The following is a 55,622-nucleotide window of genomic DNA, read 5'->3' as shown; positions in this document are numbered from 1 at the left end:
GCCCGACGGCCGCATCTTCTTTGCCATTCCCTACGCGCATGACTTCACGCTGATTGGCACCACCGACCGCGATCATCATGGCTCGCCGGATCATGTCCGCCCCAGTGAGGAGGAGATCGCCTATTTGTGCGAGGGGGCGAACCGCTATTTCGCCCGCGCGATCTCGCCGCAGGATGTGATCTGGGCCTATGCCGGCGTTCGCCCGCTTGTCGATGACGGCGCCGGCCGGCCGGAGGCAGCGACGCGCGGTTATCGGCTGGAGCTGGAGGGGGAGCCGCCGCTGCTCAACATCTATGGCGGCAAGATTACCACCTATCGCCATCTTGCCTGCGAAGCGGTCGAGCGGCTGAGGCCATTTCTGCCCAGACTGGCGAAGGTGGACTGGACCGCCGCCGCGCCGCTGCCAGGTGGCGACTTCCCGATGCGCGGCCTTGACAAGCTGATCGCCGATCTTGGCTGCGACTATCCCTTTCTTGACTATGCCTCGGTCCAGCGCATCGCCAGCGCCTATGGAACGTGCGCCCGCGACTGGCTGGGCGATGCGCAGGGCATGGCGGACCTCGGCGTTCATTTCGGCCATGGTCTGACGGAATCGGAACTGCGCTATCTGATAACGCGCGAGTGGGCGGTGACGGCTGAGGATATTCTCTGGCGTCGCACCAAGCTCGGGCTCAGGCTGGATGCCGGGCAGAAGGCACGGCTCGATCAATGGTTGCGGGAGAGGGCATGAGCGAACGGAGCATCCTGGTGCTGGATGAAGGCACGACATCGACGCGGGCGATGCTCTATGCGCCGGAGGGCACACGGCTTGGCATGGCCCAGGCTGAACTCACCCAATTTTATCCGCAGCCCGGCTGGGTCGAGCAGGACGCCGCCGAGATATGGGAACGAACGCTGCGTTGCGCGCGGCAGATGGTGGCGCAAGCAGGCGGCGCGGATCGGATCGCCGCGATCGGCATCACCAACCAGCGCGAAACCGTGATTGCGTGGGATCGGCGTAGCGGCGAGCCGCTTGCCCGCGCCATCGTCTGGCAGGACCGGCGTACCGCCGACCGCTGCGCCGCGCTGCGGGAGGCGGGCCACGAGCCGGCGGTGCAGCGATGCACCGGCCTCGTCATCGATCCCTATTTCTCGGCCACCAAGATGCGGTGGCTGCTCGATCATGTTCCCGCCCTGAAGGAGGCGGGGGACGCGCTGGCGCTGGGTACGGTCGAAAGCTGGCTGGTGTGGAAGCTGACCGGGGGGCTGCATGTCAGCGACGCCACCAATGCCAGCCGGACGCAATTGATGAGCCTGGAAGGCGGCGATTGGAACGCTGGCCTGTGCGAACTGTTCGGCGTGCCGATGCGCGCGCTGCCCGCGATCGTCGACAATGCGGGCGCGCTCGGCGAGACGGTGGCCCAGTGGTTCGGCGGCATGATCCCGATCCGGGGCCTCGCGGGCGACCAGCAGGCGGCATCGATCGGGCAGGGCTGTCTGAAGCCCGGCAGTGCCAAGGCGACGCTCGGCACCGGAGCCTTTGTCCTCGCCAATATGGGAAGGGCGGTCCCGGCGTCGGCGCACCGGCTGCTTGGGACGCTGCTCTACCGGCTTGGCGTGGAGCGCGCCTTCGCTCTGGAGGGATCGATCTTCGTTGCCGGCAGCCTGGTGAAGTGGCTGCGCGACAGTATGGGCCTGATTGCAACCGCCGCGGAAACGGAGGCGATGGCGCGATCCGTGCCGGACAGCGGCGGCGTCATCCTGCTTCCCGCATTCGCGGGGCTAGGGGCTCCGCACTGGCAACCCGACGCCACCGGGGTGATCAAGGGTCTGACGCTGGGTACGAGCCGCGCCCATATCGTGCGGGCCGCACTCGAATCCTTCTCGCACCAGCTGCACGATCTGAAGCAGGCCTTCACCGCCGATGGAGCGCCCTGGGAACAACTTGCGCTCGATGGCGGGATGAGCGCGAACAATTGGGTCGCGCAGGATGTAGCGGACATTCTGGACCTGCCGGTGATGCGCCCGGCCGATGTCGAGACGACCGCACGGGGCGCAGCCATGCTGGCCGCTGTCGGCGCTGAATTACATCCGTCATTGGAAGCTGCTGCGAAGGCCATGGCATCACCGGCGACCCGCTTCAACCCTGCCATGGAAGCGGGAACACGGGAACAGAGGCTCAGCGGCTGGCATAGCTTTTTTTGAGCGCGGCTTTGGTTGCACCTCCCTATCATCCTTAATCCGGATCATGACCATATTTTAACCATATCCCTGTTAGCCAAGAGCAAGATGCCCAGCTCGCTCCGTCATACGTCCTCCGCCTTGCCGCCCATCCTGCTCGGCTGTGCCTATTACGCCTTAGCGGTGCTGGCGCTTTGCACGTCCCGTTTCGAAGGCGGGCTGGCATTCATCTGGGGGGCCAATGCCCTGCTCATGGCGCAGCTTCTGGCGTCGAAAGAGCGCCACTGGCCACGCGCCTTGGCCGCCTGTGGCTTGGCCAGCGTCATCGCGACATCGCTTTACGGCATGGGACCGCTCGCGGCCGTGCCGATGGCGGCCCTGAACCTGTTGGAGGCGCTGACCGTCGCCATCCTCTGTCGGCGATATGCGCGCGACGGCAGGATTGGCGGGTCGCCACAGCCGCTGCTCGTCTACGTCGTGGCGCTGTGCGGCCCTGCCAATATCATTGCCGGTGCCGGCGCCGGCCTGGTGGCGGCGCAGCTTACCGGGGCCGCCTTCTCCGCCGCATGGCTGCAATGGTATGCCGGTCATGTGCTGGGCGGTATGACCTGCACGCCGATCCTGATGATGTTCATGAAGGGCGAATATCGGCGCTGGCTGGAACAATCCTCTTGCCGCGAGCGAGTCGAAGCGGCGGGCCTGCTGCTGCTCTTCGCGCTCGCCACGGCGTTCGTCTTTTATGTCGCGCGTTATCCGATGCTGTTTGCTCTTACCCTGCCGATGCTGCTGATCGTCTTTCGCGTCGGCAATCTGGCGACGGCGGCGGCGGTCATGATTCTGGCGCTGATCGGCGGGATCGCGACGATGACCGGACATGGGCCGCTGCATATGGTTCCGGGCACGCTCGGCCTGCGGATGCAGTTTTTTCAGCTCTACCTCGCCTTCACCTATCTGCTGTCCACGCCGATGGCCGCCGAACTGAACAGCCGGCGCCTGCTGTTCCAGATGTTGCAGGAAAGCGAAGCGCGTTACCGCACGATCGCGGAAAATAGCGGCGACGTGGTGCTCAATATCAATGTTGAGGGGGTTATCGGATACGCATCCCCCTCTGCGGCGGAGCAGATGGGCTGCGCGCCGGAAATGCTGATCGGCCAGGATGCGGCGAAGCTGGTCGATCCGCGCGATCGCGTTCGCGTGATCGCGACGCATCGACGGGCGCTGGCTCAGCCCGGCCAGGTGCAGACCGTGGAGTTCCGCCCCCTCGTCTCGGCCAGCGAACTGCAATGGTGCGAGATGGTGACGCGCGCGGTGCTGGATGAGCGGGGCCGGGCGACGGGCGTGGTCAGCACGATACGTGACATGTCCCGCCACAAGGCGCGCCAGCAGGCGTTGCTACAGGTGGCGGCGCAGGATTCGCTGACCGGAGCCGACACGCGCCGCGCCTTCATGGGAAAGCTGGAGCAGGAGATCGAGCGCGTGCGGCGCGGCCAGCGCTCCTGTCTGCTGCTGATCGACATCGATCACTTCAAGGCGGTGAACGACCAGCATGGTCATGGCGCGGGCGACCGCGTGCTGGCGGGCTTCGTCGAGCGGCTTCGGCCGGGGCTGCGCGGGATCGACAGCGTCGGCCGCCTTGGCGGGGAGGAGTTCGCCATCTTGCTGAGCGGCACCGACATCAATTGCGCCAGCATGATCTGCGAGCGGTTGCGGCTGATGGTCGCGGGAAGCCCGGTTCGGCTCGACGCGGACCGCCATGTGGCAGTGACGTTCAGCGCCGGTCTGGTGGAATTGGACGCGCTGAGCAGCTGCAGCGAACTGCTCGATGCGGCAGACAAGGCGCTGTACCGCGCCAAGCATAGCGGGCGTAACTGCCTGCGCCATGCGGCCTGACCCGACCGACCGAGGGGCCGGCATCAAAAAAGACGGGATGATATGTTGTAACTTTTCACGCTCCCCCTTATGTAGCGTGCACCATGCCGATCAGCCTTCGCCAACATCTTCTCAACGGGCGCCTTGACCGCCTCGCGATCGCGCTGTCGGGCATGTGCGTCGCGCATTGCTTCATCTCTGCGGTGGTGCTGGGTCTGCTGGCTTCGGCCGGAGGTATTTTCGAAAGCCCGATCTTCCATGAGGTCGGACTTTTGCTGGCGATCCTGCTGGGCGCCGTCGCGCTCGGCCACGGCGTGTTTTCCCATGGCTTCATGATGCCTGCCGCCATCGGCTCGCTGGGCCTCGGGATCATGGCCGGCGCGCTCACCATGGATCATGGGCTGCAGGAAAGCGCTTATACGCTGCTGGGCGTCGCCATATTGGCGCTGGGCCACGACCTCAATCACCGCGCCGGGCGATAATTTCTAACCCGGTTGGGAAGAGGGGGGCGCTGCCCCCTTCTTCATTGGCGCCGCGTTCAGATGTGCTTGCGATCGATCCGATGCTCGCCCTTTACCCAGCGCACGGTTCCGGTGCTGGCGCGCATGACGACGCTCTCCGTCGTGAGCTTGCCGCCGGGCAGGCGCTTGACCCCCGCGAGCAGCGAGCCGTCGGTCACGCCCGTCGCGGCGAAGATGCAGTCGCCCTTGGCCAGTTCCTTCAGATCATAGACTTTGTCGAGATCGGTGATGCCCCATTTGCGGGCGCGGGCGCGTTCGTCATCGTTGCGGAAAAGCAGCTTGCCCTTGAACTGTCCGCCGACACAGCGCAGCGCGGCGCAGGCCAGCACGCCCTCCGGCGCGCCACCCGACCCCATATACATATCGACATTGGTTTCAGGATCCGTGGTCGCGATCACGCCCGCGACGTCGCCATCGGGGATCAGCATGATGCCGCAGCCGATCTCGCGCAGCTCGCCGATCAGCTTCTCATGGCGCGGCCGGTCAAGGACGCAGACGATGATTTCATGCGGATCGACGCCCTTCGCCCGGGCGACGGCCTCCACATTCGCCCGCACGCTCCTGTTCATGTCGATGATGTCCTCGGGCAGCCCAGGCCCGACGGCCAGCTTTTCCATATAGACGTCAGGCGCGTTCAGCAGCCCGCCTTCCTCTGAAATCGCCAGCACGGCAAGCGCGTTCGGTCCAGCCTTCGCGGTGATGGTCGTACCCTCGAGCGGATCGAGCGCGATGTCGATGCGAGGACCGGTGCCGATCGCGTTGCCGACTTTCTCCCCGATGTAGAGCATCGGCGCCTCGTCGCGTTCGCCTTCGCCGATGACGACGGTGCCGTCCATGTAGAGATCATTGAAGGCTAGCCGCATCGCCTCGACCGCGGCGGCGTCGGCAGCCTTCTCATCGCCACGGCCGATGAGCTTCGACGCGGCGATGGCTGCGGCCTCCGTCACGCGCACCATTTCGAGCACCAGAACGCGATCCAGAATCGAGCTTGCCTGCACCATAGTCATTCCTCTCCCCGCAGCCTTGGCCGCCACATGGGGGCGGTGGATAGGATGTCGCCCCCCGCTTGTCGAGCCGGCCGCTTTCCGACCCTGCGCTTTTCGACGGCGGGATGCAACGAAAGCCCGCTTTGCTGCGTTGCCCAACAATATCAAAAGGGTTGTAGATGATCGTCCTGCTGATTGCCGCCAGCCTGACCAGCCAATCAGTGGCGCCCCCGGCCTCTGTCGGGCGACCCGCCCGGTGCGATATTGTTCCTTCCCTCTGCCTGGGGGGGACGCGCGCCCCCACGTTGCCGCTGATCGGCGCGGCAGTTCCGGCGGATGATGCGAAGATGTCCGCCTACCGCTTCGACGCGCGGCCGTGCAGGATCGTCGGGGCGCAATGCATGAAGCGGGCCAACCGCCAGCTCTTCCGTCTGGGTGAGCCCATCACCCAGACGCTGCTGCGCAGTTTCGGGCTGGATTAACCGCTCAATCGAGGATGTGCATGACCATCGGCGTCTGCAGCAGGCTGTCCGATCCGGCCAGCCGCTCCAGCGTGTTGAGCACGCAGCGCTCCTCGCCCGCATGGGTCACGATGGCAACCAGCACTCCGTCCGCCTGGTTGGCGCCGCGCTGGATCATGCTTTCGATGGAGACGCCTGCGTCACGCGTGGCGGCGGCGATTTCCGCGAGCACACCAGGGCGGTCCTGCACCTTGAAGCGCAGATAGGCACGGCCGACGCGCGCGCCGGCGTCGGCGGGATGCTGCTGCGCGAGCGCTGCTACCGGCATGGCGAGCGCATCGCCATATTCGTCGCGCGCGACGTCGATCAGGTCCGCGACGACCGCCGACGCCGTCGGCCCGTCACCGGCTCCGCGACCCTGGAAGAAGAGGCGGCCGACGAAATTGCCCTCCGCCACGACCGCGTTCAACGATCCGTCCACATGGGCGAGCGGATGATCGAGCGGCACCAGCATCGGGTGGACCCGCTGGAACAGGCCCTCCGGCCCATTTTCCGCCATGCCTACCAAGCGGATGCGATAGCCGAGCGCCGCCGCTTCGGCGATGTCGGCGGCGATGACGTGACGGATGCCGGTGATCGCCACATTGTCGAAGTCCAGTTCCGTCCCGAAGGCGAGGCCGGCAAGGATCGTCAGCTTGTGCGCGGCATCGATGCCGTCGATATCGAAGCTCGGATCAGCCTCGGCATAGCCCAGTTCCTGCGCTTCCTTGAGCACCTCGCCAAAGCCGCGCCCTTCCTTCTCCATCGTGGTCAGGATGTAATTGCAGGTGCCGTTGAGGATGCCGTAGACACGGCTGATCTCGTTCGCGGCGGCGCCTTCGCGCATGCCCTTGATCACGGGGATGCCGCCCGCGACCGCCGCTTCATATTTGAGCGCAACGCCAGCCTTCTCTGCCAGCGCGGCAAGGTCCAGCCCATGATGCGCCAGCATCGCCTTGTTCGCGGTGACAAAGGGTTTGCCGACGCTGAGGCACTGGCGGGCGAGGGTGAGGGCAGGGCCATCCGCGCCGCCGATCAACTCCACCACCACGTCGATATCCTCGCGCGTCGCCAGCGTCGTCATGTCGTCGACCCACTCATAGGGAGTCAGGTCGACGCCGCGATCCTTGTTCCGGTCACGCGCGGAAATGGCGACGACCTGGATCGGGCAGCCGGCGCGGCGCGCAATGAGGTCGGCATTGGTCTGAAGCAGCCGAATAACCCCTCCGCCCACCGTGCCGAGGCCGACGAGCGCGACGCGCAGCGGGGCATGGCGGTGCAGATTGGTCATGGCGTCTTCTCGTCCTTCCGGCTGGGATGAAGCCGCGCTGATAGCCGCCTGCGCGCTCCTGTCCAAGGAAAAGGATCAGCCGGTCCGACGTGTCCGGCCGCATGCGCCCAGCGCTTGCACGACGATCTGATAATCTGCTCGCGCCGCCTCCGCGTCCTGCGGGGAGAGCGCCCGGACCGATCGCGCAGGCAATGTGGAGGGCAGGCCGCAGGCGAGGCGATACCATAGCAGGCTCCCCCGCTCGGGCGGACGCGCGGCTTCATCGACAATCTCGCCGAGCGCGACCGCCCAGCGCGGCTGCTGTCCTGGCCGCCGCAGGATCGACAGCGACACAGGGTCGCCATTCTCCGTGCGCAGGAAGATTTGCGTCTCTCCTTCGCCGGCGACGGTGCCGGCGACGTGAAACGCATCGCCAAGGCCGATGATTCGCGGGGGAGCGTTTGTCGCGACCAGCTCGGACAGAATTCCCTTCACGCGGCTGGCCGCATCGGGGCTGGCCGTGATCTGGGCGTCGCGGGCGACAAGCTGGATTTCCCCGGGGCGTCCACCGGGACGCGCGAACAGGATGACCCGCATCTTCTTGAGCTTGGGGATCTTGCCGCGCTCATCCAGACGGGCATCGTAGAGATAGCGCACTGTCGGGCTGATCCCACCCTCACCGCGAATCAGATTGGTGACGTCAGCCTCCACATACACTCTTCGATAGCCGGCGGGGACCGTTCCAGCCCGATCGGGCTTGAGGCTGATGATGTTGCCAATTCGCGCCTCTGCCACCAGCGGCGCCATGTCGGCGAGGTCGGCGATATCGGCATAGGACAGGCCTCCGACGCGATCCGCAGCGCTTGCTGCCGCGTTCTCGCTGGGCGGCTGAGCCACGGAAATCTGCGACTGTGCGGCAAAAATGAGGCAAGCCAGGGCCGCGGCCTGAAACGTAATGGTGGATTTCTTTTTCATCTTCGTCCTATGATGGCGGAGCGTGGCAACTATGTCACATGCAAGTCTTTCTCCTGTGGAATGGTAGCCGCAAATGATCCAATCGATAAAGCGTTTGCGTGCCACGATGCGCCGCGATAGGAGTTCGCACGGTAGCAAATGAACGGATAGGGGCCAAGATGACCGGGGTAGCCCGGCCAGCTCGGGCCGTTTTTGGCTTATTTGCCGATAATCAACTGGTAAAGCTGAGTTAAGGAGTGTCGTTGCCGAATGGCCTATGCTGACCACTCGCAAGGGTCGAGTCGTACGATCTCGATCGTTATCGTCGCCCTGATTCACGCTGTTCTGGGTTATGCCTTCGTCACCGGCCTTGGCATGAAATATGTCAAAAAGGCGGCGGAACAGCTGAACGTGATCGACGTGAAGGAGGAACCACCGCCACCGGACGAGGAGCCGCCGCCGCCGCCGCCAGACCAGCCGGTCGAACCGCCGCCGGTTGTGGCCCCGCCGCCGATCGTCCAGACCCCGGTCCAGGCGCCGCCGGTCCAGACGGTTCGTACGCCTCCGCCGGTGTTCAACCCGGTTCCGGTCGCCGCACCGCCGCCGCCGGCCCCTCCGCCGCCGCCGCCGGTCGCCGCTACCCGCGCTGCTCCCCGCAGCAATCCGGGCAGCTGGTTGAGCGACGCCGACTATCCGAGCCGCGCTCAGCGTGAAGAACGTTCGGGTACGGCCGGGTTCCGTCTGGAAATCGGCCCGGATGGTCGTGTCACCAGCTGCAACATCACGTCCTCGACCGGTCATTCCGACCTTGACGAGGCAACCTGTCGACTGCTGCCGAAGCGCGCGCGCTTCAAGCCAGCCGTGGGCAGCGATGGGCAGCCGATGGCCGATACTTATAACGGCCGTATCACCTGGCGCCTGCCGGAATGATTTGAAGGGCAGGCGGGCACCAAGCTACTCAGTGCTGCCTCCCCTGATTTATTGATCCTTTGAGAGGGAAGTCTTGAAAATGTTGATTTCTATCGCAGCGGCCGCCGCGCCGAAGTCGGAGAACCCGTACGGCCTGATGGAAGCCCTTGAGCAGGGCGGTACCATTGCCTGGACCGTGTTCATCATCCTTTGCGCCATGTCGGTTGGCACTTTCTACATTTTGTTCACCAAGCTGATCGAGCAGCAGAAGGTCATCAACCAGGGCAAGAAGGTGCGTGCATCCTTCTGGCGCGCCGCCAACCTGCGCGAAGGTTCGGCCAAGCTGGAGAAGAACTCGGCCTACAAGCAGATCGTCGACGACGGCATCAAGGCTCAGGACGAGCATGGCAAGCTGAAGGATCCGGTCGAAGCGCATGACTGGCTGCACGGCTCGCTCGCTCGCTCGGAAGCCGCGATCAACTCGAGCCTCGGCACGGGCCTGGCGTTCCTCGCCACCGTCGGTGCGACCTCGCCGTTCATCGGTCTGTTCGGTACGGTTATCGGTATCTACCGCGCGCTCATCAAGATCGGTGCTGCCGGTCAGGCCTCGATCGACGCCGTTGCCGGCCCGGTCGGTGAAGCTCTGATCATGACCGCTTTGGGTCTGGCCGTGGCCGTTCCCGCGGTGCTCGCCTACAACTTCCTGCAGCGCCGCAACAAGTCGATCGCCGAACAGCTGAACGGTTTCACCGTCGACCTGCTCGCCTATCTGGTTTCGGACGGCGCCGTGAAGCCCTCGATCGCCGCTGCTCCGGCCGCTGCGGGCGCAAAGCCGGCTGCTGCTCCGACCAAGGCCTGATCGGCTTAAGGTGCCGGTGCGGGAACCGGGCGGACGGCTGCGGCCGCCGCGGTTCCCCGCCGGAAGTGGGCCTCGCTCAGGCGGGGCACCATCGAGACGCATGTTAGGAAATTATCAATGGCAATGAGTGTTGGCTCCGACGGCGGTGATGATACCCCGATGTCCGACATCAACACGACGCCGCTCGTCGACGTCATGCTGGTGTTGCTCATCATCTTCCTCATCGCGGTCCCGGTCGTCGTTCAGACGGTTCAGCTGCAGCTCCCCAAGGTCGCGTTCGAGCCGACGACGACGAAACCGGAAAATGTTTCCCTGTCGATCACGACAGGCTCGGACGGTAGCTGTGCGGTCTATTGGAACCTGACCCGCGTGTCCTCGAACGAGCTGCTCGACCGTGCGGTCGCGAAGCTTGAAGCGGACATCAAGAAGGCTGGCGGTGTTGAAAATCTGACGCCCGAGGATCTGCCCGAAGTGCATATCCGCGGCGACATCAACACGCCTTATCGGTGCATCGGCGGGACCATCTATACGATGCAGCGCGCCGGTTTCCCGAAGGTCGGCTTCATCTCCGAGCCCGAACCGGGTTCGCAGACGCGGCGGCTTTAAGTTCCACTTGTTTGTTGACGCATTTTCGAGGCCCATGTCCGCCCGTCGGCCGTTCCTCGAAAATGCTCTAGGAGTATCGCCATGGCAATGAGTGCCGGAAAAGACGATGGCGAACCGATGATGGAAATGAACACGACGCCGTTGATCGACGTCATGCTCGTTCTCCTCATCATGTTCATCATCACCATCCCGATCCAAACCCATGCGGTGAAGATCGACCTGCCGCAGAATGCGCCGCCGACCGATAGCGTGATCGACCCTGTGAAAAACAAGGTCGCGATTGATGCTGGTGGCGTGATTACCTGGAATGGATCTGGCATCGATTTGCTGACGCTGCGTCAGTATCTGCAGCAGTCGCTGCGCTTGCCCGTCGAGCCTGAGCTGCAGTTCCAGCCGAACGCGCAGACCCGCTATGTCGTCGTCGACCAGGTGTTGGCGGAGATCAAGCGTGCCGGCGTGACGAAGCTCGGCTTCGTCGGCAACGAGCAATACGGCAATTTCTAACTCGGCATGGCGGACTTGGTTGGTGCACAAGCCGAAAAGTTCGCCCGCCGATAACGAGCGCTGAGCAAGCGTTGGAGCATCGGACTCAGGGCCTTCGCTCCAGGGACGGAATACGCCGCCGCCGTCTGGCCGGGAATGTATGACTTCCCGTTTCCGGGTTGGCGGGGCGACGCGAACGTCCTCTCGCACCTTGTTCGACCTTGTAGGGGGGCTGCTGCGGCGGCCCCTTATTTTATGGGTGCCAGTGAGCGCCTTAATGCTTTTTTCACTCTGTTCGCCGATGATGCGCCGATCATCACGGCATCGGATCATGCGCGCGAAATTTCAGATCGACCCGGTAAGGAATGACGGCCGCTTGGTGGAGCGCTGTGCCGCGCTGATCCCCGTCAAATTGCGGCGTCCGGGCGAGAACTGGTTCAAGAGCCAGATTTCCGATATTTCGATCACGGGCTTCCGGCTCCAGAGCTTCATGAAGCTCAACATGCATGACGAGCTTTGGATCATGCTCCCCGGCTTTGAGGGGCGGCGCGTGCGGGTGATGTGGACGCGCGGCCATGAATCGGGCTGCATCTTCGAGCGGCCGCTTCATCCCGCGATCCTGGATCACATCCTTAAAATCTGCGCCTGACCGAGCTCGGCGCGAGACGCTTGTGCGTCAGGCGGTGGCCACATCCTGAAATTGCAGGCTGGCTAGCCGGGCATAAAGCCCCTTCTGGGCCATGAGCCCAGCATGATCGCCCTGTTCCACCAGCCGGCCTTCATCAAGCACGATGATCCGATCGGCTGCGCGCACGGTCGCCAGCCGATGGGCGATGACGATCGTCGTCCGCCCGTTCATCAGGCGGCCCAGCGCCTCCTGAACCAGCCGCTCCGACTCGGCGTCCAGTGCTGATGTGGCCTCGTCCAGCAGCAGGATCGGTGCATCGCGCAGCAGGGCGCGGGCAATCGACAGGCGCTGCCGCTGCCCGCCGGAAAGCCGGGTGCCGCCCTCGCCAAGATAGCTGTCGAGCCCCTGCGGCAGGGCTCGCAGGAAGCTCTCCGCATTGGCGGCGCGCGCCGCCGCCCAGATCTGCTCATCCGTTGCGTCCCACCGGCCGTAGCGCAGATTGTCTCGCGCCGACGCTGCGAAGATCACGCTGTCCTGCGGGACCATCGCCATCATCGCACGGACCGCGGCGGGATCGGCACCGGTCAGGGGCACGCCATTCAGCCGGATGGCCCCGCTGTCCGGATCGTAGAAGCGCAGGGCTAACTGGATCAGCGTGGATTTGCCCGCGCCCGATGGCCCCACAATGGCCACCGTCTCGCCTGGAGCAATGTCCAGAGTGACGCCATGGAGCGCCGCTTGATCCGGCCTTGTGGGATAATGGAAATGAACGTCATCGAACTGCAGGCGGGCACCGTCGCTGCCTCGCGGGATCGGAGCCGGCATCTCTGGCGTCAGGATCTGCGGCGCTGCGCTCATCAGTTCATGCAGCCGGCCTGCCGCACCCGCTCCGCGCAGCAGGTCGCCCCAGGTTTCAGAGAGGGCGCCAAAGGCCCCCGCGACGAGGCCACCGGTCAGCACGAAAGCCGCGATGCTGCCACCTGACAGACGGCCCGCCGCGACGTCGAGCGCTCCTTGCCACATCACCGCCGTGATCGATCCGAACACCAGACCGATGACCAGCGCCGTCATGATGGCGCGCAGTCGAATGCGGCGGCGCGCGGTGGCGAAGCCTTCATCCACCGCCGCATCGAACCGCGCCGCCTCCCGCGCTTCCTGACCGAAGGCCTGCACGATCTTCATGGCGCCCAGCGTTTCGGCGGTGACGCTGCCGACCTCGGCGAGACGGTCCTGGCTCGCGCGCGACAGTTTGCGCACCCGCCGCCCCAGAGAGATCATCACGACCAGAATGAAGGGAATGCCGAGCAGCAGCATCGCCGCCAGCTTGGGCGCGAGGGCGAAAAGATAGATGAGGCCGCCAGCGCCCGTCACCAGGTTGCGCAGAGCGACGGAGACGGTCGATCCCACCACCTGGTCGATGATCGCGGTGTCGGCGGTCATGCGCGAGGCGATTTCGGAAGGGCGGTTCTCTTCGAAGAAACGAGGCTCCTGCCGCAGCAGATTGGCCTGCGTGGCGGAGCGGATATCGGCGACCACACGCTCGCCGAGCCAGGACACGAAGTAGAAGCGCGCTGCCGAGGCCAGCGCCAGGATGACGACGATCAGCAGCAGATATTCGAACCAGCGGCTGATATCGCCCCCGCCCATGAAGCCCCGGTCGATAACCAGTCGGAAGCCGCTGGGGATGGCGAGCGTCGCCGCCGACGATATGAGCAGCGCCAGCAGCGCGCCGGCTATGTGGCCCGGATAGCGGCTGGCGAAGCGCCAGATCATCGACAGGCTGCCGAGCGGCGGGCGCGCGTCGCGGCGCGGCGATGATGGTGCGACTTCCTCCATGCGCGCGCGCTTAGCAGGCGGCCTTCAAAGCCTCAACGCCGATCAGCGACGTGAGCCTTCAACTCGATGGTGCGATCTCGGCGGCCAGCGCCATGATCCGGCGCGCACTGGCGCGGCCGGTCAGGGCATAGGCCATGTCACCTGCCTCCCAATAAGCGATCACATCGTCCGCGCGGCGGGCCAGCAGCGGACGGGCCTCCGCCGGCGTTTCAGCGCGGTCGGCGAAGAAGGAAAGCTTCTCGCCGCGCGGCGTGCTGATCGACACGGCCACCGCCGGACTATCGGGCGTGGGATAGAGCTGGACGTCATCGATTTTCCACGATGCGGGAATCGGCGGCAGGATGATGCCGGTCGACCGCTGTATCTCCTGAGTATTGAGCGTGGCGCTTTCCACCTGGGATGCCATCGCCTGGCGCAGCAGGCCGGTGCGATGCGAGGCAGCGGCTTCGTCGAGGAAGGTGCTGGCCTGCACCGGCTGCGGAAACTCGCCCAGAGTCCCGCGCGCGATCCAGCCCGTGCCGACCAGCGCCGCCAACGCAGCCGCTCGGCCGAGATGGCGCCACGTCCGTCCGTTCTCATTGTCGTTGGCGACCGGCACGCTCGTGTCGCGCCGACGGCCGACCAGCGTACCCTTGGTTCCGTCATGCTTCAGCCGGAAGTCGATATGCGGCCAGCGCTTGCGCCACCGGCGGGCGACAATCCGCTCGCCGGGCCGTGCGGCGTCGTCCAGCAGCACCACGCCCTTGGGCGACAGCCGGGCGAACAGGCTGTCGGCCGCGCCCCGCACGAGCGGGTGGACCGCCCATGGGGGGCCGTCGATGATGATGAGGTCGATGCTCTCCGGCAGAGCCTCCACCGCATACCAGCGGCCCGGCCAGTCATCGCTCTCTGCGGTCAGGGGCGCGTGGCGCAGATCGGCATGGAGGCCATGATCCTTCAGCCAACTGCGCGTCGCATCCACAAAGCCCCCATGCTGATCGTAGCTGACGAGCCGGCCGCCGCCGTGCAGCGCAAGCGCGCGTGCCGCGATCAGGGTCGAGGCGCCCGCGCCCAGCTCCACCACATTGGCGGGCCGGAGCCGCGCGATCTCGCGCACGATATGGCGCAGGAAGCCGACATCCGCCTTCCAGCTGCCAAGATGCGGAAGCGCGTCATGGGGCAGGCCGAGTTCGTCCAGCAGCGCGCGCTTGTCGGCCTTGCGCCCGCCCGACAGGCTGGCCAGCAGCCACGGCCAGGTGATCGCACCGAAACCGATGCGCCATCCCCAATCCTCCATGCTGTCGGACAGGCGGCGCTGTGCCGCCGAAGCGTCGCGGTCGGCCAAAGGCAGCAAGCCGGTCAATTCACGAGAAGTCACGAGTGCGCCTATCCTTTATGTCGAGGTCTGCTTAGGTCTATGGGGCGATTACGTCGTTTCGCATAGAGCAGCGTCTGTCCTCGTCAAATTTCAGCAATAGGAACGCCGATGACCCGCATAATTTCCGCGACCGTTGAGCGATGGCCAGTGGCGGGCGCCTTCATCATCAGTCGGGGCGCGAAGACGTCGGTGGACGTGGTGGTCTGCACCGTGGGCGATGGAGAGCATGTCGGCCGGGGCGAAGGGACGGCCATTTATTATGAGGGCGAAACGGCGGAAGGCTGCGCCGAGGCGATCAACGGCTATGGAGGGCCGCTGGACCGCGAGGCGCTGCTGGAAACGATGCCGCGCGGCGCGGCGCGCAACGCGCTCGACTGCGCGCTATGGGACCTGGAGGCGAAGCGGGCGGGCGTGCCGGTGTGGCAACTGGCCGGACTTGCCGAACCGGCGCCGCTGCCGACCGCCTTCACCATCAGCCTCAACGACCCCGCCCGGATGGAAGCCGATGCGCGCGCCGCCGCCGCTCGCGGCTTTGGCCTGCTCAAATGCAAGCTGACGGGGGAGGGCGATCGCGCCCGTATCGCCGCCGTGCGGGCCGGCGCGCCGGGCGTGCGGCTGATCGTCGATGCGAATGAGAGCTGGCATGAGCTGGATATCGCGGCGGAGGCGCAGGCGCTGGCTGAACTGGGCGTCGAGATGGTCGAGCAGCCGGTCTTTCATGGGCATGAGGAGCGGCTGGCGGGCGGGCGGTCGCCGCTGCCGCTCTGCGCCGACGAAAGCTGCCACACCCGCGCCGATCTCGACCGTCTGGGGGCTTTCGACGCGGTGAATATCAAGCTCGACAAGGCGGGCGGCCTTACCGAAGCGCTCGCTCTTGCCCGAGAGGCGCGCGCGATGGGCTTCCGGCTGATGGTCGGCTGCATGTTGGGCACGTCGCTCGGCATCGCGCCGGCTGCGCTGGTGGCGCAGGGGGCGGACTGGATCGATCTGGACGGGGCGCTGCTGCTGGCCAAGGATCGGGAGGGCGCACTGGTCATGCAGGAGGGCTTGCTCCATCCCGGCACGCTGTGGGGAAGCGGTCAGTAGCCGAGCGTCAGGCCGACCGCGTAATATTTCGGGCCGACATTGGCCTTCGCCCGGAGCTTCGGGATCAGCGGCATCGCCACCGTGGCGTAGGGACGCGTATAGTCGCCGCTGAACCGCACACCAGCGCCGATCGTCGCGAAGGCGGGCAGGGAGAATGTGCCCTCGACCCGCCCATAAAGCTTGGTGTCGCCGTCGCGCAGGTAGAGGCCGGCGCCGGGAGTCAGGCTGAAGCCGCCAATGTCCAGCGCATAGCCGGCACCGATCTCCGTTCCCCAATGGCCATCCGCGCGGCCGTAGTTAAGCTCGGCGCCAAGCCCTTCGGCCTGTGCGGCGGGAGCAAGGAGGGCGAGCGCGAAGGCGGAGGCTGCGGCCAGTTTGTTCAGCATTGTCATCGTCATGGCGCCGGCGTGATCCGTGCCCTTGAGACAGGCAAGCTGCGCGGGATGAGTTGAGTCGGATTTACGACCGGACGATCAGCCTCGCCCTACTCCCTCTCATCCACCCGGACGACCGGCTGAACCTCCGGATAGGGCATGATCGTGCGACCGTCGGGCGCAGCGGTAAAGCTGGTCTGGGTCGGATAGGCGAACTCCACCCCCTCGGCATTGAACCGCTTCCAGATCGCCAGTCCCACCTTGTGGCGCGACAGGAAATAATCATGGGTGTCAGGATCCGGCACGTCGAAATTCAGCTGATAGTCCAGCGAACTGGCGCCGAAGCTCACGAGCCCCGCATTGACGAAGATATGGCCTTCCGCCTCTACAATCTCCCGCAGCATTTGCGGAATGGCGTCCGCCTTCTCCTCGGGCGTCTGGTAGATGATGCCGATGGCGAAGGTGACGCGGCGCTGGGCCAGCGTCTGGAGGCTGGTGATCTCCTTCTGCAGCAGGTTCGCGTTGGAGATGACCTTCTTCTCGCCGCTCATGGCGCGTAGGTGCGTGCTCTTGAGGCCGATGCGCTCGACCCGCGCGGTGGTCTGGTCATAGGTGATGACCTCCCCCCGGCGGAACGGCTTGTCGAAGATGATCGAGAGGGCGGCGAACAGATCGGAGAATATGCCCTGCGCGGCCAGGCCGATCGCGATGCCGCCGATGCCGAGGCCGGCGACGAGGCCGGTGACGTTGACGCCGAGATTGTCGAGGACGACGATCAGCGCGATGGCGAACAGGGCGAAGGTGACCAGCACCCGGATGAGGCCCATCGCGTTGGCAAGCGTGTCGCTATGCCCATCCTCGATCGTGGTGCGGCGCTCGACCAGGCCCAGGATGATCTCCCGCGCCCAGATCGCGCATTGGAACACCGCCGCGATGGTGAAGAGGAAGGCGACGGTCTTCAGCACCGTCTGCGGCGGGCTGGCATAGCTGACGACCAGCCGGGCGGCGACCATGCCCATGAAGAAATGGTTGGTGCGCGCCACCGCGCGGCCGACAACCATGGTGAAGCCCACCCGGTCGGACGGTTTGCGGCAAAGGCGCTTGCCCAAGCCCTTCAGCCCCGCGAGGAGCGAATAGATCAGGAGGCCGGCGCCGATGGCGATCAATATCTGGAGATAGTGAACCGAAAACCAGTGGGCGGTCGAATGCCACATTTCCTGCAGATTGGGCGGGCGGACCGCGATGTCGGGAAGGGCGGGGTCGTTCTTTGCAGCCATGAACATCCTTGCGAAATGGCGCGGACGTCAGGCCGCCAGCGAGAGGGCAGGGGCGCTGCCCTCTTCCAGAAAGGCGATTAGTCCGCGTTCGTAACGGGAGAGATAGCGCGTCGAGCGCGGCAGGCGAAGCCCTGCGCGCCATTCATCCTGCCCTTCGCGACAAAGTTCTATCAGCGCGGGATGAATGTAGCTTTTGCGGCTTATCGCGGGCGTGTTGCCGAGCGCTTCGGCTACGGGAGCGATCATCTGCTTGAGCGTCACCGGCCCGTTCGCCAACGCCTCATAGGCGATGGTCGATGCGCCCCATGTGCGGAAATGCTTGGCGGTGAAGTCGCCCTTCATCGCCTCGGAAATATAGGCGTTGACGTCGTTGGAGGTGATCGGCCGCGCCATGCCCTCCTCATCCACATATTGAAACAGGTGCTGGCCCGGCAGGTCCTGCACCGCGCGAACGAAGCGCATCAACCGCTTGTCGGTGATCGTCAGGTCATGCTCCTTGCCCGACTTCGCGCGGAAGCGCAGCCGCAGCGCCTTGCCGCTGAGATCGACATGGCGGCGGCGCAATGTCGTCGCGCCGAAGCTCTTGTTCGCGGCCGCATATTGCTCATTGCCCACGCGCACCTTGGCAAGGTCGAGCAGGCGGACCACGGCGGCCAGCGTCTTGTCCTTGCGGAGGCCGCGCTTCGACAGGTCCGCCTCGATCCGCGCGCGCAATTTGGGCAGCGCCCTCCCGAAAGCGGGACAGCCGGCATATTTCTCCGCCTCCCGCGCGGCGCGGAAATCGAGATGATAGCGGTATTGCTTGCGGCCTTTGTCGTCATAGCCGGTCGCCTGAATATGGCCGTAGCGGTCGGGGCAGAACCAGCAGTCGCGATAGGCGGGCGGCATGGCGATCGCGTTCAACCGGTCGATCTCCTCCCGGTCCGTGATTCGCGCGCCGCTCGCATCGAAATAGGCCCATCCTCTTTTCAATGCGCGCCGGGTGATGCCGGGCATGCTGTCATTGGCGTGGACGATGGTGGGCTCTGGCATGGGGTCCTTCTCGTTCCCCTCAAACCCGCCTTTCCCCGCTTCGTTCCGCAAAGGCAGGTGGCGCACCCCGCTGAACGGAGGTTCCCTTACACAGGATAAGGGGGCGAGCGCTTTATACCCGGTCTGCCTGCACCACCGTATCGAGCCCCCGCAGCGCCGAGAGGATGCGGTTCAGATGCTGCGCGTCGGCCACTTCCAGGTCGATGATGTCGGTGTGGAACGGCCCTTCGCGATTGACCAGTTGCAGGTTGAGGATGTTCGCCTTGGTCGCGCCAAAGACATTGGTGACGGCAGCGAGGGCACCGGGCTGGTTCTTGACGATGACCTGAAGCCTCGCCGTCCCGCCCTTCGACTTGCTGTCCCAGCTGAGGTCGACCCAGTCGTCATCCTGCCCCGCTTCAAGCGAACGGCAATCGATCGTGTGCACCTCGATCGGCTCGCCGGTGCGGCGCACGCCGACGATGCGGTCGCCCGGAACGGGGTGGCAGCAATCGCCCAGCTTATAGGCGATGCCGGGCGTCAGGCCCCGGATCGAGACGGGGGCATGCTGGCGCGGATGGGCTTCCTCCATCCCTTGCGCACTGGTGGAACCGGGAACGAGCGCCTCCATCACCTCCGAATCGAGCAGTCGATGCGTGGCGATCGCCACCATCAGCGAGCCGCGGTCCTCCAGCTTCAGGCGCTTGAGCGCGGCCTTCAGCGCCTTGTCGCCCAGTTCGCTCGCCAGTTCGGGGGAAAAGCGGCCGATAATTTCTTCGTAGAGCTTCTCGCCCAGCGCGACTTCCTCGCCTCGCTGTTTCTGCCGGATATAGCGGCGGATGGCCGCGCGCGCCTTGCCGGTGATGGCGAAGGTCAGCCAGCCAGGCTGCGGCTCCTGACCTTCCGACTTCAGAATCTCGACCTGGTCGCCATTTTCGAGGCTCGTGCGCAGCGGCACGACACGGCCGTTGACCTTGGCCCCCACCGTCTGATTGCCGAGCGAGGTATGGACGGCATAGGCGAAATCGACCGGTGTGGATCCCTTGGGCAGCTGGTGCAGCTCGCCCTTGGGGGAGAAGGCGAAGATGCGGTCCTGATACATCGCCATGCGGGTATGTTCGAGCAGTTCGTCCGCGTCCTGGCTCTGTTCCAGGATTTCGACGAGATCGCGCAGCCAGGCGGCATGATGGTCGCCGGCATCGCCCTTCTGCTTATAGGCCCAGTGCGCGGCGAGGCCGAGTTCGGCGTCATGATGCATGTCGCGGCTGCGAATCTGCACCTCGATGCGGGCATTGTCCTGATGGATGACAGTGGTGTGGAGCGAGCGGTAGCCGTTGCGCTTGGGGGTGGAGATATAATCTTTGAAGCGGCCCGGCACCATCTTGTAGGTCTGGTGGATGACGCCGAGCGCGCGGTAGCAATCCTCCGTCGTCTCGGTGATGACGCGGAAGGCCATGACGTCGGTCAGCTGCTCGAAGCTGATGTGGCGTTCCTGCATCTTCTTCCAGATGGAATAGGGGTGCTTTTCCCGGCCCGATACCGTGACTGGCAGTCCCTTGCCGCCCAGCAGCAGCTGCAGTTCCGCGCCGATCCGGTCGACCTTGTCATGGCCGCCTTCCTTCAGCTGTTCGAGGCGCTTGGTGATGCTGTCATAGGCCTCCGGCTCCAGTTCGCGGAAGGACAGCAGCTGCATCTCGCGCATGAAGTCGTACATGCCGATCCGCTCGGCGAGCGGGGCGTAGATATCCATCGTCTCGCGCGCGATGCGGCGGCGCTTCTGCTCATTCTTGATGAAGTGCAGCGTGCGCATATTGTGCAGGCGGTCGGCGAGCTTCACCAGCAGCACGCGGATGTCGTCCGACATGGCGAGCAGGAATTTGCGCAGATTCTCGGCGGCCCGCTCATTTTCGGACATGGCCTCGATCTTCGAGAGCTTGGTCACGCCATCGACCATCCGGGCAACATCCTTGCCGAAGGCGCCCTCTATCTCGTCATAGGTGACGAGCGTATCCTCGATCGTGTCGTGCAGCAGGGCGGTGACGATGGTCTGGTCGTCGAGGTTGAAGTCGGTCAATATGCCTGCGACTTCGATGGGATGGCTGAAATAAGGGTCGCCGCTGGCGCGCTTTTGCGAACCATGTTTCTGGACGGAGAAGACATAGGCGCGGTTGATCATCGCCTCGTCCGCATCCGGATCGTAGCGCTTCACTCTTTCGACAAGTTCATATTGACGTAGCATCGTGAACCCGATTGTCCGGGAAGCATCTTGCTGTGCAACAAAAAAATCCCATTTTAGGGCAATAGCGCAGCGCTTTTGCAACGCGATCGGCTTTGAGCTATCAGTTAGACACGATGAAACACACTCTGGGGCAGGATCTGGGTCAATGCGCGCTTCCGAGCGCGCTTGAGATAATGGGCGAGCGCTGGTCGTTCCTCATCCTGCGCGGTGCGCTGCTGGGTATCCGCCATTTCGAGGAATTCCAGTCCACCCTGGGCATCGCCCGAAACATACTCGCCAACCGTCTCGCGCGGCTGGTGGAAAACGGCATATTGGTGCGTCAGCCGATGCAGTGCGACCGGCGAAAGGTCGAATATCGCTTGACCGAGAAGGGAAAGGAACTCGCCCCCGTCATGATCGCGCTGCGGCAATGGGGCGAAAGATGGGGCTGTGCGCCGCTTTCCTGCCAGGTCGTCGCCGATAGACGCGACGGCATGCCGATCCGTCGCATCGGCATCCAGGCGCATGACGGCCGCACGCTGGAACTGGAGGACCTGGTCTGGCTGTGTCCCGACGAGGTGGGAAGCGCGGCCGTCGAACCGGCGCAGCAGCAGGCGGCGGTCGCCTGACCGGGCAGCTTCCCCGCGCTGACGGCTTCACCGCCGCGGCAAAATCGCCTAGCTTGCCGTTAATGTCGGTCCATCGTTTTCAGCCCCAGCCCTTTTTCGCGGACAAGAACCGCGCCTTCTGGAACCTCCAGTCTGTGGGGTGGGCGGGTGCCTTCCTGCTGCGCGGCTCCTCCACCATCGCCAATGGGCAGCCGCTTTCCAGCCTGATCCCGGTGATGATCTCCACCGTGTCGGGCTATTCGGTGACGCTGCTGATCGCGGTCGTCTTCCGGTTCCTGCAAAGGCAGCGGCCGATCATCACCTGGGGGGCGTCCATCGTGACCGTGGTAATCGCGGCCGTGCTGGTGGCGTCGATCGACGCCTGGGTCTTTTCCACCCAGAACCGGGACAGCGACACGGCGGGCTTGCAGCTGTTCCTCGGTGCTTTCTATCTCAGCACCACGCTGCTCGGCGCATGGTCGGCGCTCTATTATGCGATCAACTTCTATCTGACGGTCGAGGAACAGGCCGACCAGCTGCTCCGCCTGGAAAATCAGGCGTCGAGCGCGCAGCTGGCGATGCTCCGCTATCAGCTCAACCCGCACTTCCTGTTCAATACGCTGAACTCCATCTCGACGCTGGTGCTGCTGAAGCAGACCGATCGGGCGAACGCGATGCTCTCGCGCCTCTCCTCCTTCCTGCGCTACACGCTGATTAATGAGCCGACCGCGCAGGTGACGATCGAGCAGGAGGTGGAGACGCTCAAACTCTATCTTGAGATCGAAAAGATGCGGTTCGAGGATCGGCTGCGCCCGGTTTTCAACATCGACCCGGCCGTTGCCCATTCACGCCTGCCCTCGCTTCTGCTCCAGCCGTTGGTCGAAAATGCGATCAAATATGCGGTGACGCCCAAGGAAGAAGGCGCGGAAATCTCGATCACGGCGCAGCCTGCCGGTGAAAATGTCCGGATCGTCGTATCCGATACGGGTCCGGGATTGAATGAGGGGTTCACCCGCCCGAACACTCTCGTGAGCGAGGGGACGGGCGTTGGTCTGGCGAATATCCGTGACAGGCTGATTCAGGCCTTCGGGGAACGACAGAGCTTCGAGACGCGTTCCACGCCAGGCGGCTTTTCGGTCCAGATCGAAATGCCGCTTAACCTGGATGAACCATCGAGAGTGGCCGCATGACCATCAGAACAATCCTCGTCGACGACGAAAGCCTGGCTATTCAAGGCCTGAAGCTGCGTCTGGAAGCGCATGAGGATGTCGAAATCGTAGAAACCTGTTCCAACGGCCGCGAAGCGATCCGCGCCATCAAGACGCATAAACCCGACCTTGTGTTCCTCGACATTCAAATGCCCGGGTTCGATGGCTTTTCCGTCGTCCAGGGTTTGATGGAGGTCGAACCGCCGCTGTTCATCTTCTGCACTGCCTACAGCGACCATGCGATCCGTGCCTTCGAGGCGCAGGCGGTCGATTATCTCATGAAGCCGGTGGATGAGGGCCGGCTCGCCGACGCGCTCGACCGCGTGCGGCAGCGCCTGTCTGAAAAGCGGCAGGTGCAGGAAGCCGAGAAGCTGCGCGAAGTGCTGGCCGAGGTCGCGCCGGATGCGATGAACGACTTTGCCGGAGGCGATGGCGACGCGCCTGCCGCCAACCGCTTCGAAAAGCTCATCAACATCAAGGATCGCGGCCAGATTTTCCGCGTCGACGTCGATTCGATCGAGCGGATCGACGCGGCGGGCGACTATATGTGCATCTACACCGCGGACAATTCGCTGATCCTGCGCGAGACGATGAAGGATCTGGAAAAGCGGCTCGACCCGCGCAATTTCCAGCGCGTGCATCGCTCGACCATCGTGAACTTGAGCCAGGTCCGGCAAGTGAAGCCGCATACGAACGGGGAATGTTTCCTCGTGCTGGAATCCGGCGCGCAGGTGAAGGTCAGCCGCTCCTACCGCGACGTGGTGGCGCGCTTCGTTCATTAAGCTGAAAACGTGCTCCTGCCTGTGGAGGAACACCGGGCGCTTACCGAAACACCCATTGCCGGTTGAGCCCGAACACCACGGCGGGCGTCACGAATATCATGGCCGGGATGGGCGACCATTCCGGCCATTTCATGTGGGTGACGCACAGCCACACCCAGAGCGCGTTGAGCGCATAGCTGACCAGCGACACGGCAATGAAGCGGACGCCGCGCGCCGCCTGATTGTCGCGGCTGCCATGGCCACGAAAGGTGAAGGCACTGTGGCTGACATAGCCGATCATAACCGCAGCCAGATAACCGACGCCGTTGGCGAGCTGAGGGTGCAGCCCGACTGGCGCAGCCAGCGTCCAGTAGATCGCCGCCTGGCACGCGGTCACGAACAGCCCCGTCACGCCATAACGGAAGATCTGCCAGAAGAGCGCCCGCCTCTCAGCCGTCAGCAATTGGTGGATTTTCATGTCGCCCCGTTGCGCTTTGGTGCCGAGCGTCTAATCGACGCGCCATGATCTTGCAAAGCTGGCCTGCCTTGCGCACCCGTGCCGCCGCCCTCCTCGCGGTTGCTTCCCGTTATGCCGAGGAGCATTGGAAGTGGCTGACGATCCTTTTGTGGATCGCGATCGCGGCCGGTTGCCTCATCTCCCGCTGGGCGCAAGTCCATTGGCTGATGCTGGCCGACACGGATGACAATATCCGTTTCCTGCAGGTGAAGGACTGGCTGGCGGGGCAGGGCTGGTATGATCTGAGGCAATATCGGCTCGACCCTCCCGCCGGGTTCAATATCCACTGGTCGCGGCTGGTCGACCTGCCGCTCGCCGGGCTGATGCTGTTCTTCCGCGCCTTTGTCGATCAGGGGATGGCCGATCGGCTGGCCTGCGCGATCGCGCCGATGCTGCCGATGTTGCCGCTGATGCTGGGGCTGGGCTTCATCACCCGGCGGCTGGCTGGCGGGAACAGCTGGGTCTTGGGCACGCTGCTGCCCTTCGCGGCGCAGATGGGGATCGGCATGTTCATGCCGATGCGGATCGACCATCATGGCTGGCAACTGGCCTTCACCGTGCTGATGCTGGCTGGCGTGGTGGACCGCAACTGGTTTCGCGGCGGGGTCATGGCAGGCGTCAGCAGCGCGCTGTCGATCGCGATCGGCATGGAGATGATCGTCTATCTCGCCGCAGGCGGCGCGCTGATCGCGCTGCGCTGGGTGTTCAAGGAGGGGGCGGGGCGGCGGATGCTGCCCTATGCGCTCAGCCTTGGCGGCGCGACGTCCGTCCTGTTCGTCCTTTTCGCCAGCAACGCCAACCGCCAGATGGTGTGCGACGCGATTTCCCCCATCTGGGTGGCGATCTTCGCGGCGGCGTCGGCCGGCATGGTGCTGTTGGCGCTGCTGCCGCTCAAGAGCTGGCCAGCGCGTCTGGGGGCAGGGGTGCTTGTCGGTGCTGCCGTCGCCGCCTTCGCCTGGGTGAACTGGCCGCAATGCCTGACCGGCGCCTACCAGATCTCGCCGGAGCTTGAGCGGCTATGGCTCGCCAATATCCGCGAGGCCAAGCCCATCACCGTGCAGGCGCGCAGCCTTTACGTGCCGCTGATGGCGATCCCGCTCGCGGGGCTGATAGGCCTTCTCTGGGCCCTGTGGGAAGCGCGGCGGGACAGCGAACGGCTATGGGCGTGGGCCACCGTGGGTCTGATGATGCTCTTTTCTACCGCGCTGCTTTTCTGGCAGTTGCGGGCGGGTCCAGCCGCACAGCTGCTCGCGATCCCGCCCGCAGCCTGGGCCGGCTACCGCCTGCTTTGCGCGATCGGGCGCGGCAAGCCGCTGGTGCGGGGCGTCGCCATCGTCGGCGCGGCGCTGCTGGCGGTCATTGCGTTCGCGACGCCGCTCTACCCCCAGATCAACGGCTTGTGGATGCAGCTTGCCGGCGAGCTTCCCCAGCCCCAGCGGCCCGGCGCCAAGGCGCGCAAGGATGCGATCAACCGCGCCAACAGCCGCTGCCGTACCCTGCCGTCGCTTGAGGTGCTGAACCAGCTGCCGCCCGCCACGATCTTCACCATGGTCGATCTGGGACCGCGGCTGATCGTCGCCACGCATCACAGTGCGGTCGCTGGCCCCTATCACCGCAATGGCGCCACCATCCTCGACATGCATCATGCCTTTGACGGCCCGCCCGAGGCTTTCCGGCCGATCGCGGCGCGGCATCATGCGAACTATCTGCTGATCTGCCCCGGCTTTCCGGAGGGCACCATTTATCAGGCGCGCAGCCCCCAGGGTTTCTACGCTGGCATGATCCGGGGCGAGGTGCCGGCATGGCTGCATCCCGTCACGCTGAAAACGGGTCTGACGCTGCCTTATTCGCTCTATCGCATCGACTATTCAGCGCCGGCTGGCGAAAAAGCCGCGCAGCAGCGCTGAAGCTTCGGCCTCTGCCAGCCCGCCATAGACTTCCGGGCGGTGCAGGCATTGCGGCTGGCTGAAGAGGCGGGGCCCCTGTTCCAGCGCGCCGCCCTTGGGGTCGGACACGGCATAATAAAGCCGGGCGATGCGTGCATGCGATATGAGGCCTGCGCACATCGGGCAGGGTTCCAAGGTGACCCAGAGGTCGCAGCCGGTCAGGCGAAAGTCGCCCAGCAGCGTTGCGGCGGCGCGGATCGCGACCATCTCCGCATGCGCGCTCGGATCATTGTCCCGCCGATTGCGATTCTCGCCTTCACCGATGATCCGCCCGTCCAGCGTTACCACGGCCCCGATCGGCACCTCGCCGGCCTGCTCTGCGGCTCGGGCGAGTTCCAGCGCGCGGCGCATGGGGTCGGGCAAGGGAAAGGGCGAAGACATCGCTTCGCCCTTACAGGAAAGCCGGTGTCGGGGGAAAGGATCAGGGCTTTTTCACGTCCACCGTCGGCAGTTCGACTGTTTCGTTGCGCGAACCGACCTCTACTTTCGCGACGCTCGCCTCATATTTGGGCAGGGTGCCGCCCTGCACCGCGATCTTGGGCAGACGGGCCTCCTGCGTCTGCTGCAACTGGATGAAGCCGGTGACGATGCCGCCCGCCAGCACCAGCAATATGATCAGCAACAAACCTCCAATGAGTCGCATTTCAGCCTCCTGTGCGATAAGGGACCGAACGCGCAGAGCTTGCAAAGGGTTGCGGCTGCGGAACGGGAGCGGGTTGACGCCTGCCGGGAATCCCGTTATCGGCGCGGCTTTCCGAACGAACCCGAATTACAAGGTTGATTGACTATGTCGCGCATTTGCGAGCTGACCGGCAAGGGCCGCCAGGTGGGTCACAATGTTTCCCACGCCAATAACAAGACCAAGCGCGTGTTCCTGCCCAACCTGCAGAACGTGTCGCTGATCTCTGAAGCGCTGGAAACCACGGTGAAGCTGCGCGTTTCGACCCATGGTCTGCGTTCGGTCGAGCATAATGGCGGCTTGGACAACTGGCTGCTGAAGACCAACGACGAGAAGCTGTCGCTCAAGGCGCGCCGTCTGAAGCGCGACATCGTGAAGAAGAAGGCTGCCGCGGCGGCCTGATTCGCATCGATTCGTTTCGGCATGAGGAGCGGCCTGGCGACAGGCCGCTTTTTTGCGTTCGCTACTATAGGCCCAGCGCGAACTTCAGCAGTAGCGTGCGCTGAAAAAATTCGTGATTGTCGTCCGAGGCCATCCAGACGACTGGCCGTCCCTGTTCCCGCGTGACCGCCAGCCCTTCGAAATTGTCCGCCTGGAGCGGCGGCGCTAGCCGGGCCAAGGTCCGTGCTTCCAGCCGGTCGTTGGCTCGCGGATGTTCGGGCAGCTCGATGATGGCAAGGGTCGCGGTGAACAACTCCTGCAAGGTCAGGCGCCGGTTGAGGACGAGCACATGCCGCTGGTCGAGCGCCACCGCATCGGTCGGCCGGTAGCCGCGCGGCGGGACATAGCGTAGATGCATGGGGGCCGGCGTTCCACGCTCCGTCGGGTCGCCGTCGAACAGCAGCGCGTCATGGCTGCCGTCCTCCGTCATGCCCATCTCCGCCAGCGCCAGAAAACGCCCATCGGGCAGACGTGCCAGCGCCTCCACAGAGCCGGTGAGCGGCCAGGCCTCGATCTCCGGCCAGACGCGGCATGCTTCAACCCGTGCGAAGCTGTTTGAATAGCGGCAAATCATCTGCTGCAACTCAAAGCCAACCCAATAGCGGTCGCTGACCGGGTCATAGGCCATCGCTTCTGAATCCCACGCCCACCAGGGCTTCTCCTTGTCCTGTGGGCGGATCGGCAGCGGCGCGATGAACGGATGACGGCTCGGCTGGCCTTTTCCTACATGAAATCCCATCAGCGTCCCGGAATCGCTGAGCGCCAATATCTGGCCGTTGCTGGCGGCGAGCAGGGATGAAATGCCGCCAAAGCCGCGATGACTGCTGCTGAGCTGCCAACCGTCGAGATATGTCAGCTGCCCTACGCGCGACAGCTTCGGGTCGGCGGAACTGAGCGGAAGCCGCGTCGCTGTCACCAGCAGCGGCCCGGGGCCGAATAGTTCGGGTTTGGTCTTGTGGGGCGCCGGCAACAGCAGGATCGCGAGCAGCAGGACGATCAGGATTCGACGCATCGCCTTCTGCCATAAGCGATTATTCGCGCCGGGCCAGCAGAGAAGCGCTTGCCCGGCGGTCTTTCGAACCCCATCTTGCAACCGCTCCCGCCAGTGGAGAGTGGTCCATAGGTCGTTTTCTAGCTGAACGGTCGCTGACATGCCCATTCAGCCTCGGCTCAATGCGAATCAGGCAAAAAGGGCTCAATCGATAACAGGCCTACCTCAGAGGACCCGGTCTGGATCGCCACGATTTTGAGGAGCAACGCCATGAAGACCAAATTTCTGATCAACCTGGGGGCGGCGCTGGCAATGGGTGCTGCTTCACTGGCTGCCACTGCGACGCCGGCCATGGCCCGCGACGGCTGGGGCCGCCATTATGAGCGCGGCGATTATTACCGCGGCGGCGACCGCTACTATGGCGGCTATCGTGACGGCTACTATCGCGACCGCGGCTATTATCGGGATCGCGGCTATCGCGGCTATCGTGGATATCGCGGCGGTTACCGCTGCCGGGATAACGGCACGGGCGGCACGATCATCGGCGCGATCGCCGGCGGCCTGCTCGGTAACGAAGTCGGCAAGGGCAGCGGCCGCTACGGGCGTCGCGGTGATGGCACTACCGGCGCTATCATCGGCGCGGGCGTTGGTGCGCTGGCCGGCCGGGCGATCGATCGCGATTGCTGAGCCGTCTCGGCGGTTGAATACGGGAGAAGGGCCGTCCCATGGGCGGCCCTTTTTCGTTGCCCTGCGGATAGGATCTGCAACGACTGCGCCTCACAAAAGGTCAGCGCGCAAAAGAAAGGGGCCGCTCCGTCACCGGCGCGGCCCCATCCACATTCCCGAGAAGGGAATTACATCGCGTTCGCAGCGGCGTTGCTTGCAACGTTCGACGCGTTCTCAGCAGCGTTACCGGCATTGTCAGCGGCGTTGACGGCAGCGTTCATGGCGTTGTCGGCAGCGTTCGAAGCATTCTCGGCTGCATTGGCCGAAGCGTTGGCGGCGTTGTCGGCATGACCCGAGCAAGCGGCCAGGCCGAGCGACGCGGCGAGAACGAACGAAAGAGCAATCGACTTGGTCATGGGCAAACCCCTCTCAGAGAATAAAAAAACATGCAGACCACTCTCGGAGAAACGTTCACCCCCCATTGCGTCCGCGCCCCGATTCGTAATGCTTCGGGCGACTCATGGCAATCCCATTCCTTTTCCGCCTTGGTAGCATGGGCAAGCGGCCGGACGCACAAGAGCATCGTTGACGCATATAAAGATTTCTTTATATGAGGCGTCATGAGCGCTGCACTCGACATTTTCCGGGCCTTGGGCGACCCGACACGGCTGCGCATCATCTATCTGCTGCGGGCGATGGAATTGGCGGTGGGCGAGATCGCACAGGTCGTGGGGCAAAGTCAGCCGCGCGTCTCCCGCCACGTCCGGATCCTGGCCGAAGCTGATCTGGTCGAGCGGCGGAAGGAGGGCAATTGGGTCTTTCTGCGATTGGGAAAGAAGGCGGAAATCCTGCCTTTCTGGGCCCTTTTCGATCAGCTTGTCCCTTCCGAAAGCGAGGATTTATGGCAAAAGGCCGATCTTGCCCGTCTGGCCGCCGTACGCGCTGATCGGGCGGAGGCGGCAGAAAGCTATTTCGCTGAACATGCCGAGGAGTGGGATGCCATCCGTTCGCTCCATGTGCCCGAGCGGGAGGTGGAGGGCGCGATGACGGCGCTGCTGGGTGCGGAGCCGATCGGCCATCTGCTGGATATCGGGACGGGTACCGGCCGGATGATCGAACTGTTCGGGCCCTCGGCGGAGCAGGTGACGGCGCTTGACCGCAGTCCCGACATGCTTCGCCTCGCTCGCGCCAAGCTGCCAGAGGATGCCGGCGACAAATATGCGCTGGTGCTGGGCGACTTTGGTGCTTTGCCGCTGGAGCGAGGCAGCGTCGACACGGTGGTGCTGCATCAGGTTTTGCACTATGCGCAGGCGCCCGAGGCCGTGATCGTCGAAGCGGCGCGCGTCACCACGGCGGGCGGGCGCGTGTTGATCGCTGATTTCGCGGCGCATGAACGGGAAGAACTGAGGCTGCGCGACCAGCATGCGCGGCTCGGTTTTTCCGATGATCAGATCGAAAGCTGGTTCGCTGCGGCGGGCCTGGAACTGGAGCGGGTGGAGTTGCTGCCCGGACAGGAACTGACGGTGCAATTATGGCTGGGACGCCGCCGGGGTGCGCGCGTGCTGCGACAAGAGGAACGACTTTCCGCATGACACTTTCCTTTTCCTCCGTCGAAGAGGCCCGGCGCGCTCTGGATGCGCCGCTCTATGCCGACCTGGCGGGCGACCTGAACGTCAGCTTCGAATTCTTCCCGCCCAAGACGGAGAAGATGGAGGAGCAGCTCTGGTCCGCGATCCAGACGCTGACGCCGCTGGCGCCCAAGTTCGTATCGGTGACTTATGGCGCGGGCGGATCGACGCGCGAGCGCACGCACAACACCGTGGCGCGCATCGCGAAGGAAACGCCGCTCGCGGCTGCCGCGCATCTGACCTGCGTGGCGGCGAGCAAGGGCGAGATTGACGAGGTGGTCGACGCCTATTGGGAAGCGGGCGTGCGCCACATTGTCGCGCTGCGCGGCGATCCGCCGGAAGCGGGATGCAAGTTCGAGCCGCATCCGGAAGGTTACAAGGGCGCGGCGGAACTGGTCGAAGGGCTGCGTAAGCGGCATCCGTTCGAGATTTCGGTCGCGGCCTATCCGGAGACGCATCCAGACGCTGTGAGCGCGCAGAGCGACATTGATAATCTGAAGCGCAAGCTGGACGCGGGCGCGACCCGGGCGATCACGCAATTCTTCTTCGAGCCCGACACTTTCTTCAGGTTCCGCGATACGGTGGCGGCGGCAGGGATCGATGCGGAGATCATTCCGGGCATCATGCCGGTCAGCAATTTCGCGGCGGTCCAGCGCATGTCGGCTATGTGCAACACCGACGTGCCGGGCTGGATGGGCAAGCTGTTCGAGGGGCTGGACGACCTGCCGGCCGCGCGGCAGCTGGTGTCCGCGACGCTGGCGGCGGAACTGTGCCGCAAGCTGTATGCCGGCGGCGTGCGCGACTTTCATTTCTATACGCTCAACCGGGCGGAGCTGAGCTATGCGATCTGCCACTTGCTGGGCTTGAGGCCCGCTCAATCGGAGAAGACAGCATGAGCGCCGAGGCACGTTTCCGCGCGGTTGCGGCGGAAAAGATCATGATTTTCGACGGCGGCTACGGCACGTCGATCCAGAAACATGGGCTGACCGAGGCGGATTATCGCGGGTCGCTCGATCTGGCGAAGGACCAGAAGGGCAATAACGACCTGCTGTGCCTGACGCGGCCGGACATCGTCGAAGCCATCCACGCCGCCTATCTCGACGCGGGCGCGGACATGATCGAGACGAACACCTTCTCATCCACCAAGATCGCCATGGCGGATTATGGCTGCGAGCATCTGGTGCGCGACATCAACATTGCGGCGGCGCATATTGCCCGGCGGGCGTGCGAAGCGGCGACGGCGAAGGACGGTCGCCCGCGTTTCGTGGCAGGGTCGATCGGCCCGACCAACAAGACGCTGTCGATCTCGCCTGACGTCAATGACCCAGCCTACCGCGAGGTCGATTATGATACGCTCAAGGCCGACTATCGCGAGCAGTGCGACGCGCTGATCGAGGGTGGGGTGGACTTCCTGCTGGTGGAAACCTGCTTCGACACGCTGAACGCCAAGGCGGCGGGCATGGCCGCGCGCGAGGCCGAGGCGGCGGCGGGGCGGCCGGTGCCGCTGATGCTGAGCTTCACGATTACGGACATGTCGGGGCGCAATCTGTCGGGGCATACGATCAACGCCTTCTGGTATTCGCTGCGGCATCTTAAACCCCTGACCATCGGGGTGAACTGCGCTTTCGGCGCGGATTTGCTTCGGCCCTATCTCTCCGAACTGGCGAAGAATGCCGATACGCTGATCCTTGCCTATCCCAATGCGGGGCTGCCCAATGAACTGGGGCAATATGATGAGTTGCCGGAGACGACCGCTTCGCTCATTCGCCAGTGGGTGGATGAGGGGCTGGTGAATATGGTCGGAGGCTGCTGCGGCACGACGCCTGCGCATATCGGCGCGGTGGCGAAGGCGCTGGCGGGGCATCGCCCACGGATCGTGCCGGAACTGCCGGTGGTGACGCGGTTGGCGGGGCTGGAGCCCATGCATATCGCGGCTTAGACTATTGCATCGTCATCCCCGCGAAGGCGGGGATCCATCTCGGGCGTGAAAGCCTGGACGCAAGGTTAGGGAGATGGATTCCCGCCTTCGCGGGAATGACGGAAGAGAAAAATGACCCAGACCTCCACCGCCACTTTTGTCAACATTGGTGAGCGCACCAACGTCACTGGATCGGCCAAGTTCAAGAAGCTGATCATGGCAGGCGACTATGCCGCCGCCATCGACATCGCCCGCGATCAGGTGGAGAATGGCGCGCAGATCGTCGACGTCAACATGGACGAAGGGCTGCTCGACGCCGTGGAGGCGATGACGACCTTTCTCAAGCTCATGACCTCCGAGCCCGACATCAGCCGCGTGCCGGTGATGATCGACAGTTCCAAATGGGAGGTGATCGAGGCGGGGCTGAAGTGCGTCAGCGGGAAGCCGGTCGTCAATTCGATCAGCATGAAGGAGGGCGAGGAGGCTTTCCTGCATCATGCCAGGCTGTGCATGGCCTATGGCGCGGCGGTGGTCGTCATGGCCTTCGACGAGACGGGGCAGGCGGACACCAAGGACCGCAAGGTCGAGATTTGCGAGCGCGCCTACAAGCTGCTGGTCGGCATCGGCTTTCCGCCTGAAGACATCATCTTCGATCCCAACATCTTCGCGGTGGCGACCGGAATCGAGGAACATAATAATTACGGCGTCGACTTCATCGAGGCATGTCGGGAGATCAAGGCGCGCTGCCCGCATGTCCATATTTCGGGCGGGCTTTCGAACTTCAGCTTCTCCTTCCGCGGCAATGAGCCGGTGCGGCGGGCAATGCATAGCGTGTTCCTCTACCACGCAATTCCGGCGGGACTCGACATGGCGATCGTCAATGCGGGGCAGCTCGACGTTTACGACGCCATCGATCCCGCGCTGCGCAAGGCATGCGAGGATGTCTTGCTGAACAGCGATCCCGAAGCGGGCGACCGCCTCGTCGCGCTGGCGGAGAGTTATAAAGGCAAGGATGCCGCATCCGAAAAGGCGGCGCAGGAATGGCGCGGCTGGCCCGTCGCCAAGCGGCTGGAACATGCGCTGGTCAAGGGCATCGACATGTATGTGGTCGAGGACACCGAGGAAGCCCGCCTCGCCGCCGAGAAGCCCATTCAGGTCATCGAAGGCCCGCTGATGGACGGCATGAATGTCGTGGGCGACCTGTTCGGCGCGGGCAAGATGTTCCTGCCGCAGGTCGTCAAATCCGCCCGCGTCATGAAGAAGGCGGTCGCGCATCTGCTGCCCTTCATCGAGGCCGCCAAGGAACCCGGCGCAAAGGGCAAGGGCAAGATCATCATGGCCACCGTCAAGGGCGACGTCCATGACATCGGCAAGAATATCGTCGGCGTCGTGCTCCAGTGCAACGGCTTCGAGGTCGTGGACATGGGCGTGATGGTGCCCTGGCAGGACATCATCAAGGCTGCGAACGATCATGATGCCGACATGATCGGCCTCAGTGGCCTCATCACCCCTTCGCTGGACGAGATGGTGACGGTGGCGGCCGAGATGCAGCGCGCCAGCATGACGATGCCGCTGCTGATCGGGGGGGCAACGACCTCCAAGGTGCATACCGCATTGCGCATCGATCCGGTGTTCGAAGGGCCGGTGGTGCATGTGCTGGACGCCAGCCGCGCGGTCGGCGTGGCGACGGCGCTGGTGTCGGAGACGCAAAAGACGGACTTCGTGCAGAAGACGAAGGACGATTATGCCCATGTCCGCGCAGCGCGCGAGGGCAAGGGCCAGAGCAAGCTGCTTTCCATTGAGGAAGCGCGCGCCAACGCCTTTGAGATCGATGAGAGCCTGAAGCCGGGCAGGCCGCGCCTTCCGGGGGTCCATCGCTTCCCGGATTGGGACTTGAGCGATCTGCGCCAATATATCGACTGGACGCCCTTCTTCCGTGCGTGGGAACTGGCGGGCAATTACCCCGCCATCCTTGAGGATGAGGTGGTCGGCGAAAGCGCGGCCAGCCTGTTCAAGGATGCGCAGGCGATGCTCGACCGTATCATCGACGAAAAGTGGCTGACCGCGCGCGGGGTAGCGGGGTTGTGGCCGTGCCGCCGGGAGGGCGACGACATCATCGTCCATGTTGAGGATGAAAAGCACGTCACCCTGCCGATGCTCCGCCAGCAGATCGCTAAGCGGGAAGGGCGGGCAAATATGTGCCTGGCCGACTTCATCAGCCACGATGGTGACTGGATGGGCGGCTTCGCTGTGTCACTCCATGGCATCGAGCCGCATCTGGCCCGGTTCAAGAATGCGATAGATGATTATTCGGATATCCTGTTGAAAGCACTGGCCGATCGTCTGGCGGAAGCCTTTGCCGAGCGGCTGCACCATTATGTGCGGACGGCGCTTTGGGGTTATGCCGAAGGCGAGCAGTTGACCAACGAAGCGCTGATCAGGGAGCAATATCGCGGCATCCGTCCCGCGCCGGGTTATCCGGCCTGCCCTGAGCATAGTCTGAAGCCGCTGCTGTTCGACATGCTCGACGCGCATCATGCGACCGGCATCACGCTGACGGAAAGCTTCGCGATGCTGCCGACGGCGGCGGTCAGCGGCTTCTATTTCGGGCACCCGCAGGCTGAATATTTCGGCGTGGCGCGCGTCGGGCGCGACCAGCTGGAGGATTATGCAGCGCGGCGCGGGGTGAACCTGGAGACGGCGGAGCGCTGGTTGCGGCCCAATCTGGATTGAATCAAGGCGGGCTACCGCTTCTCGTGGTTGGCCGCGACGGCCTTCGCCACCGCCTGCATCAGCTGCCAGCGCGAAGGGATGGACTCGGTCGTGCTGCCGATCATCACCGCGACCGCATAGCTGGTGCCGTCCGGAGCGGTCATGATGCCGACATCGTTGAACCCGGTCGATCGCGCGCCCAGTATCTGGCCGGTTCCGGTCTTGTGCAGATAATGCCAGCCTGCCGGCACGCCGCCCTTGATCCGCTGCGGCCCGGTCTTGGCTTCGCTCATGATCGACATGAGCAGCTGCGCCGAGGCGGAGGAGAGCATGTCTCCTTCCTTGAGCTTGGCGAGCGCCTCCACGATGGAGGAGGGCGCGGCGCCGTCGGGCGGGCTGGCGAGATAATTGTCGAGGGCCTTGACCCGCACCGACATCGGCAGCCGTTCACGCGCGGCGTAGAAATTGCGGCCGATCGAATAATCCTGCCGCCAGTCGAGCCCCGCCGCGGCGGATTGCAACAGCCGCTCGCCAGGGCCGAAGCGGATGTCCTTGATATAACGCCGCGCCAGATAGCTGCGCACCGCGTCAGGGCCGCCGACGGCGCGCAGCAGCGTGTCGTTGGCGGTGTTGTCGCTTTGCGTCATCGCCCGGCGCATGAGGTCGGAGTAGCTGGTGGTCCAGCCGCTGCTGCCGACCAGAGCGGCTGTCGGCTGGTGGAACAGCGTCAGGTCCTTGCGCGTGATCGTCGTCGTGTCGGTGAGACGGATCTTGCCCCGGTCGACCGCGTCGAGGAATGCCATAGAGACCCAGAGCTTGGATACGCTCTGCTGCGGGAACAGCGAAGTGCCGTTCCACGCCACCGTCCAGTCGCTGCCGACCCGGCGCACGGCGATGCCGACCTTGCCATTGAAGCTCTGGCCAAGATTGCGGATGACCGACACCAAAGCAGGGGGCGGGGTTTCGCGCTGATCGACATTCAATGCCTGGAAGGGCTTGGGCGGATTGGCGACCGGCTTGATCGGATAGGTCGACGTCGTCGGCTGGGGCCGTTGCTGCACCCGCGCCTGCGGCTGTTCGGGGGCGCTCACACAAGCCGAAAGCGCTGCCATCAGCACAATGAGGCGCGTCGAACCCCCATTGCCGCTACCCTTCGGACGCCCGCCGCGCCCATCCTTTGAAAATTTCATCGATTACCCCGCACTCTCCTCCGCCATAGGCGCTTTGGGTTCCAGCTGAGACAAGATTCATGCGACGAACGATTCCACAAATGCGATGTAAGGAGTCTGAACGCTTCGGCTCATTTTCGGTTCAGCAGTCAGGTTGCAAGCAGGATAGATGAACCGGATGATCAACAGACGCACTGTCTTACACTCTGGCGCTGCTTTCCTGCTGGCTGGCTGCCTCGCCGCGCCAGCCACCGGAGCGCCCTTTGCCTCGCGGCGGATTGCGGTGACCACGCGTGGCAAAGGGCGGGACGTAGTGCTGATCGCGGGACTGGCCAGCGGCCCGGGCCTGTGGAACGGCGTGGTGCAGGCAATCCCCGGCTACCGCTGGCACCTGGTGCATGTCCGTGGCTTTGCGGGGCTTGCCGCTGAGGCCAATGCGAGCGGTCCGCTGGTTGAGCCGTTGGCTGAGGAGATTGCCCGCTACATCAGGACGGCCGGCCTCGTTCGTCCTGCGATCGTCGGCCATTCCATGGGTGGCACGTTGGCGATGATGCTGGCGCTCAAGGGGCTGGCCGGCCGGTTGATGGTGGTCGACATGCTGCCCGAAGGCGCCGCCATGGTCGGTGGCACCGCGCAGGGGATGGGCTTCCTCGCCGATCAGCTCAGCCAATATCTCACGGGCACGAAGGCGGGGCGGGCCTATCTGCCCCAGATTTTGGCGGACACGCCGGGCGCGCGCGGCAGCGATCCGGACGTTATCGCCAGCGCCCTGCGCGACCTCGCCAATATCGATCTTGGCCCACAAGTGCCAAGGATCGCAGGGCCGATGGAAGTGGTTTATGCGGTGGGAGCCGACGCGGCACAGGCCGGAGCGATCACGCGCAACTTCCGCGCCGCCTATGCAGGCAAGACGGGTGTGAAGCTGACGGCGATCGGACCGAGTGGCCATGTCATCATGGCGGACCAGCCAACGCGCTTCAACGCAGCGCTCGCCGCTTTCCTGAAAGCGGCTTAAGGCGCTAGCACGGTATCCACCGCCTCGGCCAGCATTTCGGGATAATCCAGCGTATAGTGCAGGCCGCGGCTTTCCTTGCGGCGCAGCGCCGACCGAACGACCAGCCGCGCCACTTCCAGCAGGTTGCGCAGTTCGATCAGGTCCGGTGTCACGCGGAAATGGCCGTAATATTCATCGACTTCCTGCGCGAGCAGGGTGACGCGATGCTGCGCCCGCTCCAGCCGCTTGGTGGTGCGGACGATGCCGACATAGTCCCACATGAAGCGGCGGATTTCCCGCCAGTTATGCTGGACGATCACTTCCTCGTCACTGTTGGTGACGCGGCTTTCGTCCCACGGCCGGATTTCGGGGGGCTGCGGCAGGCTGTCCCAATTGGCGCGGATGTGCTTCGCCGCTGCTTCGCCGAAGACGAAACATTCCAGCAGCGAGTTGGAGGCGAGGCGGTTCGCGCCGTGCAGCCCGCTCTCGGTCACCTCACCCGCCGCGTAGAGGCCGGGCAGGTCGGTGCGCCCGTCCAGATCGATGATCACGCCGCCGCAGGTATAATGCTGGGCCGGAACCACCGGGATCGGCTCCCTCGTGATGTCGATGTCGAGGTCCAGCAGCCGGGCATAGATGGTCGGAAAATGCTGGCGCACGAATTCCGGCGGCTTGTGGCTGATGTCGAGATGGACATAGTCGAGGCCGAGACGCTTGATTTCATGGTCGATGGCGCGGGCGACGATATCGCGCGGCGCGAGTTCGGCGCGCGGATCGAAGCGGGGCATGAAGCGTTCGCCCCCGCCCGGGACGCCCGGCGGCAGTTTGAGATGACCGCCCTCGCCGCGAACAGCCTCCGTGATCAGGAAATTCTTGACCTCCAGATTGTAGAGGCAGGTCGGGTGGAACTGGTTCATCTCCATGTTGGAGACGCGGCACCCCGCGCGCCACGCCATGGCGATTCCGTCCCCCGTCGCCCCCCGTGGCGCGGTGGAAAAGAGATAGGTACGACCCGCGCCGCCCGTGCAGAGGATCGTCGCGCGTCCCAGCAGCGCATCGACATGCTTGGTCTTCTTGTTGAAGGCGTAGACGCCCCAGACATGCCCGTCGCCGGAATATCTTTCCCCATGCCGGCCGGTAATGAGGTCGATGGCCACCATGTCTTCCAGCAGGGTGATATTCGGGTTCGCGCGCGCGGCCTTCAGCAGGGCGACCTGCACCGCATGGCCGGTCGCGTCATCGACATGGACGATGCGGCGGTGGCTATGACCGCCTTCGCGGGTGAGGTGCCAGCGCTCGCCAAATTCCTCGCCGCCGTTGAAGGGCACGCCCAGCTTGGCCAGCCGTTCGATCGCGGCGGGCGCTTCTGACACGACGAATTCCACCGTCTTGCGATCGTTGAGGCCAGCGCCCGCCACCATGGTGTCGTCGATATGAGCCTCGAAACTGTCACCTGCGTCGAGTACGGCGGCAATGCCGCCCTGCGCCCAATTGGTCGAGCCGCCGTCCAGCGCGCCCTTGGCGAGCACCACGACCTTGCGGTCCTGCGCGAGGTTGATGGCGGCTGTCAGCCCAGCGGCGCCGGAACCGATGATGACGACGTCATGGGTGGTGGTAGGCATTGCAGTCTCTTTCTGGCGCCTCTCCTATCCCCTTCGGTTCGAGCTTGTCGAGAACTGTTGCGCGCTCGTTCTCGACCCCCCGAACCGAACCAGGGAGAGTCAGGCCGCTGCGGTCAGGTTGAGGAACACATCCTCCAGATCCGGGTCGCGCGTCACCACGTCGACGATCGAGAGGCCGCTGGCCAGCACCGCGTTCAGAACCTGACCCGCATTGGCGCGGCTTTTCATGTAGGTGATCGTCAGGGTACGCGCGTCCGACAGTTCGACCTTTTCGAAACTGGGGTCGGCAGGGGGTGTGACCACGTCCCGGTCCACCGTCACCTGCACCACTTTTTCCTGCGCCATGGCGATCAGTTCGCGGGTCGGCTTGTCGGTGATCACCTTGCCGTGGTTGATGATGCCGATCCGGTCGCAAAGCTCCTCGGCTTCCTCAAGATAATGTGTCGTCAGCACGATCGTGACGCCTTGCCGGTTCAATTCCCGCACATAGGCCCATAGCTGCTGGCGAAGCTGCACATCGACGCCCGCGGTGGGCTCGTCCAGAACCAGGATCGGCGGGCTATGCACCATCGCCTTGGCGACCAGCAGGCGGCGCTTCATGCCGCCCGAAAGGGTCCGGGCATAGGCGTTCGCCTTGTCCTCCAGATGCACCGCGCGCAGCAGGTCCATCGACCGGCGCCGTCCCTGGGGCACGCCATAATAGCCGGCCTGATTTTCCAGCGTCTCAAAGGGCGTGAAGAAGGGATCGAAGACGATTTCCTGCGGCACGATGCCGATCGAATTCTTGGCGTTGCGCGGGTTCTGGTCGATGTCGAAGCCCCAGATCCGCGCGCTCCCGCTGGTCTTGTTGACGAGGCCGGCGAGGATGTTGATCGTTGTGGATTTGCCCGCACCATTGGGGCCGAGCAGGCCGTAAATCTGCCCGCGCGGAATGGTGAGATTGATATTGTCGAGCGCAAGCTTGCCGCCCTTGTAGACCTTGGTGAGGTTGGCGATCTCGATGGCTGGTGCAGGAGCGTTGTCGGTCATGACTGATCTCTATGGGGATCGGGCAGGAGGAAGGAAAGAGCGCACGGCCTGTGGGCGGCCGTTTCAAAACTCCTCGGCCACATCCATCAGTCCCAGGAGCTTGCGCGGGGCGACCTCGCGCCAGCTTCGCGCGAGCCGCTCTGCGACATGATCCCAGTCCGTATCGCCAAGGTCCAGCCGGATGCCGACCCAGCCGTCGCCGAAATAGGGCGGGCGGTAATAGCGCGCCGGATCGCTGTCGATCAGCATCGCCTGTTCATCGGGCGCGCTGGTCTTGACCAGAAGCGCGATGATGCCGTCGCCATGATGGTCCTGCGTGAAATAGGCGAATTTCTTGCCCTTTTCGATGCCGAAGCAGGGCATGCCATGGGATGTAACCTCATCTGCCTGCGGCAGGGCGAGGGCGCGCTCGCGCACCTTCCCGAGCAGCCATTCGGGCTGTCGCTCCCGCGTGACGAAATCGGCGAGGACACGGGAATAGAGCTGATGCTCCGCCATCAAAATGCGCCCGGCGAGGGTTCCGGCGCTGTCGCCCGGCAGGATGGCGACCTCGATCTGGCCGAGCACCGGCCCGTCGTCGAGTTCGGCGGTCACGACATGGACCGAGCAGCCGGCATGGGAATCCCCGGCGTCGATGGCGCGCTGATGCGTGTCGAGGCCCTTATATTTGGGCAGCAGGCTGGGATGGATGTTGAGCATCCGTCCTTCCCATCCCGCCACGAACTCGGGCGAGAGCAGCCGCATATAGCCGGCGAGGGCTATATATTCGACGCCTGCCGCGCGTAGCTGCGCGTCGATGATCGCGTCGAATTCGGCGCGCTTCAGCCCCTTGTGGCTCTGCGCGAAGGTGGCGATCCCTTCCGCTGCGGCGAGCGTCAGGCCCGGCGCATCGGGATCGTTGGCCGCGACCAGCGCGATCTCATAAGGGCAGGCGGGGTGCTTGGCGGCATAGAGCAGCGCCCCCATGTTCGAGCCGCGCCCGGAAATCAGAACGCCGACCTTGGCTTTCACCATTCACCCAATCCCGTTCGGTTCGAGCTTCGATTCCAAAGGGCGATCAACCCAGATGCGTGGCGGTCCAGTCGGCCTTGGCGCTCCACGTGCCTTGGCTGCCCTTGACGGTGCATCCCTTTTCGCCGCTCTGCACGATCCCGACGCGCACGACGGTTTCACCGGCCGCTTCCAATTCGGCCGCAATGCCGTCCGCCGCGTCCGCATCGACCGCCAGCACCATGCCGACGCCGCAATTGAAGGTGCGCGCCATTTCCTCCGGCTCGATATGGCCCTGCGCTTGCAGGAAAGCCATCAGGCGCGGCTGATCCCAGCCGTCGGCATCCACGAGCGCGTGAGCGCCGTCCGGCAGCACCCGGGGGATATTCTCCAGCAGCCCGCCGCCCGTGATATGGGCGAGCGCGTTGATCTTGCCGCCCCGGACCAGCGGCAGCAGCGACTTCACATAGATGCGCGTCGGCGCCATCAGGGCGTCGATCAGCAGCACCTCATTGTCGAAAATGGCGGGGCGGTCCAGCTTCCAGCCCTTGTCGGCGGCAAGGCGGCGCACCAGCGAGAAGCCGTTGGAGTGCACGCCCGAGGAGGCGAGGCCCAGCAGCACATCGCCGGGCTTCACCTTGTTGCCAGTCAACGCCTTGCTGCGCTCGACCGCGCCGACGCAGAAACCCGCGAGGTCATAATCTCCCGCCGCATACATGCCCGGCATCTCGGCCGTCTCGCCGCCGATCAGCGCGCAGCCGGCCTGCTTGCAGCCTTCCGCAATGCCGGCGATGACGCGTTCGGCAACGCCGCTCTCCAGCTTGCCGGTGGCATAATAGTCGAGGAAGAAGAGCGGCTCGGCGCCCTGCACGATGAGGTCATTGGCGCACATGGCGACCAGGTCGATGCCGACGCCATCATGCGCATCGTGGTCGATGGCGAGCTTCAGCTTGGTGCCGACACCGTCATTGGCCGCGACCAGCAGCGGGTCATCATAGCCGGCCGCCTTCAGGTCGAAGAAGCCGCCGAAGCCGCCCAGCTCCGCGTCGGCGCCGGGGCGGCGGGTTGCCTTGGCGAGCGGGGCGATGGCGCGGACCAGCGCGTTGCCCGCGGCGATATCGACGCCAGCCTTGGCGTAGCTGTAGGATTCGGTGTCGCTCATGGTCGAGCCCACTAGAACAGCTGGGCGGAAAACGGAACGGGAAATGGGTTGCCGCTTGGCATGGAGGGCAAATCTCGCCAAAAGGACGCGCGTGAGCCTGTCCCAAGTCATCGATCTCCGCTTGCTGTCGCCGTCAACCCTGTTCCGGGCGCTGTCACGACCGCTCCAGATAATGGGCGCCATAGCGCTTGGCCTCGCCGCTGCGGCGCTGTTCGCGCAGATGGAGGGGGAGCGGGGCGTGCCGCCGATCGCCAGCGGTGGCGACTATCAGGTGAGCGGGGTGAAGGTCGATGTTTCGGCGAAAGACGCGAACGCCGCAAGAACGGCGGGCTGGCGGCTGGCGCAGCGCCGCGCCTGGCAGCAGCTCTGGACCCGTACCCATGGCGGGACGGGCGCGCCTGCGCTGTCCGATTCGCAGCTGGAGGCGATGATCTCCGGCATCGAGATCGAATATGAGCAGGTCGGCCCCACGCGCTATGTCGCGACGCTGGGCGTGTTGTTCGACCGCGCGCGCACGGGTCAGTTGCTCGGCGTCAGCGGCAGCACGGTCCGCTCCGCCCCCATGCTCGTCATTCCGATACTGTGGGACGGTGGATCGGCCGTTTCCTACGAGCGGATCAACGAATGGCAGAAGGCCTGGGCGCGTTTCCGCACCGGCGACAGTTCCGTCGATTATGTCCGGGTGAGCGGCTCCATCGCCGACCCAATCCTGCTCAACGCCGGGCAGATCGGACGGCGCGGCCGTCTGTGGTGGCGCGTCCTGCTCGATCAATATGGCGCCGCCGATGTGGTCATTCCGATCGCGCGCCTTGACCGCCAGTGGCCGGGTGGCCCGGTGATCGGCACCTTCACCGCGCGTTACGGCCCCGACGACCGTCTGATCGGCAGCTTTGCACTGCGCGCCTCGAACGACAGCGCCATCCCGCAGATGCTGGATGAGGCGACCCGCCGGCTCGATCAGCTTTATACCCAGGCGCTCAATGTCGGCGGCTTGCAGCCAGATCCGACCCTCATCATCGAGGAGCCGGTCGATCCCGAAGCGCTCGCGATCGAAAACGCCGCCGAGCAGCCGGTCGAATCGCTCGACCTGCCGCCGCCGCCGACATCCGCGACCAACAGCATCGCGATCCAGTTCGATACGCCCGATGTCGGATCGGTCACCCAGGGCGAGGCTGCGTTGCGCGGCATTCCGGGCGTCCGCTCGGCCGCGACCAGCAGTCTTGCGCTCGGCGGCACCTCGGTGATGCAGGTGGGCTATGAGGGCACAGTGGAAACATTGCGCGCCGCGCTGCAATCGCGCGGCTATACGGTGTCGGTCGCCGGCAACGCCCTGCGCATTCGGCGACAGGCGCCCGCAGCGGGGACGCCGCCCGTACAATGAGGCAGATCAGCCTGCCGTTCGACAGGCCGGACCGGGCATCGGGCGACGAATTTCTGGTCAGCGGCGCCAATCGCCTCGCCGTCAGCCATCTGGAACGATGGCGCGACTGGCCGCTGTCGGTGAGCGTGCTGAGCGGGCCCCGGCTGTCGGGACGCTCTACGCTGGCCCGCCACTTCTCGGCAGCCAGCGGCGCGACGATCATCGATGATGCGCAAACGTGCGAAGAGCAGATGCTGTTCAACGCCTGGAACGAGGCGCAGACGCAGCGCCGGCCGCTGCTGATGATCGCGGATGCGCCGCCGACCCGATGGAACGTTGCATTGCCCGACCTGCGCTCGCGCCTTGCCGCTGTGCCCCATGTCGCGATTGCCGAGCCGGACGAGGCGCTCGCCGCTGCGCTGATCGAGCGCGCACTCTCTTGCGCGGGGGCAAGCTATGCCGCCGATCTGCCCGACTGGCTGCTGCGCCGGATCGAGCGCAGCTATGCGGCGATCGCCGCCGTGACCCGCTTGCTGGACGAGGCTGCTCTGTCATCTGGACGTAAGATTTCCATCGCTATGGCGAAAGAGGTCCTGCAAAGCGCAGGATTATTGCCTATAGTTCCCTGACCGTCACAGTCCGCCAGAATGAGAGATACGTGGCCGAAGCAGACCCCTCCGCCAGCCTGACCCTGCCGAGCGACCGCTATTTCAATCGGGAACTGTCCTGGCTGGCCTTCAACCAGCGGGTGCTGGAGGAGGCGATGAACCCCGCTCATCCTTTGTTGGAACGGTTGCGCTTCCTGTCGATCTCGGGCGCCAATCTCGACGAGTTTTTTTCCGTTCGCGTCGCCGGCCTCAAGGGGCAGCAGTTGCAGGACGTCGATATGCGCTCGGCCGACGGGCTGACGCCCGCGCAGCAGTTGAGCGCCATTGCCGAGACAACAGCCCGCCTGATGGCCGCTCAGCAGAAGGTCTGGGGAAGGCTGCACGCTGAATTGTCGAGGGTTGGCATAGAGGTGATCGGTCCCTCCACCTCGCTTGCATCCTCCTGTGAAGACTGGCTGCGCGAGCATTTCCTGACGCAGGTATTTCCGATCCTGACGCCCCAGGCGCTCGACCCGGCGCATCCGTTCCCCTTCATTCCCAACCAGGGCCTGTCGATCGTCTTCGACCTCGAGCGGCTGTCGGACAAGGAGCCGATCCGCGAACTGGTGATGATCCCGTCGTCGCTCGCCCGCTTCGTGCGGATGCCGGGGGAGGTTGCGCGCTACATGGCGCTTGAGGCCGTCATCCGCCGTTTTTCCGCCGATCTCTTTCCCGGCTATCGCGTCCGCAATAGCGGCGTCTTCCGGATCATCCGCGACAGCGATATCGAGATCGAGGAAGAGGCGGAGGATCTGGTTCGCTATTTCCGCAGCGCCATCAAGCGCCGCCGCCGCGGCCGTGTGATCCGCATGGAGATAGAGGAGCGCATTCCCGAGCCGGTCGAGGAAATGCTCCAGGACATGCTCCAGGGGCATGAGGCGATCATTGCCGAGGTCGAGGGATTTGTCGGCATCGGCGACCTTTCGGGGATCGTGGAGGAGGATCGGCCCGACCTCAAGTTCGAACCCTATGCTCCGCGATTTCCGGAGCGCATCCGCGAATATGGCGGGGATTGTTTCGCGGCGATCCGGGCGAAGGATATTGTCGTCCATCACCCTTATGAAGCGTTCGACGTCGTCGTTTCGTTCTTGAAACAAGCGGCGAGTGATCCCGATGTCGTGGCGATCAAGCAGACGCTTTATCGTGCGGGCAAGCAGTCCGCGATCATCCGTGCGCTGATCGACGCGGCGGAGGCGGGCAAGTCGGTGACCGCCGTGGTCGAGCTCAAGGCGCGCTTTGATGAGGAACAGAATCTCATGTGGGCCGACGCGCTGGAACGCGCTGGCGTGCAGGTGGTCTACGGCTTCATCGACTGGAAGACCCATGCGAAGGTATCGGTGGTCGTCCGGCGGGAAGGGGAGCAGTTCCGCACCTACTGCCATTTCGGCACGGGCAATTATCATCCGGTGACGGCGCGCATCTATACCGATCTCAGCTTCTTCACGGCCGATCCGGCCTATGGCCGGGATGCCGCCGCCCTGTTCAACTATATCACCGGCTATGTCGAGCCGCAGCGGCTAGAGAAGCTGGTCATGTCGCCGCGCGATTTGCGCAACCAGCTCTGCCAGCTGATCGACGCGGAAATCGAGCATGTCCGCGCCGGCCGTCCCGGAACCATCTGGGCCAAGATGAATTCGCTGGTTGACCCGGCGATCATGGAAAAACTCTATGCGGCAAGCAATGCAGGCGTGCAGATCGACCTTATCGTGCGCGGCATATGCTGCCTGCGCCCCGGGGTGCCGGGCATGTCGGAAAATATCCGCGTGAAATCGGTCGTCGGCCGCTTTCTGGAACATAGCCGGATCACGGTGTTCGGCAACGGCAAGACGCTGCCCAACAACGCCGCCAAGGTGTTCATCAGCTCCGCCGACTGGATGCCGCGGAATTTCGACCGCCGCGTGGAATTTCTGGCGCCGGTCGAGAACCGCACCGTGCATGACCAGATTCTCGATCAGGTGATGGTCGCCAATCTGATCGACACCGAACAGAGCTGGGAGCTGGACAGCAGCGGCCAATATCATCGGGTGGAGGCGACCGATCGCCCCTTCAACCTGCACCGCTATTTCATGACGAACCCCTCCCTGTCCGGGCGGGGCGCGGCGTTTGAGAGCGAGACGGTACCCACCTTGCGCCTGCGCGGCCGGGCCTGATCGCTGCCATGAATTCCATGCTGAGCCAGGTGCGCGCCATCGCCGAGACGATGGTGACCTCACCCGAGCATGCCAAGGCGCGCACCGCGATCATCGACATCGGCTCCAACAGCGTTCGCCTGGTCGTTTACGACGGGCCGCGTCGCATTCCCTTCATCCTCTTCAATGAGAAGGTGATGGCGGGCCTCGGCGCGTCGCTGGGCAAGACCGGGCGCATCGAACCTGACGCCATGGAGCGAGGGCTGCGGGCCGTCGGCCGCTTCGGACATCTCTGCAAGGAGATGGACGTGCAGGAGGTACGCTGTGTCGCGACCGCCGCCGTGCGCGATGCGGAGAATGGAGACGAGTTCATCCAGCGCGCCGAGGCGCTCGGCCTGTCGGTTGAACTGCTGACCGGGGCGCAAGAAGCCATCGCCGCCGCCCATGGGGTGCTCTCCGGTATTCCGGGCGCGAACGGCATCGTCGGCGATCTGGGCGGGGGCAGTCTGGAACTGGCGCGGATAAAGGACGGCGGGGTGCATGAAACCATATCCCTGCCGCTGGGCGTGCTGCGCCTGCCTGAAATCCGGGCGAAGGGGGCGGGTGCGCTGGAGCGCTGCGTCAAGAAGATGATCGCCAAGGCGGGCTGGGCGGCGGAAGCCGATCTGCCTTTCTATCTGGTCGGCGGATCATGGCGCGCGCTCGCCCGCTTCGACATGGAGCTGATGCATTTCCCGCTGCCGGTGGTGCATCAATATGAGATGCCGGCCGCCCGGGCCGAGCAACTGACCCGCATCATCTCCCACGTTGATAAGGCGCGCTTCAAGGAAATCCCGCAAATTACGGGTACGCGCATCCCGACCTTGCCCGACGCCGCCGCCCTGCTGTCGGTCGTGGTGCGGCAACTGAAGTCCAGCCGCCTCATCGTTTCCGCTTATGGCCTCCGCGAGGGCCTGTTGTTCGGTGATCTGCCCCCCGATATTCAGGCGCATGATCCCCTGCTCGTCGCCGCGGAAGCCGAAGGGGAAGCGCAGGCCCGCTTCACCGGCCATGGCGATATGATCGAGCGCTGGATCGCGCCGCTGTTTCTGGAGGATGGCAGCGCCTGGCGCCGGATCCGCCGTGCCGCCTGTCTGCTCGCCGACGTCGGCTGGCGCGCCAATCCCGACTTCCGCTCGGAGCGGGGCGTGGAGATCGCGCTGCATAGCAATTGGGTCGGCATCAATGCGTCCGAACGCGCGATGCTGGCGCAGGCGTTGCACAGCAATTTCGGCGGCGGTCTGTCGAGCCCGCCAGGTATAGACGGCCTTGCCCCCCCGCAGGCGATCAAGCGCGCCACGCTCTGGGGCCTGGCGATTCGGCTGGGACAGCGATTGTCGGGAGGCGTGGAAGGCCCGCTGCTCGCTTCACGCCTTGAAATGATCGGCGACGTGCTGGAATTGCGGCTGCGCGGGGTGGATGTGGACCTGTTCGGGGAGGCGGTCGAGCGCCGGCAGCGGCAATTGGCGCAGGCGATGGGGGTGAAATACCGCATGGCGTGGTGAAGTGGTCGCGCGGAAAACGAACCTTCCACCTTCTCCCCCCGAAGGAGAAGGAACGGCCGATGCTGGTCATGTGCTGCCTTTTCTCTCCTCGTCATGCCGGGCTTGACCCGGCATCCCGCTTCTTTGTTCGCGCGCGACAGATAGGGCCTTCTCGTGGCGCGGCACCTTCTCTACAAAGCCGAACGCCCTCGCTTGCGGCGGCACGCATACTGCCCTATTGCGCGCGCGCATGAACAGCAAGCACGCCCCCGATCCGGCTCTCCTCGCCAAGGCTGAAACGCTCGTCGAGGCGCTGCCCTATATGCAGCGCTATGCCGGGCAGACCTTTGTCGTCAAATATGGCGGCCATGCCATGGGTGACCCCGAAGCGGCGCGCGACTTCGCCGAGGACGTCGTGCTGATGAAGGCAGTCGGCATCAATGTCGTGGTCGTCCACGGCGGCGGGCCCCAGATCGGCGCCATGCTGAAGAAGCTCGGCGTCGAATCGCATTTCATCGGCGGCCTGCGCGTCACCGACAAGGAAACCGCGCAGATCGCGGAAATGGTGCTGGCAGGGTCCATCAACAAGGAAATCGTGGGCTGGATCGCGGGTGCGGGTGGCCGGGCGGTTGGAATTTCGGGGAAGGATGGCGGCCTGGTTCTCTGCGAGAAGGTCCTGGGCAAGCGGGAAGCCGACCCCAATTCGGGCATCGAGCGCAATGTTGATCTCGGCTATGTCGGCGACCCGATCAAGGTGGATCGCTCCATTCTCGACACCCTGTCGCAGAGCGGCATCATTCCCGTCGTGGCACCCGTCGGCATCGGTGCGGACGGCCACACCTATAATGTCAATGCGGACACCATGGCCGGCGCGATCGCCGCTGAACTCGGCGCGTCGCGCTTCTTCCTGCTGACCGACGTCGCGGGGGTACTCGACAAGCAGGGCCAGTTGCTGACCGACCTCGACCCCGCCGCCATCAGGATATTGCAGGAGGACGGCACGATCAGCGGCGGCATGATTCCCAAGCTCGAAACCTGCGTCAAGGCCGTCGAGGGCGGTGTGGACGCGGCGGTCATCCTGGACGGCCGGGTGCCGCACGCGATGCTGCTGGAAATCTTCACCAAGCGTGGTGCGGGGACTTTAGTGCGCCGGTAAAGTCTTGGCTTGAGGCACTTAACGCCCCCTTGGGCGAGCTTTGACGGCTTGTGGGCCGACCGCTCCCTCGGCTAGAGCGGGCTTCAACCAATTCGGAGACCACATGGCCTACGCGCTCTATCAGATCATCGTCATCCTGCTCGATGTGCTGTGGTGGATCATCATCATCCAGGCCATCATGAGCTGGCTGATCGCCTTCAACGTTGTCAATCTGTCGAATAATGGCGTCCGCACCGTGATGGTCGCACTGGATCGGATGACAGCGCCCATCTATAACCCGATCCGGCGGGTGTTGCCTGACCTAGGCGCGCTCGACCTGTCGCCCATGGTCGTGCTGCTCGGCATATTGATCGTCCGCCAGGCCATATTGCCGCCGCTTTTTGGGCTGGTGTGACGGTCTGCGGCCGGGACGGAGCGGACCTGATCCTCTCTGTCCGGCTGACGCCGGGCGCGAGCCAGGATAATATCGGCGGCTGCTGGACGGATGAGAAGGGCGCGCAATGGCTCACCGCCCGCGTTCGCGCGGTGCCGGAGAAGGGCAGGGCCAATGCGGCGCTCATCCTTCTGCTCGCAGAACGGCTGAGCTGGCCACGCAGCGCGATTTTTCTGGAATCCGGCGACACCAACCGGCTAAAGCGGCTTCGGATAAAGGGAGGCGGTGAGGCGTTGGCATGGCCGCGCCTCTCCGCCATCATCAGGGAACAGGTTGAAGCAGCATGACCATCGGCAAGATCATCGACGGCAAGGCTTTCGCCGAAACGCTTCGGGGCAAGGTGGCCGATGGCGTCGCTGCCTATGAGGGGCGCACCGGCCGCAAGCCGGGGCTGGCGGTCGTGCTGGTCGGCGAAGACCCGGCAAGCGCCGTCTATGTCCGCAACAAGGGCAAGATGACCGTCGCCGTCGGCATGGAGAGCATGGAGTTCAAGCTGCCCGCCAGCATCGGGGAGGAGGAACTGCTTGATCTGGTGGAGGAACTGAACGCCGACGATCGGGTGGACGGCATTCTGGTCCAGCTGCCGCTGCCGCCGCACATCAACGAGGCGGCGGTGATCGGCACGATCGACCCGGCCAAGGACGTCGATGGCTTCCATGTCGTCAATTCCGGTCTGCTCGCGACCGGGCAGGACGCGCTGGTTCCCTGCACGCCGCTTGGCTGCATCATGCTGCTGAAGGATGAGCTGGGCGACCTGAGCGGCCTTGAAGCCGTGGTCGTGGGCCGCTCCAACATCGTCGGCAAGCCCATGGCGCAGCTGCTGCTGGCGGAAAATTGCACCGTCACGGTCGCGCACAGCCGGACCCGCGACATCGCCTCTGTCGTGCATCGCGCCGACATCGTGGTTGCTGCGGTGGGCCGGCCCGAGATGGTGAAGGGCGAGTGGATCAAGCCGGGTGCGACGGTGATCGATGTCGGCATCAACCGCGTCACCGACACAGAGGATGGCAAGAGCCGCATCGTCGGGGACGTTGCCACCGCCGAGGCACTGGCTCATGTCCGTGCGATCACGCCGGTTCCGGGCGGTGTCGGCCCGATGACGATTGCAGTGCTGCTGCGCAACACGCTGGTGGCCGCGCATGCCCGTTCGGGGCTGGAGAAGCCGGAGGGGCTGTGAAGGGCCGGGCGGCGCTCCTCGTTCTGACGGCGTTCGCCCTGATGGGTGCGCGGCCGCCGATGCGCTACCAGCCCGATCCGAGTTCCGTCTTCGCCGCCGAAATTGCCTTCAACCGCCTTGCGCAGGCAAAAGGGCAATGGACCGCCTTCCGCGAGACGGCGGCGGAAGAGGCGGTGATGTTCGTGCCGCAGCGGGTGCTGGCGAAACAATGGTTGAAGGGGCGCGCCGATCCGCCGGTCTCGGTCAGTTGGACACCCTCGACCATCTATGTTTCCTGCGATGGCAATCTGGCGGCGAGCACGGGCAATTGGACCCGCCCGGACGGCTCGGTCGGTTATTTCACGACCGTCTGGCAACGGGACAAGAAGGGCGCATGGAAGTGGGTCATGGACCATGGCGACAAGCTTGCGACGGCCCGGCCTGCGCCGGAGTTCCTGACAGGCAAGGTCGCCACCTGCAAGCGCCGCGCGGTGGGCGAAGGCGGAGCGCCGCCCGCTGGCGTCGGCAAGGCCGCCGTGCCGCGCGATGAAAGCCTGATCTGGGCCGCTGACGTGAAAACCGACGGCAGCCGCCATATAACCGTGCGGGCATGGAACGGCGCGGGCTATGATCTGGTGATCGACGACCAGGTCGCAGCCGGCGCATGACCGAACTGTTCATTTCCGCCTTCGTCACCCTTTTCGTGGTGATCGATCCGCCGGGCTGCGCGCCGATCTATGCCAGCCTCACCACCGGGGCGAGCCATGCGCAGCGGCGGGCGATGGCCATTCGGGCCGTGGGCATTGCAGCGGGAATCCTGCTGGTCTTCGCGCTGTGGGGTAAGCAGTTGCTGGGCTTGCTGGGTATCCAACTGGACAGCTTCCGGATTGCTGGCGGGATCATGCTGTTCATTATCGCCATGGACATGGTGTTCGAAAAGCGGACGCAAAGGCGCGAGGGTCGGGCGCAGAAGATCGCGGACACGCCAGAGGTGGAGGATGTGTCGGTCTTCCCGATGGCGATGCCGATGATCGCAGGGCCGGGATCGATCGCCACCGTCATGCTGCTCATGTCGCGGGCAGAGGGCATCACCGAGCGATTGGTGGTGATGGGCGCAGTGGTTGTGACGCTGCTGCTGATGCTGGGGGCGCTGCTAGCGGCCGGGCCGATCATGGCACGACTGGGTACCAAGATCGAGGCGGTGATCACGCGACTGTTGGGTGTGCTGCTTGCAGCTTTGGCGGCCCAGTTCGTGATCGACGGGTTGAAGGCCAGCTTTTGAATGGGGCGGCGCGTGGCAGCGCCGCCCCCCCCTAGATCAGGCGCGGACGTCTGCTTCGGTCACCGGAGCGATCTTGATTTCGACGCGGCGGTTGGACGCCTTGCCCTCCGCCGTCGCGTTGGAGGCGATGGGCTGCGTTTCGCCGAAGCCGCGCGTTGCGATACGGGCTGACTGCACGCCGTGCGTGGTGAGATAGTCGGCCACAGCCTGCGCGCGGCGTTCGGAAAGCGACTGGTTATAGGCGTCGGCGCCGTCGCTGTCGGTGTGGCCGTAAACGTCGATATAGGTCTTGGGATATTGCGCCAGCACTGAAGACACGTCGTTCAGGGTCGGCTGGAACTGGGTCTGCACCGCGGAACTGTCGGTGGCGAAGGTGATGCCCGAGGGCATGCGCAGCACCAGATTGTCGCCGTCGCGGATCACGTCCACGCCGCTGCCGGCCGTCTCCTCCCGCAGCTTGCGTTCCTGCGCATCCATATAGGCGCCGATCCCCGCGCCAGCCACCGCGCCGATGCCCGCACCCAATATCTTCTCGGTCCGGTCATGCCGGCCCCCGACCAGATCGCCGAGCAGATAGCCGCCCAAAGCGCCGCCGATACCGCCGATCGCGGCCTTGGAGATGCTGCGCTGTCCGGTCTGGGGATCGGTGGTGCAGGCGGTGGTTGCGAGCATGGCGGCAAGACCCGCGGCGCCAGCGATGCGATGAAGATTCCGCATGAATTTCAATTCCCTTTTCTTTTGCCGTCCGATCGGGACGAATGGCATTCCAATCGTCGAACGACATCATTTGTTCCACCCGCGAACTGAACCGGAAATGAGGGAGTGGTTGTGAAATTGTAAGGATTGCGGCTATAGGTGGCCGCTGACCGCCATGGCCACGATCCCCCCGCACGCTCCGACGCCCTTTCCATGGGTCGATCTCATCATCATCCTCGCGCTGGTGGCGCTGAACGGCGTCTTTGCGATGTCCGAGCTGGCGATTGTCTCCGCCCGCAAGCCGCGCCTTCAAGCGATGCAGAAGGCTGGCCGTCGCGGCGCCGGTACCGCACTGGAACTGGCGGCGAATCCGGGCAAGTTCCTTTCCACTGTGCAGATCGGCATCACGCTGATCGGCATCGTGGCGGGCGCCTATTCCGGGGCCAGCTTGGGCGGGCCGGTCGGGGAGCGGTTGCAGGCGCTGGGTTTGCAGCCGGGCACGGCAGAGAAAATGGGTTTTGCGCTCGTTATCGGGCTGACCACCTATGCCTCGCTGATTATCGGTGAGCTGGTCCCTAAGCAATTTGCCCTGCGCGCGCCTGAGCCGATTGCGGTGCTGGTCGCGACGCCGATGATCTGGCTGGCGAAGCTGACCGCGCCGATCGTGTGGGTGCTGGACGGCTCGAGCGCGCTGATCTTCCGCCTGCTGGGCTTGGTCCGCGAGTCAGAACAGCATGTCACGGCGGAGGAACTGCATCTCATCGTCGCCGAGGCGAGCCGCTCCGGGGTGATCGAGGAAAGCGAGCGCGCGATCATCTCCGGCGTCGTGCGGCTGGCCGATCGGCCGGTGCGGGAGATCATGACCCAGCGCATGGATGTCGACTGGATCGACATCGCCGCCGATGATGAGGTGATACGCGCCAAGCTGCTGGACACGCCGCATACCCGGCTGCCTGTGGGCCGGGGCACGGTCGAAGACATCATCGGCGTCGTGCAGGCACGCGACATCATGACGGCGCTGTTCCGGGGCGAGGCGCTCAACCTGGAGGCGCTGATGCGCCGGGTCGAGGTGGTGCCGGATCAGGTTGACGCGATGGACGCGCTGGAGGTGCTGCGGCGGTCCGACGTGCCGATGGTCATGGTGCATGACGAGTATGGACATTTTGAGGGGATAGCGACGCCCGCCGACCTGCTATCCGCCATCGCCGGTCATTTCGCGTCCGACCTGGATGATGCCAGCGACCCCGATCTGGTGGAGCGGGAGGATGGCAGCCTGCTGGTGTCCGGACAAATGCCCGTCGACCTGCTCGCCGAACGCATCGGCATCGATCTGCCCGAACATCGCGATTATGCGACTGTCGCCGGCCACGCCCTTTGGCTGCTGAAGCGTTTGCCCGAGGTCGGCGACTTCGTGGACGATCAGGGCTGGCGTTTCGAGGTGGTCGATATGGACGGGCGCAAGATCGACAAGCTGCTGGTCGCGGAACGATAGGCGGCTGGGAGCCGACAAAAGAGGTCGGTTGGCAGCAGACATTTTGAAGGCTGGGCGGTTGCCGTAACTGCGATTGTCATGGGCGATTTGATTCGATAGTTCGGAAAATATCGAAATATCGAATCAGGAGTTCGCTGCCGATGGCGCAGTGTGAAATGGCGCCGGTGGCTGACGTAGTCGAATCATTATCGGCGCTTGCGCATGTCCATAGGCTGGCGGTGTTCCAGCTACTTGTTCGAGCAGGCGCGGAAGGTATGGCAGCCGGCGAGATTGCCCGTGATGTCGGGGTGCTGCCGAACACGCTTTCGACCCATCTCACCATTTTGGCGCATGCAGGCTTGATCCGCTCTCGCAGGGAAGGGCGATCCATCATTTACTCTGCCGACTACGAAGCGATGCGTGATCTTCTCGGTTTCCTTGTTTCCGACTGCTGCGGGGGACAGCCGGAAATATGCGCCCCGCTCGTCGGTATTGCGGACGTCGCTGACCGCTGTTCACCCCAATGATGCTCGGCCGGAAAATCGCCGCTGAGATGTTGGGCATGGCCATGTTGCTCATGATCGTCGTTGGTTCGGGCATCATGGGTCAGCGCCTTGCGGCCGGAAATGATGCGATTGCATTGTTGGCCAATACGATCGCGACGGGTGCCGGACTGATCGTTCTGATCCACATGTTCGCGCCCCTATCGGGTGCTCACTTCAACCCCGCGGTGACACTTATTTTCCTGCTCCGCCGAGAAACCCCGCCTGCGATCGCGATATTTTATGTAGCGGCTCAGCTGGGGGGAGCTGTGATGGGGGTATGGGCTGCGCACGCGATGTTCGGTGAGCAGATATGGCAAATCTCCATCAAACTGCGCGACGGCGGGGGGCAAGGCTTTTCCGAAGCTATCGCTACTTTCGGCTTGATCGGCACGATCTTGACCACGCAGCGGTCGCGGCCCGAATTCACGCCCACGGCGGTCGGGCTTTACATAAGCGCGGCCTATTGGTTCACGGCATCGACGTCATTCGCCAATCCCGCCGTCACCGTTGCTCGCAGTCTTACCCGCAGCTTCGCCGGCATCGCACCATCGTCGGTCCCGCTGTTCATCGTCAGCCAGATCGCGGGCGCCTTTTGTGCGCTGCTGCTGTTCGGCTGGCTCATCAAGGAGGAGCCATCTCATGTCTGATGTTTTCCCGATCACGATCTATCACAATCCAGATTGCGGAACGTCACGCAACGCGCTGGCTATGATCGAGGCGGCGGGATATGTCCCCAATGTCATAGATTATCGCGATGTCGGCTGGACCCGACCCCTGCTGGAGCGCTTGCTGTCCGACATGGGCGCAGCACCGCGCGACGTCCTGCGGGAGAAGGGGACAGCTGCCGCCGAGCTCGGCTTGTTGGACGAAGCAGTGCCTGAAGATGAAATCCTTGCGGCGATGGTTGAACACCCCATCCTTGTAAACCGGCCGATCGTGGTCACCCCCAAAGGCACGAAGCTGTGCCGTCCGTCCGAGATGGCCTTGACGCTGCTGGAGCGTCTGCCCGATCATTTCACGAAGGAGGATGGCGAAGTCATGCGACCGTGACGCAGCGGCGTGGTCAGAGGGTCAGAGTCGCCACCGGCGAGATGGAAGCTGAGCTTCGCCGCGCTCCTTGTACCAGCGAACGCGGCAGATGGAGTTCGGCAAAGCCATCCCTCGAGGTCAAGCCTGACCTCAGAGTCGGAGATGGCTCCCCGCCTCCCCGCCTCTCCGGATCGATCCGAGGCGGGGCGATCGGAAATCAGTGGGCAGCAGCGGGGCCGCTCGCCGGAGC

57 protein-coding genes (2 of these 57 cut by a window edge) are annotated in these 55,622 nt (G+C 64.4%); 36 read left to right on the top strand and 21 right to left on the bottom strand.

All coding sequences use genetic code 11. From position 1 onward, the window contains the following. The 4 genes from L858_RS0104670 to L858_RS0104655 form a co-directional block, all read left to right on the top strand. Positions 1-730: the 3' end of a glycerol-3-phosphate dehydrogenase gene (locus L858_RS0104670; RefSeq protein WP_022681990.1), read on the top strand. Its footprint begins 770 nt before the window's first position; 730 of the gene's 1,500 nt are visible here — the last part of the coding sequence; its start codon lies beyond the left edge, outside the window; it ends in the stop codon at positions 728-730. Next, the gene (locus tag L858_RS0104665) at positions 727-2,184 is read left to right on the top strand and encodes a glycerol kinase (protein WP_028055819.1); all 1,458 of its coding nucleotides are present in this window, start codon (positions 727-729) and stop codon (positions 2,182-2,184) included. The genes L858_RS0104670 and L858_RS0104665 overlap by 4 nt, the downstream gene beginning before the upstream one ends. An 84-nt stretch (positions 2,185-2,268) precedes the next feature. Then, positions 2,269-4,050 (top strand): sensor domain-containing diguanylate cyclase, encoded by a 1,782-nt coding sequence (locus L858_RS0104660; RefSeq protein WP_028055818.1) that lies wholly within the window; start codon positions 2,269-2,271, stop codon positions 4,048-4,050. Between the two features lie 83 nt (positions 4,051-4,133). Continuing rightward, positions 4,134-4,511 carry a MerC domain-containing protein gene (locus L858_RS0104655; protein ID WP_022681987.1) on the top strand — a complete coding sequence of 126 codons (378 nt, stop codon included), beginning with the start codon at positions 4,134-4,136 and terminating at the stop codon, positions 4,509-4,511. A 56-nt stretch (positions 4,512-4,567) separates the two neighbouring features. Here L858_RS0104655 and glpX read toward each other — a convergent pair whose 3' ends face one another. Continuing rightward, a complete protein-coding gene (gene glpX / locus L858_RS0104650; RefSeq protein ID WP_022681986.1) occupies positions 4,568-5,551 on the bottom strand; it encodes a class II fructose-bisphosphatase in 984 nt (327 codons plus the stop codon). Between the two features lie 164 nt (positions 5,552-5,715). Between glpX and L858_RS0104645 the strand changes: the two genes are divergently transcribed. Then, entirely contained in the window at positions 5,716-6,018 is a 303-nt protein-coding gene (locus tag L858_RS0104645; RefSeq protein WP_022681985.1) for a hypothetical protein, read from the top strand. Positions 6,019-6,022: 4 nt separating this feature from the next. Here L858_RS0104645 and L858_RS0104640 read toward each other — a convergent pair whose 3' ends face one another. Continuing rightward, entirely contained in the window at positions 6,023-7,327 is a 1,305-nt protein-coding gene (locus L858_RS0104640) for a homoserine dehydrogenase (protein WP_022681984.1), read from the bottom strand. A 75-nt stretch (positions 7,328-7,402) separates the two neighbouring features. Further along, positions 7,403-8,281 (bottom strand): hypothetical protein, encoded by an 879-nt coding sequence (locus L858_RS0104635; protein WP_022681983.1) that lies wholly within the window; start codon positions 8,279-8,281, stop codon positions 7,403-7,405. A 249-nt stretch (positions 8,282-8,530) separates the two neighbouring features. Between L858_RS0104635 and L858_RS0104630 the strand changes: the two genes are divergently transcribed. The 5 genes from L858_RS0104630 to L858_RS0104610 all read left to right on the top strand — a co-directional run bounded on the left by L858_RS0104630 (position 8,531) and on the right by L858_RS0104610 (position 11,766). After that, positions 8,531-9,190, top strand: coding sequence for an energy transducer TonB (locus L858_RS0104630; protein WP_022681982.1), 660 nt, complete (start codon positions 8,531-8,533; stop codon positions 9,188-9,190). A gap of 79 nt (positions 9,191-9,269) precedes the next feature. Then, positions 9,270-10,028, top strand: coding sequence for a MotA/TolQ/ExbB proton channel family protein (locus L858_RS0104625; protein ID WP_022681981.1), 759 nt, complete (start codon positions 9,270-9,272; stop codon positions 10,026-10,028). A 117-nt stretch (positions 10,029-10,145) separates the two neighbouring features. After that, entirely contained in the window at positions 10,146-10,634 is a 489-nt protein-coding gene (locus tag L858_RS0104620; protein WP_022681980.1) for an ExbD/TolR family protein, read from the top strand. Positions 10,635-10,715: 81 nt separating this feature from the next. After that, the gene (locus L858_RS0104615; protein WP_022681979.1) at positions 10,716-11,138 is read left to right on the top strand and encodes an ExbD/TolR family protein; all 423 of its coding nucleotides are present in this window, start codon (positions 10,716-10,718) and stop codon (positions 11,136-11,138) included. A 310-nt stretch (positions 11,139-11,448) separates the two neighbouring features. Next, complete coding sequence (locus L858_RS0104610) at positions 11,449-11,766, top strand: PilZ domain-containing protein (protein WP_022681978.1); 318 nt, start codon at positions 11,449-11,451, stop codon at positions 11,764-11,766. A gap of 27 nt (positions 11,767-11,793) precedes the next feature. On the opposite strand, the gene L858_RS0104605 is transcribed toward L858_RS0104610, so the two are convergent. After that, on the bottom strand, positions 11,794-13,581 hold the full coding sequence (locus L858_RS0104605) for an ABC transporter transmembrane domain-containing protein (protein ID WP_022681977.1): 1,788 nt from the start codon (positions 13,579-13,581) through the stop codon (positions 11,794-11,796). Positions 13,582-13,639: 58 nt separating this feature from the next. Further along, positions 13,640-14,938: a class I SAM-dependent methyltransferase gene (locus L858_RS0104600; protein ID WP_028055817.1), complete on the bottom strand. Its 1,299-nt coding sequence runs from the start codon at positions 14,936-14,938 to the stop codon at positions 13,640-13,642. Positions 14,939-15,046: 108 nt separating this feature from the next. Between L858_RS0104600 and dgcA the strand changes: the two genes are divergently transcribed. Then, positions 15,047-16,024 (top strand): N-acetyl-D-Glu racemase DgcA, encoded by a 978-nt coding sequence (dgcA, locus tag L858_RS0104595; protein ID WP_022681975.1) that lies wholly within the window; start codon positions 15,047-15,049, stop codon positions 16,022-16,024. Here the strand turns inward: dgcA and L858_RS0104590 are convergent. The 4 genes from L858_RS0104590 to L858_RS0104575 all read right to left on the bottom strand — a co-directional run bounded on the left by L858_RS0104590 (position 16,018) and on the right by L858_RS0104575 (position 20,925). Further along, positions 16,018-16,416, bottom strand: a complete 399-nt coding sequence (locus L858_RS0104590; protein WP_028055816.1) for a hypothetical protein — start codon at positions 16,414-16,416, stop codon at positions 16,018-16,020. The genes dgcA and L858_RS0104590 overlap by 7 nt on opposite strands. Before the next feature lie 92 nt (positions 16,417-16,508). After that, on the bottom strand, positions 16,509-17,675 hold the full coding sequence (locus tag L858_RS0104585; RefSeq protein WP_022681973.1) for a mechanosensitive ion channel family protein: 1,167 nt from the start codon (positions 17,673-17,675) through the stop codon (positions 16,509-16,511). A 27-nt stretch (positions 17,676-17,702) separates the two neighbouring features. Next, entirely contained in the window at positions 17,703-18,707 is a 1,005-nt protein-coding gene (locus L858_RS0104580) for a DNA topoisomerase IB (RefSeq protein WP_022681972.1), read from the bottom strand. Positions 18,708-18,819: 112 nt separating this feature from the next. Continuing rightward, entirely contained in the window at positions 18,820-20,925 is a 2,106-nt protein-coding gene (locus L858_RS0104575; RefSeq protein WP_022681971.1) for a RelA/SpoT family protein, read from the bottom strand. A 113-nt stretch (positions 20,926-21,038) separates the two neighbouring features. Between L858_RS0104575 and L858_RS0104570 the strand changes: the two genes are divergently transcribed. The 3 genes from L858_RS0104570 to L858_RS0104560 all read left to right on the top strand — a co-directional run bounded on the left by L858_RS0104570 (position 21,039) and on the right by L858_RS0104560 (position 23,502). Beyond that, complete coding sequence (locus tag L858_RS0104570) at positions 21,039-21,533, top strand: winged helix-turn-helix transcriptional regulator (protein ID WP_028055815.1); 495 nt, start codon at positions 21,039-21,041, stop codon at positions 21,531-21,533. A gap of 62 nt (positions 21,534-21,595) precedes the next feature. Then, positions 21,596-22,702: a sensor histidine kinase gene (locus L858_RS0104565; protein WP_022681969.1), complete on the top strand. Its 1,107-nt coding sequence runs from the start codon at positions 21,596-21,598 to the stop codon at positions 22,700-22,702. Next, positions 22,699-23,502, top strand: a complete 804-nt coding sequence (locus tag L858_RS0104560; protein WP_022681968.1) for a LytR/AlgR family response regulator transcription factor — start codon at positions 22,699-22,701, stop codon at positions 23,500-23,502. The genes L858_RS0104565 and L858_RS0104560 overlap by 4 nt, the downstream gene beginning before the upstream one ends. Before the next feature lie 40 nt (positions 23,503-23,542). Here the strand turns inward: L858_RS0104560 and L858_RS0104555 are convergent, their stop codons facing one another. Continuing rightward, positions 23,543-23,959 (bottom strand): GtrA family protein, encoded by a 417-nt coding sequence (locus L858_RS0104555; RefSeq protein WP_028055814.1) that lies wholly within the window; start codon positions 23,957-23,959, stop codon positions 23,543-23,545. Between the two features lie 44 nt (positions 23,960-24,003). On the opposite strand from L858_RS0104555, the gene L858_RS0104550 reads away from it, so the two are divergent. Next, complete coding sequence (locus L858_RS0104550) at positions 24,004-25,905, top strand: hypothetical protein (RefSeq protein WP_022681966.1); 1,902 nt, start codon at positions 24,004-24,006, stop codon at positions 25,903-25,905. On the opposite strand, the gene L858_RS0104545 is transcribed toward L858_RS0104550, so the two are convergent. Beyond that, on the bottom strand, positions 25,867-26,325 hold the full coding sequence (locus tag L858_RS0104545) for a nucleoside deaminase (protein WP_022681965.1): 459 nt from the start codon (positions 26,323-26,325) through the stop codon (positions 25,867-25,869). The two genes, L858_RS0104550 and L858_RS0104545, sit on opposite strands and share 39 nt — an antisense overlap. Before the next feature lie 40 nt (positions 26,326-26,365). Next, positions 26,366-26,587: a hypothetical protein gene (locus L858_RS0104540; RefSeq protein WP_022681964.1), complete on the bottom strand. Its 222-nt coding sequence runs from the start codon at positions 26,585-26,587 to the stop codon at positions 26,366-26,368. Between the two features lie 144 nt (positions 26,588-26,731). Between L858_RS0104540 and rpmB the strand changes: the two genes are divergently transcribed. Beyond that, positions 26,732-27,025: a 50S ribosomal protein L28 gene (gene rpmB, locus L858_RS0104535; RefSeq protein ID WP_022681963.1), complete on the top strand. Its 294-nt coding sequence runs from the start codon at positions 26,732-26,734 to the stop codon at positions 27,023-27,025. 64 nt (positions 27,026-27,089) lie between these two features. On the opposite strand, the gene L858_RS0104530 is transcribed toward rpmB, so the two are convergent. After that, complete coding sequence (locus tag L858_RS0104530) at positions 27,090-28,076, bottom strand: esterase-like activity of phytase family protein (protein WP_022681962.1); 987 nt, start codon at positions 28,074-28,076, stop codon at positions 27,090-27,092. 249 nt (positions 28,077-28,325) lie between these two features. On the opposite strand from L858_RS0104530, the gene L858_RS0104525 reads away from it, so the two are divergent. After that, on the top strand, positions 28,326-28,742 hold the full coding sequence (locus L858_RS0104525; RefSeq protein WP_022681961.1) for a glycine zipper 2TM domain-containing protein: 417 nt from the start codon (positions 28,326-28,328) through the stop codon (positions 28,740-28,742). Between the two features lie 167 nt (positions 28,743-28,909). Here L858_RS0104525 and L858_RS0104520 read toward each other — a convergent pair whose 3' ends face one another. After that, complete coding sequence (locus L858_RS0104520) at positions 28,910-29,137, bottom strand: hypothetical protein (RefSeq protein ID WP_022681960.1); 228 nt, start codon at positions 29,135-29,137, stop codon at positions 28,910-28,912. A gap of 204 nt (positions 29,138-29,341) precedes the next feature. Between L858_RS0104520 and L858_RS0104515 the strand changes: the two genes are divergently transcribed. The 4 genes from L858_RS0104515 to metH all read left to right on the top strand — a co-directional run bounded on the left by L858_RS0104515 (position 29,342) and on the right by metH (position 35,000). Further along, positions 29,342-30,313, top strand: a complete 972-nt coding sequence (locus L858_RS0104515; RefSeq protein WP_022681959.1) for an ArsR/SmtB family transcription factor — start codon at positions 29,342-29,344, stop codon at positions 30,311-30,313. Then, positions 30,310-31,245, top strand: a complete 936-nt coding sequence (gene metF, locus L858_RS0104510) for a methylenetetrahydrofolate reductase (protein ID WP_022681958.1) — start codon at positions 30,310-30,312, stop codon at positions 31,243-31,245. Before L858_RS0104515 ends, metF begins: the two co-directional genes overlap by 4 nt. Beyond that, on the top strand, positions 31,242-32,288 hold the full coding sequence (locus L858_RS0104505) for a homocysteine S-methyltransferase family protein (RefSeq protein WP_022681957.1): 1,047 nt from the start codon (positions 31,242-31,244) through the stop codon (positions 32,286-32,288). Before metF ends, L858_RS0104505 begins: the two co-directional genes overlap by 4 nt. 111 nt (positions 32,289-32,399) lie before the next feature. After that, positions 32,400-35,000, top strand: a complete 2,601-nt coding sequence (gene metH, locus L858_RS0104500; protein WP_022681956.1) for a methionine synthase — start codon at positions 32,400-32,402, stop codon at positions 34,998-35,000. An 11-nt stretch (positions 35,001-35,011) separates the two neighbouring features. Here the strand turns inward: metH and L858_RS0104495 are convergent, their stop codons facing one another. Then, positions 35,012-36,169 carry a serine hydrolase gene (locus L858_RS0104495; protein WP_022681955.1) on the bottom strand — a complete coding sequence of 386 codons (1,158 nt, stop codon included), beginning with the start codon at positions 36,167-36,169 and terminating at the stop codon, positions 35,012-35,014. A gap of 157 nt (positions 36,170-36,326) precedes the next feature. On the opposite strand from L858_RS0104495, the gene L858_RS0104490 reads away from it, so the two are divergent. Beyond that, positions 36,327-37,163: an alpha/beta fold hydrolase gene (locus tag L858_RS0104490; protein ID WP_028055813.1), complete on the top strand. Its 837-nt coding sequence runs from the start codon at positions 36,327-36,329 to the stop codon at positions 37,161-37,163. Here L858_RS0104490 and nadB read toward each other — a convergent pair. From nadB to purM, 4 genes are all read right to left on the bottom strand, one after another. Next, on the bottom strand, positions 37,160-38,764 hold the full coding sequence (nadB, locus tag L858_RS0104485; RefSeq protein ID WP_022681953.1) for an L-aspartate oxidase: 1,605 nt from the start codon (positions 38,762-38,764) through the stop codon (positions 37,160-37,162). The two genes, L858_RS0104490 and nadB, sit on opposite strands and share 4 nt — an antisense overlap. A gap of 99 nt (positions 38,765-38,863) precedes the next feature. Then, positions 38,864-39,793, bottom strand: coding sequence for an ABC transporter ATP-binding protein (locus L858_RS0104480; protein WP_022681952.1), 930 nt, complete (start codon positions 39,791-39,793; stop codon positions 38,864-38,866). A 63-nt stretch (positions 39,794-39,856) separates the two neighbouring features. Beyond that, positions 39,857-40,807: a phosphoribosylglycinamide formyltransferase gene (gene purN, locus L858_RS0104475; RefSeq protein ID WP_022681951.1), complete on the bottom strand. Its 951-nt coding sequence runs from the start codon at positions 40,805-40,807 to the stop codon at positions 39,857-39,859. 43 nt (positions 40,808-40,850) lie between these two features. Next, positions 40,851-41,945 carry a phosphoribosylformylglycinamidine cyclo-ligase gene (gene purM / locus L858_RS0104470; RefSeq protein WP_022681950.1) on the bottom strand — a complete coding sequence of 365 codons (1,095 nt, stop codon included), beginning with the start codon at positions 41,943-41,945 and terminating at the stop codon, positions 40,851-40,853. 91 nt (positions 41,946-42,036) lie between these two features. Here purM and L858_RS0104465 point away from each other — a divergent pair, with 91 nt between their 5' ends. The 10 genes from L858_RS0104465 to L858_RS0104420 all read left to right on the top strand — a co-directional run bounded on the left by L858_RS0104465 (position 42,037) and on the right by L858_RS0104420 (position 51,631). Further along, positions 42,037-43,326 carry a hypothetical protein gene (locus L858_RS0104465; protein ID WP_022681949.1) on the top strand — a complete coding sequence of 430 codons (1,290 nt, stop codon included), beginning with the start codon at positions 42,037-42,039 and terminating at the stop codon, positions 43,324-43,326. Beyond that, positions 43,323-43,934: a P-loop NTPase family protein gene (locus L858_RS0104460; RefSeq protein ID WP_022681948.1), complete on the top strand. Its 612-nt coding sequence runs from the start codon at positions 43,323-43,325 to the stop codon at positions 43,932-43,934. The genes L858_RS0104465 and L858_RS0104460 overlap by 4 nt, the downstream gene beginning before the upstream one ends. Positions 43,935-43,963: 29 nt before the next feature. Further along, complete coding sequence (locus tag L858_RS0104455) at positions 43,964-46,102, top strand: RNA degradosome polyphosphate kinase (protein WP_028055811.1); 2,139 nt, start codon at positions 43,964-43,966, stop codon at positions 46,100-46,102. 8 nt (positions 46,103-46,110) lie between these two features. Continuing rightward, positions 46,111-47,625, top strand: coding sequence for a Ppx/GppA family phosphatase (locus L858_RS0104450; protein ID WP_022681946.1), 1,515 nt, complete (start codon positions 46,111-46,113; stop codon positions 47,623-47,625). A gap of 229 nt (positions 47,626-47,854) precedes the next feature. Then, complete coding sequence (gene argB, locus L858_RS0104445; RefSeq protein WP_238564922.1) at positions 47,855-48,760, top strand: acetylglutamate kinase; 906 nt, start codon at positions 47,855-47,857, stop codon at positions 48,758-48,760. 103 nt (positions 48,761-48,863) lie between these two features. Further along, complete coding sequence (locus L858_RS0104440; RefSeq protein ID WP_022681944.1) at positions 48,864-49,154, top strand: YggT family protein; 291 nt, start codon at positions 48,864-48,866, stop codon at positions 49,152-49,154. Continuing rightward, positions 49,151-49,480: a DUF167 family protein gene (locus L858_RS0104435; protein WP_022681943.1), complete on the top strand. Its 330-nt coding sequence runs from the start codon at positions 49,151-49,153 to the stop codon at positions 49,478-49,480. Before L858_RS0104440 ends, L858_RS0104435 begins: the two co-directional genes overlap by 4 nt. After that, positions 49,477-50,370: a bifunctional methylenetetrahydrofolate dehydrogenase/methenyltetrahydrofolate cyclohydrolase FolD gene (folD, locus tag L858_RS0104430; protein WP_022681942.1), complete on the top strand. Its 894-nt coding sequence runs from the start codon at positions 49,477-49,479 to the stop codon at positions 50,368-50,370. Before L858_RS0104435 ends, folD begins: the two co-directional genes overlap by 4 nt. Continuing rightward, complete coding sequence (locus tag L858_RS0104425) at positions 50,367-51,017, top strand: YybH family protein (protein ID WP_022681941.1); 651 nt, start codon at positions 50,367-50,369, stop codon at positions 51,015-51,017. The genes folD and L858_RS0104425 overlap by 4 nt, the downstream gene beginning before the upstream one ends. Further along, positions 51,014-51,631 (top strand): MarC family protein, encoded by a 618-nt coding sequence (locus L858_RS0104420; RefSeq protein ID WP_022681940.1) that lies wholly within the window; start codon positions 51,014-51,016, stop codon positions 51,629-51,631. The genes L858_RS0104425 and L858_RS0104420 overlap by 4 nt, the downstream gene beginning before the upstream one ends. A 36-nt stretch (positions 51,632-51,667) precedes the next feature. Here L858_RS0104420 and L858_RS0104415 read toward each other — a convergent pair whose 3' ends face one another. Next, complete coding sequence (locus L858_RS0104415; protein WP_028055810.1) at positions 51,668-52,348, bottom strand: YiaD family glycine zipper/OmpA-like lipoprotein; 681 nt, start codon at positions 52,346-52,348, stop codon at positions 51,668-51,670. 154 nt (positions 52,349-52,502) lie between these two features. Here L858_RS0104415 and L858_RS0104410 point away from each other — a divergent pair, with 154 nt between their 5' ends. The 4 genes from L858_RS0104410 (at position 52,503) to arsC (ending at position 55,393) form a co-directional block, all read left to right on the top strand. Next, positions 52,503-53,819, top strand: a complete 1,317-nt coding sequence (locus tag L858_RS0104410) for a hemolysin family protein (protein ID WP_022681938.1) — start codon at positions 52,503-52,505, stop codon at positions 53,817-53,819. 140 nt (positions 53,820-53,959) lie between these two features. Next, complete coding sequence (locus tag L858_RS0104405; protein ID WP_022681937.1) at positions 53,960-54,325, top strand: ArsR/SmtB family transcription factor; 366 nt, start codon at positions 53,960-53,962, stop codon at positions 54,323-54,325. Beyond that, a complete protein-coding gene (locus tag L858_RS0104400) occupies positions 54,322-54,990 on the top strand; it encodes an aquaporin (RefSeq protein ID WP_022681936.1) in 669 nt (222 codons plus the stop codon). Before L858_RS0104405 ends, L858_RS0104400 begins: the two co-directional genes overlap by 4 nt. Next, complete coding sequence (arsC, locus tag L858_RS0104395; RefSeq protein WP_022681935.1) at positions 54,983-55,393, top strand: arsenate reductase (glutaredoxin); 411 nt, start codon at positions 54,983-54,985, stop codon at positions 55,391-55,393. Before L858_RS0104400 ends, arsC begins: the two co-directional genes overlap by 8 nt. Before the next feature lie 196 nt (positions 55,394-55,589). On the opposite strand, the gene L858_RS0104390 is transcribed toward arsC, so the two are convergent. Further along, positions 55,590-55,622, bottom strand: partial view of a c-type cytochrome gene (locus L858_RS0104390; protein WP_022681934.1) — the final stretch only. The gene runs 624 nt beyond the window's last position; the window shows 33 of its 657 coding nt (coding positions 625-657); its start codon lies beyond the right edge, outside the window; the stop codon is at positions 55,590-55,592.

This window comes from Sphingobium bisphenolivorans, from assembly GCF_000412635.1.
Taxonomy (GTDB): Bacteria; Pseudomonadota; Alphaproteobacteria; order Sphingomonadales; family Sphingomonadaceae; genus Sphingobium; species Sphingobium bisphenolivorans.
Note: the sequence above shows the minus strand (reverse complement) of the source record. Positions and strands in the feature narration are given on the sequence as shown.

Bases quoted from the DNA above. Each gene is read 5' to 3' on its own strand.
- glpX (WP_022681986.1), bottom strand. From the start codon at position 5,551: ATGGTGCAGGCAAGCTCGATTCTGGATCGCGTTCTGGTGCTCGAAATG.
- L858_RS0104520 (WP_022681960.1), bottom strand. From the start codon at position 29,137: ATGACCAAGTCGATTGCTCTTTCGTTCGTTCTCGCCGCGTCGCTCGGC.
- L858_RS0104495 (WP_022681955.1), bottom strand. From the start codon at position 36,169: ATGAAATTTTCAAAGGATGGGCGCGGCGGGCGTCCGAAGGGTAGCGGC.
- purM (WP_022681950.1), bottom strand. From the start codon at position 41,945: ATGAGCGACACCGAATCCTACAGCTACGCCAAGGCTGGCGTCGATATC.
- L858_RS0104490 (WP_028055813.1), top strand. From the start codon at position 36,327: ATGATCAACAGACGCACTGTCTTACACTCTGGCGCTGCTTTCCTGCTG.
- L858_RS0104565 (WP_022681969.1), top strand. From the start codon at position 21,596: ATGTCGGTCCATCGTTTTCAGCCCCAGCCCTTTTTCGCGGACAAGAAC.
- L858_RS0104525 (WP_022681961.1), top strand. From the start codon at position 28,326: ATGAAGACCAAATTTCTGATCAACCTGGGGGCGGCGCTGGCAATGGGT.
- L858_RS0104410 (WP_022681938.1), top strand. From the start codon at position 52,503: ATGGCCACGATCCCCCCGCACGCTCCGACGCCCTTTCCATGGGTCGAT.
- L858_RS0104560 (WP_022681968.1), top strand. From the start codon at position 22,699: ATGACCATCAGAACAATCCTCGTCGACGACGAAAGCCTGGCTATTCAA.
- argB (WP_238564922.1), top strand. From the start codon at position 47,855: ATGAACAGCAAGCACGCCCCCGATCCGGCTCTCCTCGCCAAGGCTGAA.
- L858_RS0104665 (WP_028055819.1), top strand. From the start codon at position 727: ATGAGCGAACGGAGCATCCTGGTGCTGGATGAAGGCACGACATCGACG.
- arsC (WP_022681935.1), top strand. From the start codon at position 54,983: ATGTCTGATGTTTTCCCGATCACGATCTATCACAATCCAGATTGCGGA.
- L858_RS0104460 (WP_022681948.1), top strand. From the start codon at position 43,323: ATGAGGCAGATCAGCCTGCCGTTCGACAGGCCGGACCGGGCATCGGGC.
- L858_RS0104660 (WP_028055818.1), top strand. From the start codon at position 2,269: ATGCCCAGCTCGCTCCGTCATACGTCCTCCGCCTTGCCGCCCATCCTG.
- metH (WP_022681956.1), top strand. From the start codon at position 32,400: ATGACCCAGACCTCCACCGCCACTTTTGTCAACATTGGTGAGCGCACC.
- L858_RS0104420 (WP_022681940.1), top strand. From the start codon at position 51,014: ATGACCGAACTGTTCATTTCCGCCTTCGTCACCCTTTTCGTGGTGATC.
- L858_RS0104570 (WP_028055815.1), top strand. From the start codon at position 21,039: ATGAAACACACTCTGGGGCAGGATCTGGGTCAATGCGCGCTTCCGAGC.
- L858_RS0104620 (WP_022681980.1), top strand. From the start codon at position 10,146: ATGGCAATGAGTGTTGGCTCCGACGGCGGTGATGATACCCCGATGTCC.
- L858_RS0104590 (WP_028055816.1), bottom strand. From the start codon at position 16,416: ATGACAATGCTGAACAAACTGGCCGCAGCCTCCGCCTTCGCGCTCGCC.
- L858_RS0104625 (WP_022681981.1), top strand. From the start codon at position 9,270: ATGTTGATTTCTATCGCAGCGGCCGCCGCGCCGAAGTCGGAGAACCCG.
- L858_RS0104640 (WP_022681984.1), bottom strand. From the start codon at position 7,327: ATGACCAATCTGCACCGCCATGCCCCGCTGCGCGTCGCGCTCGTCGGC.
- L858_RS0104575 (WP_022681971.1), bottom strand. From the start codon at position 20,925: ATGCTACGTCAATATGAACTTGTCGAAAGAGTGAAGCGCTACGATCCG.
- L858_RS0104655 (WP_022681987.1), top strand. From the start codon at position 4,134: ATGCCGATCAGCCTTCGCCAACATCTTCTCAACGGGCGCCTTGACCGC.
- L858_RS0104530 (WP_022681962.1), bottom strand. From the start codon at position 28,076: ATGCGTCGAATCCTGATCGTCCTGCTGCTCGCGATCCTGCTGTTGCCG.
- purN (WP_022681951.1), bottom strand. From the start codon at position 40,807: ATGGTGAAAGCCAAGGTCGGCGTTCTGATTTCCGGGCGCGGCTCGAAC.
- nadB (WP_022681953.1), bottom strand. From the start codon at position 38,764: ATGCCTACCACCACCCATGACGTCGTCATCATCGGTTCCGGCGCCGCT.
- folD (WP_022681942.1), top strand. From the start codon at position 49,477: ATGACCATCGGCAAGATCATCGACGGCAAGGCTTTCGCCGAAACGCTT.
- L858_RS0104635 (WP_022681983.1), bottom strand. From the start codon at position 8,281: ATGAAAAAGAAATCCACCATTACGTTTCAGGCCGCGGCCCTGGCTTGC.
- L858_RS0104450 (WP_022681946.1), top strand. From the start codon at position 46,111: ATGAATTCCATGCTGAGCCAGGTGCGCGCCATCGCCGAGACGATGGTG.
- L858_RS0104545 (WP_022681965.1), bottom strand. From the start codon at position 26,325: ATGTCTTCGCCCTTTCCCTTGCCCGACCCCATGCGCCGCGCGCTGGAA.
- L858_RS0104505 (WP_022681957.1), top strand. From the start codon at position 31,242: ATGAGCGCCGAGGCACGTTTCCGCGCGGTTGCGGCGGAAAAGATCATG.
- L858_RS0104415 (WP_028055810.1), bottom strand. From the start codon at position 52,348: ATGCGGAATCTTCATCGCATCGCTGGCGCCGCGGGTCTTGCCGCCATG.
- L858_RS0104610 (WP_022681978.1), top strand. From the start codon at position 11,449: ATGCGCGCGAAATTTCAGATCGACCCGGTAAGGAATGACGGCCGCTTG.
- L858_RS0104405 (WP_022681937.1), top strand. From the start codon at position 53,960: ATGGCGCAGTGTGAAATGGCGCCGGTGGCTGACGTAGTCGAATCATTA.
- L858_RS0104580 (WP_022681972.1), bottom strand. From the start codon at position 18,707: ATGCCAGAGCCCACCATCGTCCACGCCAATGACAGCATGCCCGGCATC.
- L858_RS0104630 (WP_022681982.1), top strand. From the start codon at position 8,531: ATGGCCTATGCTGACCACTCGCAAGGGTCGAGTCGTACGATCTCGATC.
- L858_RS0104615 (WP_022681979.1), top strand. From the start codon at position 10,716: ATGGCAATGAGTGCCGGAAAAGACGATGGCGAACCGATGATGGAAATG.
- metF (WP_022681958.1), top strand. From the start codon at position 30,310: ATGACACTTTCCTTTTCCTCCGTCGAAGAGGCCCGGCGCGCTCTGGAT.
- L858_RS0104540 (WP_022681964.1), bottom strand. From the start codon at position 26,587: ATGCGACTCATTGGAGGTTTGTTGCTGATCATATTGCTGGTGCTGGCG.
- L858_RS0104550 (WP_022681966.1), top strand. From the start codon at position 24,004: ATGATCTTGCAAAGCTGGCCTGCCTTGCGCACCCGTGCCGCCGCCCTC.
- L858_RS0104555 (WP_028055814.1), bottom strand. From the start codon at position 23,959: ATGAAAATCCACCAATTGCTGACGGCTGAGAGGCGGGCGCTCTTCTGG.
- rpmB (WP_022681963.1), top strand. From the start codon at position 26,732: ATGTCGCGCATTTGCGAGCTGACCGGCAAGGGCCGCCAGGTGGGTCAC.
- L858_RS0104605 (WP_022681977.1), bottom strand. From the start codon at position 13,581: ATGGAGGAAGTCGCACCATCATCGCCGCGCCGCGACGCGCGCCCGCCG.
- L858_RS0104515 (WP_022681959.1), top strand. From the start codon at position 29,342: ATGAGCGCTGCACTCGACATTTTCCGGGCCTTGGGCGACCCGACACGG.
- L858_RS0104585 (WP_022681973.1), bottom strand. From the start codon at position 17,675: ATGGCTGCAAAGAACGACCCCGCCCTTCCCGACATCGCGGTCCGCCCG.
- L858_RS0104440 (WP_022681944.1), top strand. From the start codon at position 48,864: ATGGCCTACGCGCTCTATCAGATCATCGTCATCCTGCTCGATGTGCTG.
- L858_RS0104480 (WP_022681952.1), bottom strand. From the start codon at position 39,793: ATGACCGACAACGCTCCTGCACCAGCCATCGAGATCGCCAACCTCACC.
- L858_RS0104400 (WP_022681936.1), top strand. From the start codon at position 54,322: ATGATGCTCGGCCGGAAAATCGCCGCTGAGATGTTGGGCATGGCCATG.
- dgcA (WP_022681975.1), top strand. From the start codon at position 15,047: ATGACCCGCATAATTTCCGCGACCGTTGAGCGATGGCCAGTGGCGGGC.
- L858_RS0104645 (WP_022681985.1), top strand. From the start codon at position 5,716: ATGATCGTCCTGCTGATTGCCGCCAGCCTGACCAGCCAATCAGTGGCG.